At 63.2% G+C, this 49069-nt stretch carries 38 protein-coding genes and 1 pseudogene; 27 read left to right on the top strand and 12 right to left on the bottom strand.

Features of this window, described 5'->3' with window-relative positions:
- Positions 1–487: 16S rRNA (uracil(1498)-N(3))-methyltransferase (locus WC739_RS05310; protein WP_372951971.1), on the bottom strand; the 487-nt coding region annotated here is incomplete at its 3' end.
- Positions 488–518: 31 nt separating this feature from the next.
- Positions 519–1178 carry a hypothetical protein gene (locus WC739_RS05305; RefSeq protein WP_372951968.1) on the bottom strand — a complete coding sequence of 220 codons (660 nt, stop codon included), beginning with the start codon at positions 1176–1178 and terminating at the stop codon, positions 519–521.
- 87 nt (positions 1179–1265) lie between these two features.
- Between WC739_RS05305 and WC739_RS05300 the strand changes: the two genes are divergently transcribed.
- Both WC739_RS05300 and WC739_RS05295 read left to right on the top strand, forming a co-directional pair.
- Positions 1266–1964 carry a type 1 glutamine amidotransferase gene (locus WC739_RS05300; protein ID WP_372951967.1) on the top strand — a complete coding sequence of 233 codons (699 nt, stop codon included), beginning with the start codon at positions 1266–1268 and terminating at the stop codon, positions 1962–1964.
- Between the two features lie 283 nt (positions 1965–2247).
- Positions 2248–2388: a hypothetical protein gene (locus WC739_RS05295; RefSeq protein WP_023782442.1), complete on the top strand. Its 141-nt coding sequence runs from the start codon at positions 2248–2250 to the stop codon at positions 2386–2388.
- Between the two features lie 36 nt (positions 2389–2424).
- On the opposite strand, the gene WC739_RS05290 is transcribed toward WC739_RS05295, so the two are convergent.
- The 3 genes from WC739_RS05290 to WC739_RS05280 are packed head-to-tail and all read right to left on the bottom strand — an operon-like array spanning position 2425 to position 5190.
- Positions 2425–3198 (bottom strand): metallophosphoesterase, encoded by a 774-nt coding sequence (locus WC739_RS05290; protein WP_372951970.1) that lies wholly within the window; start codon positions 3196–3198, stop codon positions 2425–2427.
- Positions 3199–3232: 34 nt separating this feature from the next.
- Positions 3233–4369: an L-lactate dehydrogenase gene (locus tag WC739_RS05285; protein WP_372951966.1), complete on the bottom strand. Its 1137-nt coding sequence runs from the start codon at positions 4367–4369 to the stop codon at positions 3233–3235.
- Between the two features lie 17 nt (positions 4370–4386).
- Positions 4387–5190: an FCD domain-containing protein gene (locus tag WC739_RS05280; protein ID WP_372951965.1), complete on the bottom strand. Its 804-nt coding sequence runs from the start codon at positions 5188–5190 to the stop codon at positions 4387–4389.
- Between the two features lie 206 nt (positions 5191–5396).
- Between WC739_RS05280 and WC739_RS05275 the strand changes: the two genes are divergently transcribed.
- From WC739_RS05275 to glcF, 5 genes and pseudogenes are all read left to right on the top strand, one after another.
- Entirely contained in the window at positions 5397–6719 is a 1323-nt protein-coding gene (locus WC739_RS05275; protein WP_372951964.1) for a DUF3422 family protein, read from the top strand.
- 161 nt (positions 6720–6880) lie between these two features.
- Positions 6881–8377, top strand: coding sequence for an FAD-linked oxidase C-terminal domain-containing protein (locus WC739_RS05270; protein WP_372951963.1), 1497 nt, complete (start codon positions 6881–6883; stop codon positions 8375–8377).
- A 6-nt stretch (positions 8378–8383) separates the two neighbouring features.
- Positions 8384–8872, top strand: a pseudogene (locus tag WC739_RS05265) (endonuclease domain-containing protein); the annotation flags it as partial.
- Positions 8873–8976: 104 nt separating this feature from the next.
- Positions 8977–10182: a glycolate oxidase subunit GlcE gene (gene glcE, locus WC739_RS05260; protein ID WP_372951962.1), complete on the top strand. Its 1206-nt coding sequence runs from the start codon at positions 8977–8979 to the stop codon at positions 10180–10182.
- Positions 10183–10192: 10 nt separating this feature from the next.
- A complete protein-coding gene (gene glcF / locus WC739_RS05255) occupies positions 10193–11518 on the top strand; it encodes a glycolate oxidase subunit GlcF (protein WP_372951961.1) in 1326 nt (441 codons plus the stop codon).
- Between the two features lie 163 nt (positions 11519–11681).
- Here the strand turns inward: glcF and WC739_RS05250 are convergent, their stop codons facing one another.
- Together WC739_RS05250 and WC739_RS05245 are read right to left on the bottom strand one after the other, a co-directional pair.
- On the bottom strand, positions 11682–12602 hold the full coding sequence (locus tag WC739_RS05250) for a bifunctional 5,10-methylenetetrahydrofolate dehydrogenase/5,10-methenyltetrahydrofolate cyclohydrolase (RefSeq protein ID WP_372951960.1): 921 nt from the start codon (positions 12600–12602) through the stop codon (positions 11682–11684).
- Between the two features lie 282 nt (positions 12603–12884).
- Positions 12885–13616 carry a L,D-transpeptidase gene (locus WC739_RS05245; protein ID WP_372951959.1) on the bottom strand — a complete coding sequence of 244 codons (732 nt, stop codon included), beginning with the start codon at positions 13614–13616 and terminating at the stop codon, positions 12885–12887.
- Between the two features lie 213 nt (positions 13617–13829).
- On the opposite strand from WC739_RS05245, the gene WC739_RS05240 reads away from it, so the two are divergent.
- Positions 13830–14468: a DNA-3-methyladenine glycosylase I gene (locus WC739_RS05240; RefSeq protein ID WP_372951958.1), complete on the top strand. Its 639-nt coding sequence runs from the start codon at positions 13830–13832 to the stop codon at positions 14466–14468.
- A 1-nt stretch (position 14469) separates the two neighbouring features.
- Here WC739_RS05240 and WC739_RS05235 read toward each other — a convergent pair whose 3' ends face one another.
- Complete coding sequence (locus tag WC739_RS05235; RefSeq protein WP_372951957.1) at positions 14470–14739, bottom strand: hypothetical protein; 270 nt, start codon at positions 14737–14739, stop codon at positions 14470–14472.
- Positions 14740–14953: 214 nt separating this feature from the next.
- Here WC739_RS05235 and hisS point away from each other — a divergent pair, with 214 nt between their 5' ends.
- The 4 genes from hisS to WC739_RS05215 all read left to right on the top strand — a co-directional run bounded on the left by hisS (position 14954) and on the right by WC739_RS05215 (position 20401).
- A complete protein-coding gene (gene hisS, locus WC739_RS05230; RefSeq protein WP_372951956.1) occupies positions 14954–16450 on the top strand; it encodes a histidine--tRNA ligase in 1497 nt (498 codons plus the stop codon).
- 181 nt (positions 16451–16631) lie between these two features.
- Positions 16632–17753, top strand: a complete 1122-nt coding sequence (locus WC739_RS05225; protein ID WP_372951955.1) for an ATP phosphoribosyltransferase regulatory subunit — start codon at positions 16632–16634, stop codon at positions 17751–17753.
- Complete coding sequence (hisG, locus tag WC739_RS05220; RefSeq protein WP_372951954.1) at positions 17750–18448, top strand: ATP phosphoribosyltransferase; 699 nt, start codon at positions 17750–17752, stop codon at positions 18446–18448. The genes WC739_RS05225 and hisG overlap by 4 nt, the downstream gene beginning before the upstream one ends.
- Positions 18449–18628: 180 nt before the next feature.
- Positions 18629–20401, top strand: a complete 1773-nt coding sequence (locus WC739_RS05215) for an AMP-binding protein (RefSeq protein ID WP_372951953.1) — start codon at positions 18629–18631, stop codon at positions 20399–20401.
- Between the two features lie 87 nt (positions 20402–20488).
- On the opposite strand, the gene WC739_RS05210 is transcribed toward WC739_RS05215, so the two are convergent.
- Positions 20489–21166 (bottom strand): MIP/aquaporin family protein, encoded by a 678-nt coding sequence (locus tag WC739_RS05210; protein ID WP_372951952.1) that lies wholly within the window; start codon positions 21164–21166, stop codon positions 20489–20491.
- Positions 21167–21354: 188 nt separating this feature from the next.
- On the opposite strand from WC739_RS05210, the gene WC739_RS05205 reads away from it, so the two are divergent.
- From WC739_RS05205 to guaA, 5 genes are all read left to right on the top strand, one after another.
- Entirely contained in the window at positions 21355–22644 is a 1290-nt protein-coding gene (locus WC739_RS05205) for an RsmB/NOP family class I SAM-dependent RNA methyltransferase (RefSeq protein WP_372951951.1), read from the top strand.
- Positions 22645–22719: 75 nt separating this feature from the next.
- Positions 22720–23172 (top strand): TspO/MBR family protein, encoded by a 453-nt coding sequence (locus WC739_RS05200; protein WP_372951950.1) that lies wholly within the window; start codon positions 22720–22722, stop codon positions 23170–23172.
- 89 nt (positions 23173–23261) lie between these two features.
- Positions 23262–23729: a PaaI family thioesterase gene (locus WC739_RS05195; protein ID WP_372951949.1), complete on the top strand. Its 468-nt coding sequence runs from the start codon at positions 23262–23264 to the stop codon at positions 23727–23729.
- Positions 23730–23879: 150 nt separating this feature from the next.
- A complete protein-coding gene (locus WC739_RS05190; RefSeq protein ID WP_372951948.1) occupies positions 23880–24548 on the top strand; it encodes a 5'-methylthioadenosine/S-adenosylhomocysteine nucleosidase in 669 nt (222 codons plus the stop codon).
- Positions 24549–24594: 46 nt separating this feature from the next.
- Positions 24595–26157 (top strand): glutamine-hydrolyzing GMP synthase, encoded by a 1563-nt coding sequence (gene guaA / locus WC739_RS05185; protein WP_372951947.1) that lies wholly within the window; start codon positions 24595–24597, stop codon positions 26155–26157.
- A 265-nt stretch (positions 26158–26422) separates the two neighbouring features.
- Here guaA and WC739_RS05180 read toward each other — a convergent pair whose 3' ends face one another.
- The gene (locus WC739_RS05180; protein WP_372951946.1) at positions 26423–27445 is read right to left on the bottom strand and encodes a LacI family DNA-binding transcriptional regulator; all 1023 of its coding nucleotides are present in this window, start codon (positions 27443–27445) and stop codon (positions 26423–26425) included.
- Positions 27446–27602: 157 nt separating this feature from the next.
- Here WC739_RS05180 and WC739_RS05175 point away from each other — a divergent pair, with 157 nt between their 5' ends.
- From WC739_RS05175 to WC739_RS05145, 7 genes are all read left to right on the top strand, one after another.
- A complete protein-coding gene (locus tag WC739_RS05175; protein WP_372951945.1) occupies positions 27603–29093 on the top strand; it encodes a sugar ABC transporter ATP-binding protein in 1491 nt (496 codons plus the stop codon).
- Entirely contained in the window at positions 29090–30067 is a 978-nt protein-coding gene (locus WC739_RS05170) for an ABC transporter permease (protein WP_372951944.1), read from the top strand. The genes WC739_RS05175 and WC739_RS05170 overlap by 4 nt, the downstream gene beginning before the upstream one ends.
- A complete protein-coding gene (locus tag WC739_RS05165; RefSeq protein ID WP_372951943.1) occupies positions 30064–31125 on the top strand; it encodes an ABC transporter permease in 1062 nt (353 codons plus the stop codon). Before WC739_RS05170 ends, WC739_RS05165 begins: the two co-directional genes overlap by 4 nt.
- Positions 31126–31183: 58 nt before the next feature.
- A complete protein-coding gene (locus WC739_RS05160) occupies positions 31184–32188 on the top strand; it encodes a sugar ABC transporter substrate-binding protein (protein ID WP_372951942.1) in 1005 nt (334 codons plus the stop codon).
- A gap of 29 nt (positions 32189–32217) precedes the next feature.
- Entirely contained in the window at positions 32218–32670 is a 453-nt protein-coding gene (locus WC739_RS05155; protein ID WP_372951941.1) for a hypothetical protein, read from the top strand.
- The gene (locus WC739_RS05150) at positions 32667–34943 is read left to right on the top strand and encodes a N,N-dimethylformamidase beta subunit family domain-containing protein (RefSeq protein WP_372951940.1); all 2277 of its coding nucleotides are present in this window, start codon (positions 32667–32669) and stop codon (positions 34941–34943) included. Before WC739_RS05155 ends, WC739_RS05150 begins: the two co-directional genes overlap by 4 nt.
- Before the next feature lie 75 nt (positions 34944–35018).
- Positions 35019–36080: a phosphotriesterase gene (locus tag WC739_RS05145; RefSeq protein WP_372951939.1), complete on the top strand. Its 1062-nt coding sequence runs from the start codon at positions 35019–35021 to the stop codon at positions 36078–36080.
- Positions 36081–36214: 134 nt separating this feature from the next.
- Here WC739_RS05145 and WC739_RS05140 read toward each other — a convergent pair whose 3' ends face one another.
- On the bottom strand, positions 36215–37687 hold the full coding sequence (locus tag WC739_RS05140) for a YdiU family protein (protein WP_372951969.1): 1473 nt from the start codon (positions 37685–37687) through the stop codon (positions 36215–36217).
- Positions 37688–38023: 336 nt separating this feature from the next.
- Positions 38024–38878 (bottom strand): HutD family protein, encoded by an 855-nt coding sequence (locus WC739_RS05135; RefSeq protein ID WP_372951938.1) that lies wholly within the window; start codon positions 38876–38878, stop codon positions 38024–38026.
- A 1046-nt stretch (positions 38879–39924) separates the two neighbouring features.
- On the opposite strand from WC739_RS05135, the gene WC739_RS05130 reads away from it, so the two are divergent.
- The 3 genes from WC739_RS05130 to WC739_RS05120 form a co-directional block, all read left to right on the top strand.
- A complete protein-coding gene (locus WC739_RS05130; protein ID WP_372951937.1) occupies positions 39925–40563 on the top strand; it encodes a response regulator in 639 nt (212 codons plus the stop codon).
- Entirely contained in the window at positions 40560–42353 is a 1794-nt protein-coding gene (locus WC739_RS05125; protein WP_372951936.1) for a hybrid sensor histidine kinase/response regulator, read from the top strand. The genes WC739_RS05130 and WC739_RS05125 overlap by 4 nt, the downstream gene beginning before the upstream one ends.
- 218 nt (positions 42354–42571) lie before the next feature.
- Positions 42572–49069, top strand: a 6498-nt coding sequence (locus WC739_RS05120; RefSeq protein WP_372951935.1) for a beta strand repeat-containing protein, incomplete at its 3' end; no start/stop codon positions are given.

The following is a 49069-nucleotide window of genomic DNA, read 5'->3' as shown; positions in this document are numbered from 1 at the left end:
CTTTGTCCCAGCCGGCCAGTAGCCGTTCGAATTTTTCCGCCTCGCGCACATCCGGCACCGCCAGGATGCCGCATTGCTCGGCGGCTTCCACGACGTTGGCGCGCAGGCGGTCGATCGAGGGCTTCGCCACTTGCGTATGCTGGGTGATGACCGGTTGCAGGATGCCGGCGCCCATCTCGACCGCCTTCTGCACGAGATAATCGAGCCGGCCCTGCTTCAGCGGCGCGAAGCAGTAGATGAGATCGGCCGGCGGCGGCTGCGGCCGCTGCGAGGCCAGCACTTTCAATCGCACCGCCCTTTTTGTTTTCGCCGCGATGGTGGCCGACCACTCGCCATCGCGGCCGTTGAACACAAGCACTTCGGCGCCTTCGGCCAGCCGCAGCACATGCAGGAGATAATGGCTCTGCTGCTGTCCGGCTTCGAACTCCGTGTCCGGCCCGAGATCGTCGGGCACGAACAGGCGTTGCATCTTGTAATTGGCGCGCATCGCCGAGGAATGAGCGAGCCTGTCGCCGGCGTCAAGCCTCGGCGGACGGATGCCAAACGGGTCGGAAGCCATGCCGCAGGACAGCGAGCGTCGTCGCGGGTGTCAGCAGCGCGATTCCGTTGCCGAGCCGGCCGATATCGACGGGTGGACCATATCCGGCAAAAGACCAGCGCCGGGCCTTGCCGGCACAAAGCGCAAAGGCGTTTCCGCCATTTGCAACCACGGCGCCGTCAGGCAGGCCGGCAAGCTCCTCCATGGCCAGCCTCGGTGGCTTGCCGCCGGAAGCCAGCCGCTCCTTGTGCAATCGCTTGTCGACTTGCGGCGCGCGCGGCTCGGCAATGCCGAAGGCTTCGCCGAAACGGCAAACGAAATCCCTCGCCCGTTCGCGCCTGCAGTAGAAGCAGGGGCGATGCCCTGCCGCCAGCGCCGTCACCTCGTCGAGGAAGAACAGCTCGGTCCAGCCAGCCTTGCCGCCGGGATGGCCCTCGCTCTTCCGGTTGCGGCCCATCGGCTCGCGCCGCGCATCGCGGAACGCGCACAGGCAGATGATCCAGGCGTTCAGCGTCCAGCGCTTGTTCAACAGCGTCTTCGTCTCGGGATCGTGGATGATGCCGCGATTGCCGGTGAACATGCCACGCTCGGGCACGGCGTGGATGACGCCGAACGGATCGACACGGTTCTGCAGTGGCATCGTTGTCTCCGGAATCCGCGTCTTGGCTGCAACGCAAGCGGCATGATAACGGTCGTCGCAGCTTTTTCATGTCAGCAGGGTTTTGAGATGCGGGTGCTGGTGGTCCAGAACTACGAAGATACCGGTCTCGGTCAGGTCGGCGCGGCGCTGGCTGAAGCGGGCGCCGAACTCGACCTGCGCCTGCCTTACAAAGGTGACTCACTGCCTGAAAACGGGGCGGGGCACGATGCCATGATCGTGCTGGGTGGCGGCCAGAATGCGCTGGCGGACGACGATTATCCCTATTTTCCGGCCTTGCTCGAACTGACCCGCGATTTCGCCGACAAGGATCGGGCCGTTCTCGGCATCTGCCTCGGCGGCCAGCTGCTTGCCCGTGCCTTCGGCGGCGAGAACCGCATCGGCGGCGCCAATGAATTCGGCTGGCGCGGCGTATCGCTGACGCCGGATGCCAAGGCCGATCCCGTGCTGGCTGGGCTCCCGGAAAAATTCCCGATCTTCCAATGGCATGACGATACATTTGTGCTGCCTGAAAACGCCGTCCGGCTCGCCGGCAACGATGTCGCCGAGAACCAGGCGTTTCGAATCGGTCGCGCCGTCTACGGCTTCCAGTTCCATTTCGAAGCTGACCGGCCGATGGTGAAGGACTGGAGCGCCTCCTTTGCTCCGACCATCGCCGAGCGCCATCCCGACTGGGCCAGCCAGCTCGATGGCGAGATGGCCCGCAACGGGCCGGAAGCCGACGCTGCCGGCCTGGCCATTGCTCGCGCCTGGGTAGCCACGATCTGATCGGTGACCTTTGGACTCCTGCCCAGTGATATAATTGGCACGCGGCGGCAAAACCGCTTGGGAAAACCGGTTTGAACTTGGCTTGTGTCCGCTGCCTGTCCTAGAAGGCCCACGCTCAGCATCGGCATGCAACGGTGATGAACCCTTTGTGTGACCCGCGCGACACACCGCCGATACAGAACATGCCTAGAAGCGCGAAATCGCCGAAACTTTGAAGCGAATTCTCCGTTTCAACGCATTGGTAACCGTCTGATGCACAGATGCAGAAGGCTCGAAACAAGAGATGACTTCCGTGAAAGCAGCACTTCTGTCCTTTGCCATGCTATCTGCCATTGTGCTGTGCGGCCTTGGCATCTATGCCGCCGACGCGGCCAATAACCACAATGCCGTCGACGGCTACGGCGTCACCGCGTCGCTGCGTTAAAAGCCGGCTGCCTGTCGCGGCTTTTCCGGCGCGAGATCAGGCTTCCTTCACTGTTATTGTCAGGATGCGCTTGTCCGGCCCGTCGACGACGAGCGCGCTCAGCATGCCTGATTGCCAGGCAAGCGTATCGACATTGACGCGGTTGGCCAGCACCTGCGCCTCCGGCACCGGCGTGTGCCCATGCACAACGATCTTCGGATAGAGCCCGGTGTGATCGTGGAAGACATCGCGGATCCAGATCAGATCCTGCGGGCTTTGCTTGTTCAGCGCCGTGCCGGGCTTGATGCCAGCATGGCAGAAGAAGAAATCGCCCAGCGACACGGAAAACACCAGCGACCGCAGGAAGTCGACATGGCTCTGCGGAACGGCCTTGACCAAGGCCGCGTGTCCCTTTCGCAGCAGCGTCTCGGCCTTGCCGAACCAGGCGTTGGGTCCTTCGTTGAGCGGAACGCCATAGGATTGCGCCGTCTGGACGCCCCCGAAGCGCATGAAGAGCCCGTCGGGATCGGGCGCCCTTAGAAAATCCAGAAAGCCGATGTCGTGATTGCCGGCGAGCATCAGATGGCGGGGGTCACGCCGCCGCGCTTCGATGAGGAAATCGATCACGCCTTTGGAATCGGGGCCACGGTCGACATAGTCTCCCAGATGGATGACGCGCCAGTCGGTCGGCGAGTCACGGTCGATTTCCTCCCGGATCCGATGATGCATCGCGGCCAACAGATCCAGCCTGCCATGCACGTCACCGATGGCGTACAGGCGCATGCCGGCGGGGCCATGTGCGTCGAGAAAATGGATGCCGGGGGATGCCAAAGCCTGCGTCGTCTCCATGCTGGGACTACCGACACTAACGCCGGAGCTGGTCCTTGCCCATGTCGGTGACCAGCCGCTTTCCGCACAATGCCAGCGTTATGTCCATCTCCTTTCGGATGATTTCCAGCGCCTTGGTAACCCCTTCCATGCCGAGCGCGCCCAATCCATAAAGAAAGGGCCGGCCGATATAGGTGCCCTTGGCGCCCAGGCACAGCGCTTTCAGCACGTCCTGGCCGGAGCGGATGCCGCCATCCATATGCACTTCGATTGTGTCGCCCACCGCATCGGCGATCTCCTCCAGCGCCATGATGGATGACGACGCGCCGTCGAGCTGGCGCCCGCCATGGTTGGAGACGATGATCGCGTCGGCGCCGGTCCCGGCGGCCATCAGCGCGTCTTCCTTGTCGAGGATGCCTTTGAGGATCAGCTTGCCGCCCCAGCGCTCCTTGATCCAGTCGATATCCTTCCACGAAAGATGCGGATCGAACTGCTCCTTCGTCCACGATGCCAGGGAAGCCAGGTCGCCGACGCCCTTGGCGTGGCCGACAATGTTGCGGAACGTCCGCCGTTTCGTCCGCGCCATGGCGGCGCACCAGCGCGGGCGGATCGCCATGTCGATGATGTTGGGCAGGGTCAGCCTGGGTGGCGCCGAAAGCCCGTTGCGGATGTCCTTGTGGCGCTGGCCGAGGATCTGCAGGTCGAGCGTCAGCACCAGAGCCGAGCATTTCGCGGCTTTCGCCCTGTCGATCAGGTCGAGCACGAACCCCTTGTCGCGCAGGACATAAAGCTGGAACCAGAACGGCCTGGTGGTTGCCGAGGCGACATCCTCGATCGAGCAGATGCTCATCGTCGACAGCGTGAATGGCACGCCGAATTCCTCAGCTGCCCGCGCTGCCAGCATCTCGCCATCCGCGTGTTGCATGCCGGTCATGCCGGTTGGCGCCAAAGCCACCGGCATCGACACCTTCTCGCCGATCATCGTCGATTCCAGTGAGCGATTGTCCATGTCGACCAGCACGCGCTGGCGGAATTTGATCTTCTGGAAGTCTTCCTCGTTTGCCCGGTACGTGCCTTCGGTCCAGGAGCCGGAATCGGCGTAGTCGAAGAACATCTTCGGCACCCGACGGCGCGCCAGGTCCTTGAGGTCGGCGATAGTGAGAATGTCGCTCATGATGTCCCCATTCGAGTCTAGGAGCGTTTGCGCGCTTGTTCAGTGTCGGCGGCGTCGACACGCTGCTTGAACCTCAGCCGGGAAACGCGCTGCCAGTCGCCGCTGCGCTCGGCTTCCGCCATCGACCGCTCGACATAGATCATGTGGTCCATTGCAGCTTTCCGGGCCGCGGCCGGATCGCCTGCCTGCACAGCGGCATGGATCGCCTGGTGCTGTGCCAGCAATGCGTCGCGGGCGCCGGGAACGGTGAACACCAGCAGCCGGTTCTGGAACACGCCTTCCGACAGCAGCCGGTAGCAGGAGCGCAGCGTATGCAGCAGCAGTATATTGTGCGCACACTCGCAGATCGCGTGATGGAATTCGACGTCGATCTCGGCTTCGTCGTCGAAATCCCCCGTCCTGTGGGCCTCGTCCATGCGCGCCATGATCCGGTCGAGCAGCGCCAGGTCCTCCGGCGTGGCCCGCCGCGCCGCGTATTCGGCGGCGATGCCTTCGATCTCGCGGCGATATTCCAGATAGTCGGCCACGGCCTTGCGGTGCGTCGAGATCAGGTCGGCCACCGGCTTGGTGAACAGCTGGCCGATGATGTCGGCGACATGGGTGCCGCCGCCGGCTCTGGTCGTCAGCAGGCCGCGTCCTTCCAGCGCCTTCAGCGCGTCGCGCAGGATCGGCCGTGAGACCTCGAACTGGCGCGCCAGCTCGCGTTCGCCCGGCAACCGGTCGCCGGTGCGCAGCACGCCTTCGAGGATGAGGCTCTCGATCTGCTGCACCACCTCGTCGGCGGTGCGCGAATGCTCGATCCTGGAAAAAATGTCGCTCAATAGGGTGCCCGGTAAGCGAAACGGTGTGGCGCCACGATAAGGCTTGCGTCGCCAACTGGTCAAATTATTTATCCAATTGCTCGAACCGGGTCGACCTCGGGGCCTGGCGCGCTATGATGTTCGCCGGCTCCGTTGCTGTTTGCGTCGTCGGGAGATTGGCTTTAGACGGACGCGCAAGAGGGTTCAAGCAAGCCCGGGGGCAAGCCGTGTCGGACGACCCGTCCAATCTCGATTTCCAGCCGCGCGCCAAGGGCAGCGTCATGGGGTTTCCCGCGCATGAGGGCCGCCCGGGTGCGCTGGGCGAGGTGCATGCGCGGCCACATCCGCTGATCGAAAAGCCACGCGTCCTGATGCAGCTCGCCTTCATGACCGAGGGTGGCTCCGCGGTCGATCATGCGGTGCTGTCCGAGCTGTCGCGGCGCCTTGGCATCGCCGCGCCCGATCGCCAGGCCCGCCACCATGCCATGAAGTGGGGCAAGGGCTCGCTGCGCTGGGAGCGGCATACGGAATTCTCGACCTATCTTTGGGAAGGACCGCTTCCGGAAGGCGGCAGGACGCAGGAAGACTCGCCGTTCGGCAACGGGTTCTCGCCGCCGGGCACCGTCATCTCCGGCATCCGGCTCGAAATCCGCGAATGGACAGAGCTGGGCGAGCGGCTGATCGCTGGCTTCGACCCGACCAGCCTGTGCTATTCGCTGGTCGAGCGCGGCAACGCGGCCATCGTCACCGACTTCCGCCAGGATGGTGACGGCATGACCCGCATGCTTGTGCTCGATCGGGGCTTGACCGCCGCCCGCACCGGGGCGCTGTCGCAGCGTCTGATCGATATCGAAACCTACCGCACCTTGGCGATGCTGGGCCTGCCGCTGGCATTGACGCTGTCGGGCCGCGCCCGCCGCATCGAGGACAGGCTGGCGCAGACCACGCTGGAGATGAAGGTCGCCGAGACCCGCGACAGCCAGACCTTGCTGGCCGACCTGACCGAGCTTGCCGCGGAACTGGAAGCCGACGCGGCCTCAAGCCTCTACCGTTTCGGCGCCAGCCGCGCCTATGACGGCATCGTCGGCGAGCGGCTGGAGGCGCTCGAGGAAGAGGCAGTGCCCGGCTACGACACTTGGGGCGGCTTCCTGCAGCGGCGTGTCGCGCCGGCGATGCGCACCTGCCGGTCGGTCGAAGAGCGGCAGGCCAATCTGTCGCGCAAGCTGACCCGCGCCACGACGCTGCTGCGGACCTGGGTCGATGTCGAAGTCGAGAAGCAGAACCGCGATCTGCTCGCCTCGATGAACAACTGCGCCCGCCTGCAATTGCGCCTGCAGCAGACTGTCGAGGGCCTGTCGGTCGCCGCCGTTTCCTACTATGTCGTCGGCCTCATCGGCTATCTCGCCAAGGGCGCCTCCATCTTCGGCCACGCCTTCGCGCCGGAGATCGTCACCGCCGCTTCGGTCCCGGTCGCCATCCTGCTGGTCTGGTGGGGCGTGCGCCGCGTGCGCCGCACACATTCGGAACCGGGGAAGCATCCGGGTGAGTAGATCTGACTTGCCTCGCCATAAGAGAGGGTAAGCCAGCGGCACATTGACGCTGCGGAAGCTTGTTGCGACCTTGCTATCGGAGGCGGCGTCACCGCAGCGTTTGCAAAGAATGCGCCTCACTGGTAAAAGATTTTTACCAGTCAAGTAAAATGAGGCTGCTGATGTCCGGCCTGGCAATGCCGAAACCAGACGACGCCACCATGCGACGGCGCGACGAGATCGTCGCCGACATGCGCATCATCGTACCGGGCGAGGGCGTTGTCGACGCCGCCAATTCCATGCGGGCGTTCGAGAGCGATGGCCTGACCGCCTATCGGCAATTGCCGCTGGTTGTCGTGCTGCCGCAGACCGTGGCGCAGGTCTCGCGGGTGCTGAAATACTGCAATGACCGCAACATCCGCGTCGTCCCGCGCGGCTCCGGCACGTCGCTATCCGGTGGCGCGCTGCCGCTCGAGGACGCCGTGCTGCTGGTCATGAGCCGCTTCAACCGCATCCTAGACATCGATTTTCCCAACCGCGTCGTCGTCGCGCAGCCGGGCGTCACCAATCTCGGCATCACCACCGCCGTCGAGCAGGAGGGCTTCTATTACGCCCCCGATCCATCCTCCCAGATCGCCTGCTCGATCGGCGGCAACGTCGCGGAAAATTCCGGCGGCGTGCACTGCCTGAAATACGGCCTCACCGCGAACAATGTACTCGGCATCGAAATGGTGCTGATGAATGGCGAGGTTGTGCGGCTCGGCGGCAGCCACCTCGATGCGGAAGGCTACGATCTGCTCGGTGTGATGACAGGCTCGGAAGGCCTGCTCGGCGTAGTCACCGAGGTCACCGTGCGCATCCTCAAAAAGCCGGAGACGGCCCGCGCGCTGCTGATCGGCTTCCCGACCAGCGAGCAGGGCGGCCAATGCGTCGCCGACATCATCGGCGCCGGCATCATCCCGGGCGGCATGGAAATGATGGACCGCCCGGCGATCCACGCCGCCGAGGATTTCGTTCATGCCGGCTATCCCCTCGATGTCGAGGCTTTGCTGATCGTCGAGCTCGACGGGCCGGGCGTCGAGGTCGATCATCTCATCGGCCTCGTTGAGGCGATCGCCTACAAGAACGGCTCGACGACCTGCCGCATCTCGCAGTCCGAGCAGGAGCGATTGAGCTTCTGGGCCGGCCGCAAGGCGGCGTTCCCGGCGGTCGGCCGGATCTCGCCCGACTATTACTGCATGGACGGCACGATCCCGCGCAAGGAACTGCCGCGCGTGCTCGCCGGCATGCGCGAACTGTCGGAGAAATACGGCCTCGGCGTCGCCAATGTCTTCCACGCCGGCGACGGCAATCTGCATCCGCTGATCCTCTACGATGCCAACGTGCCGGGCGAACTCGACAAGGCCGAAAGCTTCGGCGCCGACATATTGCGGCTCTGCGTGAAAGTTGGCGGCGTGCTCACCGGCGAACATGGGGTGGGCGTCGAAAAGCGCGACCTGATGCCGGAAATGTTCAGCCAGGTCGACCTCGACCAGCAGATGCGCGTCAAATGCGCCTTCGATCCCAACCACCTGCTCAACCCCGGCAAGGTCTTCCCGCAACTGCGCCGCTGCGCCGAACTTGGGCGCATGCACATTTCCGGCGGGAAACTGCCGTTTCCGGACATTCCGAGGTTTTGAGTGGCGATGAAGTCCCAGAACAAGGGTTCCTCGCCCCCGCAAAGCGGGGGAGAGGTGGCTCGGGCGAAGCCCGAGACGGAGAGGGGGCCTGCGGCCGATGTGCCGAGCCGCCGCTCGCCCGTAAAAATCGCCCGCGCTCGCGCGCTTCGCCGGGGTGATAATCAGGCGGAGGCAATCCTATGGAGTGAGCTGAAGGCAAAACAGCTCGGCGGCTACAAATTCGTTCGGCAGATGCCGATCGGGCCGTATTTCGCGGACTTTGCTTGCCGGAGCGAGAAGCTGGTCGTTGAGCTGGATGGAAGCCAGCATGCCGGAAGCTCCTATGACAGACTACGAGATGAGTTCATGCGTGCCGAAGGGTTTTCGGTTTTGCGTTTCTGGAACGTCGATGTTCTCAAGATCCCGCGGAGCGTCTGCGAAACCATTCTTGCGGCACTGGAGGGACGACTGGCAGAAGACGTCGTCGCCACAGATTTGAGGTTTGTTTTCGCAGCCAAAGCGTCCGGGAGGTCGCGCTCTATGACTGCCCCCGCTCCGTCTCGGGCTTCGCCCGAGCCACCTCTCCCCCGCTTTGCGGGGGCGAGGAAAGGTTCGAAACCATGACCACCTTCACCCCCACCACCTCGGACGAAGTCCTGTCCACCGTCGCCTGGGCCGTGGCGCAAGAATCGCCGCTGGAAATCCTTGGCCACGGTTCCAAGCGCGGCATCGGTCGGCCGCTGCAGACCGAACACACTTTGGACCTTTCGAAGCTCTCCGGCGTGACCCTCTATGAGCCCGCCGAACTGGTGCTGTCGGCGAAGGCCGGCACGCCTTTGGCCGAGATCGAAAAGCTGCTGGCGGAAAATGGCCAGCAACTGGCCTTCGAGCCTATGGACTATGGCCCGCTGCTCGGCGGCGAACCGGGCAAGGGCACCCTCGGCGGCGTGCTCGCCGCGAACCTGTCCGGCCCGCGCCGGCTGAAGGCGGGTGCGGCGCGTGACCATATCCTCGGCATCAATGTGGTGTCCGGACGCGGCGAGGCCTTCAAGTCCGGCGGCCGCGTGGTGAAGAACGTCACCGGCTACGACATGTCGAAGCTGATGGCCAACAGTTGGGGCACGCTGGCTGTCTTCACCGACGTGACCTTCAAAGTGCTGCCGGCGGCCGAGACCGAGGTCACGCTGGCCATCCGTGGCTTGCTCGACGATGCCGCCGCCGCAGCCATGGCGCTGGCGCTCGGCTCCAGCGCGGAAGTGTCGAGCGCTGCCCATCTGCCGGAGCGCATCGCCGCGCGTGTTGCCGACGGTGCGCTCGGCAGCGACGCCGCCACACTGCTGCGCGTCGAAGGTTTCGGCCCCTCCGTCGCCTATCGCATCGGCGCGCTGAAGACGCTGCTCGGCAATGCCGGGCCGCTGGAAGAGATCGCCGGTGAGGCCTCGCAAGTGATCTGGCGCGACGTGCGCGATGTCAGGCCCTTCGCCGATGGCAGCGAGAAGCCGGTCTGGCGCGTGTCGATGACGCCGTCCCAGGGCCACCGGATGGTCCTTACGCTACGCATGCAGGCCGCCGTCAGCGCCTTCTATGACTGGCAGGGCGGGCTGGTTTGGCTGCGCATGGAAGAGGGCGATCCGCAAGCCGCGCTGCTGCGCGCCCTGTTGCGCAAACATGGCGGCGGCCACGCGACGCTGGTGCGTGCCGCTCCCGCCCATCGCGCCGCGCTGCCGGTGTTCGAGCCGCAGGCGCCGGCGCTCGCCGCGCTCAGCCGGCGCCTCAAGCAGGAATTCGACCCCAGGAACATCCTCAATCCCGGCCGCATGGCCTAGGACATTAGCGATGCAGACGAATTTCTCTCTCGCCCAGCTCGCCGATCCCCACGTCGCGGAATCGGAAAAGATCCTGCGCAAATGCGTTCATTGCGGCTTCTGCACCGCCACCTGCCCGACCTATGTGACGCTGGGCAACGAGCTCGATTCGCCGCGCGGCCGCATCTACCTGATCAAGGACATGCTGGAGAATGGCCGTCCCGCCGACAAGGAGATCGTCACCCATATCGACCGCTGCCTGTCGTGCCTGGCCTGCATGACGACATGCCCGTCGGGCGTCAACTACATGCATCTGGTCGATCATGCCCGCGCCCACATCGAGGACACTTACAGGCGACCGCTGCTGGATCGGCTGATCCGGTCGATGCTGGCCTTTGTCCTGCCTTATCCCGCGCGGTTCCGCGCCGCGCTCAGGCTGGCGAAACTGGGCAAACCGTTCATTGGCCTGTTCGAAAAGATCCCGGCGCTGAAGCCGCTGGGCGCGATGCTCAAGCTCGCTCCGGCCTCGATCCCGGCAGCCTCGCCAATGGCCAAACCCGGCGTCCACGCCGGGCGGGCGGTGAAAAAGGGCCGCGTCGCCATCCTCACCGGCTGCGCGCAATCGGTGCTCGATCCCGCCATCAACGGCACGACCATTTCGCTGCTCAATAGACTCGGCGTCGAGGTGGTGGTGCCGCCGGGCGAAGGCTGCTGCGGCGCGCTCGTCCACCACATGGGTCGGGAACAGGCCGCACTTGCTTCGGCCAGACAAAATGTCGATGCCTGGACACGCGCCATCGACCAGGGCGGGCTCGATGCCATCATCATCACCGCGTCCGGATGCGGCACGACGATCAAGGATTACGGCTTCATGCTGCGGCTCGATGCGGCCTATGCCGACAAGGCCGCGCGCGTCTCGGCCCTGGCCAGGGACATCACCGAATATCTCGCCGCTTTCGACATGCCGGAGCCGGTGCGCAAGCCGGGCACCGTCGTCGCCTATCATTCGGCCTGCTCGATGCAGCACGGCCAGAAGATCACCCGCCAGCCGAAGGAACTGCTGGCCAAAGCCGGCTTCGTCGTGCGCGAGCCGCGCGAGGGGCATCTGTGCTGTGGTTCCGCCGGCACCTACAACATCCTGCAGCCCGAGATTTCGGCCAGGCTGCGCGACCGCAAAGTGAAGAACATCGAGGCGACCGGCGCCGAAATCGTCGCCACCGGCAACATCGGCTGCATCACCCAGATTGCCTCCGCCGCAAAGCTGCCGGTAGTGCACACAATCAAGCTGCTCGACTGGGCCTATGGCGGGCCAAAGCCGGAGGGTGTTTCGGAGCAGGGGCTTGTGGCGGCAGAGTAATCTTCGCCTTCGGCGCCCCCTCATCCGGCCGCTTCGCGGCCACCTTCTCCCCGAGGGGAGAAGAGGTTGGCGGCGGCGCCAGAAAATCTCCTCTCCCCTCGGGGAGAGGTCAGCCGAGCGAAGCGGAGGCTGGGTGAGGCGGCCTTGGCGCGGCGCCCTGTCCCTACTCAGCCGCGAGCCTGTCCGCGGTTCCGTAGGTCGCCTCGTAGAGCGCCCGCTGGCGGCTGAGCGCCACCATCGTGTTGCGCAGCAGGATCGCCACCGTGATCGGGCCGACGCCGCCCGGCACCGGCGTGATCCATGAGGCTACCTCGCGCACGCTTTCGGTGTCGACATCGCCGACGATGCGGCTCGTTCCATCCGGCCCGATCTCGGAATTGATGCCGATATCGATGACGGCGGCACCTGGCTTCACCATATCGGCCTTGATCAGCCGCGGCTTGCCGACGGCGACGAACAGCGCGTCGGCACGCCGCGCATGTGCCGCGACCGAGCGCGTCATGTGGTGGCAGACCGTGACAGTTGCGCCTTCGCTCATCAGCAGGAACGCGATCGGCTTGCCGACGATTTCCGAATGGCCGACGATGACGACTTCCAGCCCCTTGAGGTCGAGGCCGGTTTCCTTCAGCAGTTCGACCGAGGCGGCGGCCGTGCAGGGCGCGAGGTCGAGCTGGTTGTAGACGATGTTGCCGATCGAAGCCGGATGCATGCCTTCGACATCCTTGAGCGGATGCACCGCCGCCTGCAGCGTCCTGACCGGGATATGCGCCGGAACCGGCCGCTGGATGATGATGCCGGTGACGCGCGGATCGGCGTTCAGGCCGTGGATCGCCGCTTCCAGTTCGCCCGATAAGATCGTTGCGGGAAAGCGTCGTTCCTCGAAATCGATGCCGGCCAGTTCCGCCTTGGCGCGCTGGTTGCGCACATAGACGTCGACCGCCGCGGTGTCGCCGACAGTGATCGAGACGAGCTTGGGCGGAAACCCCTCGGCCTTGGCGATCGCTGCATCCTCGCGCACGGCGGCGATGATGCGCTGGGCAACCGGGCCGCCCTTGAGATAGCGGCTGTCTTCGGACAGGGACATGGGGGAACTCTCTCGTCTTGGAGGCGCCGACATAGCAAAATAATGCCGGAAAGGGCAGCACGAAAGCGAACCGTCATGCCTCTTGCGCGACGTGTCGACCGGTCAGGTCTCGCGCTGCGCGGATTAGGTCAAACCAGTCGGGACGCGGTCAAAAGAGAAAGGGCAGCGCGGTTTCCCGCGCTGCCCTCCTTGACTGACCGCATCCCCATACGGCCCGTCCCCCGTTGTCCCTTCCGATCTCGAGAAGTCTTGCGCTTCCTGGCCGGGTGATTCGCAGGTTCCTTATATCACTTCGACGGTGGTCCCGACATTGACCCGTTCATAGAGGTCGACCACGTCCTCGTTGCGCATGCGGATGCAGCCCGACGACACCGCGCCACCAATGGTCCACGGCTGGTTGGTGCCATGGATGCGGTACTCGGTCGTGCCGAGATAGAGCGCGCGGGCGCCCAGCGGGTTTTCCATGCCGCCGGCCAGGTAGGTCGGCAGGTATCGGCCCTTGGCGGCCTCACGCTTGATCATCGCGGCCGGCGGGCGCCAGTCCGGCCAGACCCGCTTGTTGGTGATCTTGTGCGTGCCCGACCATTCGAAGCCCGGCTTGCCGGTGCCGACGCCATAGCGCCGCGCCTTGCCGTTCTTCTCGATCAGGAACAGGAAATTCTGCGTGGTGTCGATGACGATCGTACCCGGCTTCTGCGGGCCGTTATAGGCGACTTCCTGCGGCAGGTAGACCGGATTGATCTGCGGCCGCATGACCATGCGCCTGGCCGGCGCCTGCACGGCCGCGGTCTGCACACGGTCGGGCTGCGCATAGGCCGGGCGCTGCCGGACCGCCTGGCGGTTCTGCCGCACGATGCCTGGGGCACGGCCAAGCTGCAGCACCCAGGGTGCGGAAAGATCGGGGCTTACCATCACCGGTGGCCTGTCGGCATAGCGATCGCCGGCCGCGGAGGTCGTAACACCGGCGGCCAACATCGCCACGGCGCCAAGCAGGGAATACAGAACTGTCTTCATCGGAACGCACCTTGATCGTCTGCAACAACCGGGTGGAAACGCTTCCGGTTTTCGTGATCATTGGCGCGAAGCGGCAACCGAAACATGAATCGAAATGCGTAAAATGCGCTGCTGTCAGGAAAGCTTTTGGTGTGGTTACCGCCGGGTTCAGGAATCTGGTAAAGCCAAGGTAAAGGCGACGCAAAAACCGCGTTAACGGATGGATTTTTCGCGATGAGCAACGAAAACAGCGGTCTGCTTGCCGGTCCTGACGGCGTCCTGCGCTGCTTCTGGCACGGCAACCTGCCCGACTATCTGCATTATCATGACAATGAATGGGGCAGGCCTGTCGCCGACGACCGCAGGCTTTTCGAAAAGATCTGCCTAGAAGGCTTTCAATCGGGCCTGTCCTGGCTGACCATCCTGCGCAAGCGCGAGAATTTTCGCGAGGCCTTCGCTGGCTTCGACTTCGACAAGGTCGCCGCCTTTACTGACAAGGATGTCGAACGCCTTCTCGGCAATGCCGGCATCATCCGCCATCGCGGCAAGATCGTCTCGACCATCAACAATGCAAAACGCGCCCGCGAAATGGCCGACGAATTCGGTTCGCTGGCCGCCTGGTTCTGGAAATTCGAACCGTCCAGGGACGAGCGGCCGAAGATCGTCGATCTCGCACATCTGCGCGCCAATCCGACCACGGCGGTCTCGGTACGGATTTCCAAGGACCTGAAGAAGCGGGGCTGGAGCTTTGTCGGCCCGACCACGGTCTACGCTTTCATGCAGGCCATGGGTCTGGTCAACGACCATCTCGAGGGCTGTGTCTGCCGCAAGCAGGTCGAGAAGGACCGCAAGGCATTCAAGCGGCCGAAATAGCTCAGATCCCGTTGGCGCTGGCCAGGAAGAGCCCGGCGACGATCGCGGCCACCGTTGCCAGGGCCGGGTAGATCACCAGCAGGCCGGTCATCAACGCATCGCGCAGCGAAGCTCCCTTGCCGTCATCGATGGGCATGTCGAACGGACCCGCGACCTGACCGACCGTCGCTGGGCCAGCCACTTTGCGGGCATGGTCGTTGGCAGGCAGCAGATGCGCGGAGCCATCGCCGGCGCCGCCGTCGATGGCATGGAATCTTACAGTGTTGGTCATATCCCGAACCCCTTCAGTCCCCGCGCTTATCTGTCTGGATTGTGTCGGCACAATGCCGCGTCTATGGCGGGATTGTTTCATTCTCGGTGCGTTTTTGTTTCCAGGGGTCCCGCACATTCCGCATGCCTTGCCGGCCTTGCCGCACCAAGCCGCATCGGTTAGGACACGCGCACCCGAGACAAGTCCTGATTTACCCAGCAAAAAGACCGAGCCCATGGCCGAAAAATCGGAAAAGACGAAAGCGCGGCTGCCGCGCGGTTTTGCCGACCGCAGTGCCGAGGACATCCGCGCCGTCGAGAAGATGATGGCGACCATCCGCTCCGTCTATGAGCTCTACGGTTTCGAACCGGCCGACCAGCCGCTGATCGAATACACCGACGCGCTGGGCAAGTTCCTGCCGGACCAGGACCGGCCGAATGAAGGCGTGTTCTCCTTCCAGGACGATGACGACCAGTGGCTGTCGCTGCGCTATGATCTGACCGCGCCGACGGCGCGCTTCGTCGCTGAGAATTACGAGCGCCTGCCGAAGCCTTACCGCAGCTATCGCTCCGGCTGGGTGTTCCGCAATGAGAAGCCAGGCCCCGGCCGCTTCCGCCAGTTCATGCAGTTCGACGCCGACACGATCGGTACGCCGGGCGTCGCCGCCGACGCCGAGATGGCGATGATGATGGCCGACGTGATGGAGGCGCTTGGCATCAAGCGCGGTGACTACGTCATCCGCGTCAACAACCGCAAGGTGCTGGACGGCGTGCTGGAAGCCATCGGTCTCGGCGGTGACGAGAACGTTGGGCGCAGGCTGACGGTGCTGCGGGCGATCGACAAGCTGGACAAACTCGGACCGGAAGGCGTGAAGCTCTTGCTTGGGCCGGGCCGCTGGGATGGCGGCAAGGAAGGCGAGGGAGACTTTGCCAAGGGCGCCGGATTGAACAACGGGCAAACCGAGGCGGTTCTTCTCGCAACAGCAAGGACGATACATATCGGCCAGGATGCCATGGTCAGTTCGAATGCGACCTACCAGGAAGGTGTCGGCGAACTGGCGACGATCGAAGCCTTGGTGAGGGCCGCTGGATATGGCGAGGACCGCATCGCCATGGACCGGTCGGTCGTGCGCGGCCTCGAATACTACACCGGCCCTGTTTTCGAGGCCGAGTTGTTGGCCGAGATCCCCAATGAGGACGGCCAGATCGTGCGCTTCGGCTCGGTCGGTGGCGGCGGCCGCTATGACGGTCTGGTCTCGCGCTTCCGTGGCGAACCCGTGCCCGCGACCGGGTTTTCCATCGGCGTCAGCAGGCTGATGACCGCGCTGAAGAACCTCGGCAAGCTCGACAGCGCCGATGTCATCGCGCCCGTCGTCGTGCTGGTGATGGACAAGGACACCGAAAGCCTCGGCCGCTACCAGAAGATGGTGGCGGAGCTGCGCGCCGCCGGCATCCGCTCCGAAATGTATCTCGGCGGCGCCGGCATGAAGGCGCAGCTGAAATATGCTGACCGCCGCGGCAGCCCGGTCGCCATCATCCAGGGCGGTGACGAGCGCGCCATGGGCGAGCTGCAGATCAAGGATCTGATCGAAGGCGCGCGCATGTCGGCGGAAATATCCGACAACGCCGAATGGCGCGCCGCGCGGCCGGCGCAGGTGACCGTGGCGGAGGGCGAGCTGGTCGCCGAGGTGAAGAAGATCCTGGCGGCGCAGGCCGAGGAGAGGGCGAAGTGACGAGCGCAGCCGCCTCTTGTCCTTCTCCCCTTGTGGGAGAAGGTGGCCTCGCGAAGCGAGGTCGGATGAGGGGTGTTCCAGAAAACAACAACGCCTCATTCCGTCCAACACCCCTCATCCGTCTTGGCGCTGCGCGCCAATCCACCTTCTCCCACAAGGGGAGAAGGAGAGGCGGCGCTTCATGACCTCCCGCTTCCCCGCCATCTCAACCGACATCGCCAACCTCTTCGCCGCGCGCGACACGCATGCGGTGGAGGTCGCCATCCTGCAGCCAGCCGACCCGTTCCTCGACATGGCCGGCGAGGATTTGCGCCGTCGCATCTTCCTCACCGAAAGCGAGACCGGGCAGGCGCTGTGCCTGCGGCCGGAATTCACCATTCCCGTCTGTCTCGACCACATCAGGTCGCAGGCCGGCACGCCGCGCCGCTATTCCTATCTGGGCGAAGTGTTTCGCCAGCGCCGCGAGGGCGGCAACGAGTTCTTCCAGGCCGGCATCGAGGATCTCGGCGACCGTGACACCGCGCAAGCCGATGCGCGCTCGGTGGCAGACGCCTATGCATTGCTCTCGCTGGTGCTGCCCGGCCAGGAACTGGTGGTCACGCTCGGTGACCAGACCATTTTCGAGGCGGTGCTCGCAGCCCTCGGCCTGCCGCGCGGATGGCGCATGCGGCTTGCCCGCGCCTTCGGCTCGGCACCGATGCTGGAGGCGGCCCTCGCCGATCTCGCAAACCCGCCGCGCAACGGCCAGCTCTCCGGTCCGGTCGCTGCCCTTGTTCTCGATGGCGACCTGGACGGCTTGTCGGCGCACATCGCCGGCGGCATGGAGGAAGCCGGCCTTTCGGCGTCGGCCGGGCGCGCGCCGTCCGACATTGCGCGGCGGCTGATCGAGAAGGCCGAACTGCGCAGCGTGCGGCTGTCGAACGAGGCCTTCGCGGCATTGAAGGGATTTCTGGCGATCGATGTGCCGCTTGACGGCGCGTCCCGGGCGCTGGAGATCTTCGCCGATGGCGCCGGTCTTTCGCTTGATGCCGCGCTGGAGAAATTTGCGGCTCGCGCCAAGGCGATCGAGGCGCATGGCCTGCCGGCGGAGAAAATCCGCTACGACGCCGCCTTCGGCCGTCCGCTCGATTATTACACGGGTCTCGTCTTCGAGATCGCGGTGCAGGGTGGCGACCGGCCGTTGGCCGGCGGCGGCCGCTATGACCGGCTGCTGACCCTGCTCGGCGCCAGGGCGCCGATCCCCGGCGTCGGCTTTTCCGTCTGGCTCGACCGCATCGAGGCGTTGCGGGAGACGGCGCCATGATCACGCTGGCGATCCCCTCGAAAGGCCGACTGAAGGAGCAGGCGCTGGAGGTGCTGGCCAAGGCCGGCCTCGCCGTCAGCCTGCCGGGTAACGAGCGAAGATACCAGGCCCGAGTCGAAGGACTGGACACTGTCGAGGTGGCGTTCCTGTCGGCTTCCGAAATTGCCGGCGAGATCGGCCAGGGCACGGTCGATCTCGGCATCACCGGCGAGGACCTGCTGCGCGAAAGCCGCGCCGATTGGGAGAGCCGCGCCGAAATCGTTGCCCGTCTCGGCTTCGGCCATGCCGACGTCGTGGTCGCGGTGCCCGACATCTGGCTCGATGTCGACACCATGGCCGATCTCGACGACGTCGCTGCCGATTTCCGCCAGCGTCATGGCAGGCGTCTGCGCATCGCCACCAAATACTGGCGGCTGACCCAGCAATTCTTCTCGCAGAAGCACGGCATCCAGGTCTATCGCATCGTCGAGAGCTTGGGCGCCACCGAAGGCGCGCCGGCGGCGGGGCTGGCCGATGTCATCGTCGACATCACCACCTCGGGCGCCACGCTCCGCGCCAATCATCTCAAGGTCTTGGGCGACGGCGTTGTGCTGAAATCGCAGGCTTGCCTCGTGGCGTCGAAGAAGACGCGTGCGACGGATGACGAGGCTCTGTTGCGCGACATCGCCAAGAAAATGGCTGCGGTAGCAGCGTAGGTCACCTTTCAGCATCCGGACAATCGTTTTGGGTTTGCGCCAGCTTGATGATTGATAGCATCCAGCACGAAATGAAACTGTCATTTCTCTGAGGCGATTGCCCCTGCCTCCCACCACCATCGACGGATTTCCACCACCCCGCCGGGCTGATAGACTCGCGGGCCTGGGAGGAAAACAGCCATGCCGGTCAATCTCGACGAGCTGAAGAACGCCACCAACCTGCGCGGCCCTGGAGCGCGCGCTGGCGGCGCCTTCCTGGCACCCGTCGACGGCAAGGCGCATGTCTCCGGCGAGCGCGCCATGCCGCTGCTGGACAAGACGATACCCGCGCTGTTTTCCGACACTGCCAGCAAATACGCCACGCAGGATGCCGCCGTCTTCGTCGGCCAGGACAAGCGCTTCACCTGGAGCGAGCTGTCGGACACCGTGGATGCGCTGGCCGCCGGCTTCCTGGCGCTGGGCCTGGAGAAGGGCGATCGCGTCGGCATCTGGTCGCCCAACCGCTGGGAATGGCTGGTGACGCAGTTCGCCACCGCCCGCGTCGGTCTGGTCCTGGTCAACATCAACCCGGCCTATCGGCTGACCGAGCTCGACTATGCCTTGAACAAGGTCGGCTGCAAGGCGCTGGTCACGGCGGCCAGCTTCAAGACCTCGGATTATCTCGGCATGATCGCGACGCTGGCGCCGGAGATCGCCACGGCGACACCGGGCAAGCTCAAGGCCAGGCAGTTGCCCACGCTGAGGATCGTCATCCGCATGGGCGAGGAGAACTCGCCCGGCATGTTCAATTTCGGCGACGTTCTGGCCATGGCAGGCCGCGACGAGCATGACAGCCTCGATCGTATCTCCGAGGGGCTGAGGCCCGGTGACGCGATCAACATCCAGTTCACCTCCGGCACGACCGGCGCACCCAAGGGGGCGACGCTGACCCACGCCAACATCGTCAACAACGGCAATTTCGTCACCTCGGCGATCAAGCTGAGCGTCGACGACCGGCTCTGCATTCCGGTGCCGCTCTACCACTGCTTCGGCATGTCGATGGGCACGATGGGCTGCGTGTCTAAAGGCGCCACCATGGTTTTCCCGGGCGAGGGGTTCGATCCCGGCGCCACGCTCAACGCCGTGGCTTGGGAGCGCTGCACCGGCCTCTATGGCGTGCCAACCATGTTCGTCGGCATGCTCGACCATCCGGATTTCCAGTCCTTCGATCTGTCCAGCCTGCGCACCGGCATCATGGCCGGCTCGCCATGCCCGATCGAGGTGATGAAGAAGGTGGTGTCGCTGATGCACATGTCGGAGGTGACAATCGCCTACGGCATGACCGAGACCAGCCCGGTCTCGTTCCAGAGCGGCGTCGACGACCCCCTGGAAAAGCGCGTCTCGACCGTCGGCCGCGTCCACCCGCATGTCGAGGTCAAGGCGGTCGACGCCGACGGCGCCACCGTCGCGGTCGGCACGCCGGGCGAGCTTTGCACGCGCGGCTATTCCGTGATGAAGGGCTATTGGGACGACTTGGACAAGACCCGCGAGGCGATCGACAGCGACGGCTGGATGCACACCGGCGACCTCGCAATCATCGACGCCGAGGGCTATTGCAACATTGTCGGGCGCGTCAAGGACATGGTCATCCGCGGCGGCGAGAACGTCTACCCGCGCGAGGTCGAGGAATTCCTCTATCGCCATCCCAAGGTCAGGGAGGTGCAGGTGTTCGGCATTCCGGATGCCAAATATGGCGAGGAGCTGTGCGCCTGGATCGTGCTGAAGCCGGGCCAGATCGCCACCGAGCAGGAGATCAAGGCCTTCTGTGCCGGCCAGATCGCCCACTACAAGATCCCCCGCCACATCCGCTTCCGCACCGAACTGCCGATGACGGTGACCGGCAAGCCGCAGAAGTTCCTGATGCGCGAGGCGATGGTGGAGGAACTGGGACTGGTGGCGCAGAGGACGGCGTGATCCGTGGCCGGGCCGCGCAATCTTCACCCGCCAATGAAAAAGCGCGAGCCACGGCTCGCGCTTTCTTCATCTCCGGCCTTCCAGATCTCAGTCTTTCTCGAACACCCGCGCCTTGGCCACCACGCCGGCAATGGCGCCGCCGATCAGTGGCGCGACGATGAAGAGCCAGAGCTGGCTGATCGCGGCACTGCCGGAAAACAGCGCCGGGCCGATCGAGCGGGCCGGATTGAGCGATGTTCCGGTCACCGGGATGATGGCGAAATGCAACCCTGCCAGGGTGAGGCCGATGACCAGACCGGCAAACGCCGTCGAGTGCTTCTCAGCGGTGACGCCGAGGATCACGGTGACGAAGGTGAAGGTGCCGATCAGCTCCCACAGGAACGCCGAGCTGACGCCCCATTTCGTCACGTCCCAGCCATTGGCGCCGAAGTTGGTGATTGGGTCGCTGGCCTTCCCGGAGACGATGATCCACAGCGCCAGCGAGGCGAGGATGGCGCCGATGATCTGCGCGATCCAGTAGGGGATGACATCCTTGGCCTTCAGCCGGCCGGCAAGGAAGACACCCAGCGTCACCGCCGGATTGAGATGCGCGCCCGAAATGGGACCGATCGCATAGGCGGCTGCGATGAGGCCGATGCCGAACGCCAGACCGATGCCTTCCTGGCCGAGCGGCAGCGCGCCGCCGAAGCCGCCTGTCACCACAGAAGCCGTCCCGATGAACACCAACAGGAATGTGCCTAGAACTTCCGCCAGATAAGTCTTCATTGCCCTCTTGCCCTCTCTTCGTATCGATCCGCCGGCTCGTGTTTGGCGCCCCGAATCATGGCCGAAAGAGTATTCGCAACCGCAAATGTTGGAAAGCGGAGCCCTTGTGCCGGCTGGCCCGCTTGTGCGCGCCGGTTGCGCGCTCTAGAGCAGGGCCGGAATAGTTTTCTACGTGACGGAACAACACCATGCGACTGGGCGGAAGGCTGGCTGCGGCCATCGAAGTGCTGGAGGACATCGGCCGGCGCCACCGGCCGGTCGCCGATGCGCTGAAGGACTGGGGTCTGTCGCATCGCTTCGCCGGCGGCGGCGACCGCGCCGCGATCGGCAACATCGTCTATGACGCGTTGCGCCACAAGCGGTCCGCCGGATGGCTGCTCGGAGAGGACACGCCGCGCGCCATCGGCTTCGGCGCGCTGCTGCTCGAATGGGGCCAGACGGCCCAATCGCTCAATGGCGCGCTCGAGGGCGACAAGTTCGCGCCGCCGCTGTTGACCGAAGGCGAGCTCCAGGCGATCGCCGGGCGCCGGCTTGCCGATGCGCCGGACGCGGTGCGGGCGGATGTGCCCGACTGGTGCGCGCCGCTTCTCGAGCAGGCCTTCGGCGCCGCCTGGGTCGCCGAGGGGGCCGCATTGGCGACACGCCCGCCGCTGGACCTGAGGGTCAACACGCTGCAGGCCAATCGCGATAAGGTGCTGGCGGAACTGTCGGGAACCGGCGCCAAACCCGCCGCCCTCGCGCCGAACGGCATCCGCATCCCGCCGATCGACGGCGATGGCCGGCACCCGAACGTGCAGGCCGAGCCGGCCTTCCAGAAGGGCTGGTTCGAGGTTCAGGACGAGGGCTCGCAGATCGCGGCGGCGCTCGCCGGGGCCGAAGCCGGCATGCAGGTGCTGGACTTCTGTGCCGGTGCCGGCGGCAAGACGCTGGCGCTGTCGGCGGCGATGGGCAATACGGGCCAGGTCTTTGCCCACGATGCGGAAAAAGCGCGGCTGGCGCCGATCTTCGATCGCATCCGCCGCTCGGAGAACCGCAATGTGCAGGTCGTCGCCCGGCCGGCAGAGCTTGCCCCGCTTGCCAACCACATGGACATCGTGCTGGTCGATGCGCCTTGCACCGGCAGTGGCACATGGCGGCGCCGGCCCGATGCGAAATGGCGGCTGACGCAACGCCAGCTCGACGCTCGCAAGGGCGAGCAGTCGGCCATCCTCGATGCGGCCAGCGCTTACGTCAAACCGGGCGGTCTGCTGGTCTACATCACCTGCTCGGTGTTCCACGAGGAGAATGGCGAGCAGGTCGCGGCGTTCCGGGACCGAAATGGAGGTTTCACGCCGGTCGATCACCGCCAGCTCTGGGACAGCCGTTTTCCAGGCCATGAGGCCGCGGCGCGCATTGGCGCGGCGGGGGATATCTCGCTGTCGCCGGCGTTGAGCGGCACCGACGGGTTTTATATCTGCGCCATGCGCCGTGTGGACTGACGCCGCCGTTGACGTGCGGCGCTAGCGCCCCAGTTTCGAATACGCGGCGTCCGGCCGCCAATCACGGGGAACATTTTGCATAGATATCTGTCGCTCCTGCTTTTTTTCATCCTCGTCATGGGCGGAGGCCTGCTGATCGGTTACGCGACGCTGCCGGGCGCCTGGTATGCATCGCTAGCCAAGCCGCCCTTCAATCCACCCAACTGGGTTTTCGGCCCCGCCTGGACATTGCTTTATGTGCTGGTCGCCGTGGCCGGCTGGCGGACGTGGCTGCGGGAACCGACAGGCACCTCGATGAAGATCTGGGGCGTCCAGCTTGTCTTGAACTTCCTCTGGTCGCCGACCTTCTTCGGAGCGAGAATGATCGGACCCGCCCTGGTGGTCGTCGTGCTGCTTCTCGCCAGCATCGTCGTGTTCATAGTCCATGTGTGGAACCGCGACCGGCTTTCCGGATGGCTGTTCGTGCCCTATGCGGCCTGGGTTACCTTCGCCACGCTGCTCAACGCTTCACTCTTGTTGTTGAACTAGGGTGAGCGACATCGTCTTGTTGCAGTGCAGCAAAAGCGTTTGCCTGCCGCCCGTGCCTCTGCGATAAGCTTGTCCGCCTAAAGGAAGCAATGGCCATGGCAGCAGCGAAGATCGTTCCCGCCCGGGACTATGAAGACCGCGTCAGGACCTCCTTCGCGCGCCAGCAGGCGATGGCCACGATCGGCGCCGAACTGACGCTGGTGACGCCTGGGATCATCGAGATCGAGATGCCCTATTCCGCGGCGCTGACCCAGCAGCATGGCTTCCTGCATGCCGGCGTCATCTCGATGGCGCTCGACTCGGCCTGCGGCTACGCCGCCTTCTCGCTGATGCCGGAAAATTCCGGTGTGCTGACCATTGAGTTCAAGGTCAACCTGCTGGCGCCGGGCAGGGGCGAGCGTTTCCTGTTCCGCGGTTCGGTGACCAAGCCCGGCCGCACCATCATCGTCGCCGACGGCCAGGCCTATGCCTTCGCCGCCGATGGCGAGGCCAAGCTCATAGCCACCATGACCGGAACGATGATGGCCGTAATGGGCCGCGACGGGATCGAGGGGTGAGAGCCCGATTCGCCAAAGGCGAATTGAAAGGTCCAGTGGACCTTTCAAAGGGCTCGAACCGGGGAGCTGCCGCAGGCAGCGGGCCCCCGGCTGCGCCGGTATCAACGGTGCCGGTATCAACAATCTAGTCTAAGCGGGGAGCAGCTAGTCATGGCAGGCAAGGTGTCGCGAATAGGCGGCAAGGATGTCCTCTTCGTCATGGCGGCGCAGGCCGAATATGGCCCGCACTTGCAGCGGCTGTTCACGCCCTTGATGACAGGCGTCGGCCCGGTCGAAGCCGGTGTTCGGCTGGGCGCCGAACTGTCCTGGCTGAAATCCGAGAAGGCCTTGCCGGACCTCGTCGTCTCGCTCGGCTCGGCCGGCAGCCGCACGCTGGAGCAGACGGAAATCTACCAGGCCGTCTCAGTGAGTTACCGCGACATCGACGCTTCGCCGCTCGGCTTCGAAAAAGGCGCGACGCCGTTTCTCGATCTGCCGGTGACGGTGCCGCTGCCGTTCAGGATAAACGGCATGAGGGAGGCGACGCTGTCGAGTGGCGGCGCGATCATCACCGGTGCCGCCTATGACGCGATCGCCGCCGACATGGTCGACATGGAAACCTTTGCCTGCCTGCGCGCCTGCCATCTGTTCGACATCCCCCTGGTCGGTCTGCGCGGCATTTCTGATGGCGCGGCGGATCTCAGGCATGTCGGCGACTGGACCGAATATCTGCATGTCATCGACGAGAAGCTGGCGGACGCCGTCCTGCGGCTCGAACAGGCGATCGCGTCGGGGCTGCTACGGTCGGATTCGGCCCATGAAGAACCAAGGCCGGTCTGAGCCGCAACCCATTGCGCCGACTCATTTCTTTCTCTAAACGCTCGCCATGAAAACAGCCAATCATCCCGATACCGTCCTGATCGTCGATTTCGGCAGCCAGTTCACGCAGCTTATCGCCCGACGCATCCGCGAGGCGGGGGTGTTTTCCGAGATCGTGCCGTTCCAGTCGGCCGAAGCCGCGTTCAAACGCATCAATCCGAAAGCCGTGATCCTGTCGGGCGGTCCGGCCTCGACGTCGGACATAGGCAGCCCGCGCGCGCCCCAGATTGTTTTCGACGCCGGCGTGCCGGTGCTCGGCATCTGCTACGGCCAGATGGCCATGTGCGTGCAGATGGGGGGCATCGCCGAAAGCTCCAACCATCGCGAATTCGGCCGCGCCTTCGTCGAGATCCAGAAGGACAATCCGCTGTTCGAAGGGCTGTGGGCGACGGGCCAGCGGCACCAGGTGTGGATGAGCCATGGTGACCGCGTCATCGCCTTGCCGCCGGGCTTCGAGGTGTTCGGCAAGTCGGAAAGCTCGCCCTTCGCCATTTTCGGCAATGTCGAACGCCGGATGTACGGCATCATGTTCCACCCCGAGGTCGTGCACACGCCCGACGGCGCCAGGCTGCTGAGGAATTTCGTCCACAACATCGCCGGCATCGAGGGCGACTGGACGATGCGCGCCTACCGCGAGCACGCGGTCGAGGCCATCCGCAAGCAGGTCGGCAAGGGCAAGGTCATCTGCGCGCTGTCGGGCGGGGTCGACTCGTCGGTCGCCGCGCTGCTGATCCATGAGGCGGTCGGCGACCAGCTCACCTGCATCCTTGTCGACCACGGCCTGATGCGTAAGGACGAGGCATCGGGCGTGGTGGCGATGTTCCGCGAGCACTACAATCTGCCTCTCATCCTGGTCAACGCTTCTGACCGTTTCATCGGCGCCCTGGAGGGTGAATCCGACCCCGAGAAAAAGCGCAAGACCATCGGCCGTCTGTTCATCGAGGTGTTCGAGGAGGAAGCGAAAAAACTTGGCGGCGCAGAATTCCTGGCGCAAGGCACGCTCTATCCCGACGTCATCGAGAGTGTCTCCTTCACCGGCGGCCCGTCGGTGACCATCAAGTCGCATCACAATGTCGGCGGCCTGCCTGAGCGCATGAACATGCAACTCGTCGAGCCGCTGCGCGAACTGTTCAAGGACGAGGTGAGGGCGCTCGGCAAGGAACTCGGCCTGCCCGAGAGCTTCATCGGCCGCCATCCGTTTCCCGGCCCCGGCCTTGCCATCCGCTGCCCGGGCGGCATCACCCGCGAGAAGCTCGAGATCCTGCGCGAGGCCGACGCCATCTATCTCGACGAGATCCGCAAGGCGGGTCTCTACGACGCCATCTGGCAGGCCTTCGCCGTGCTGTTGCCGGTGCAGACCGTCGGCGTGATGGGCGACGGCCGCACCTACGAGTTCGTCTGCGCGCTACGCGCCGTCACTTCGGTCGACGGCATGACGGCGGATTTCTACCACTACGACATGGCCTTCCTCGGCGCCGCCGCCACGCGCATCATCAACGAGGTCCGCGGCATCAACCGCGTTGTCTACGACGTCACCTCGAAGCCGCCTGGCACAATCGAGTGGGAATGAGTCAGGCCCACTCAGACGCCGCCGAAGATACGCCAATCTGCGACGTGAGATACTGAAAACAAAGATAAATCCTTTCATTAACGACCAGCGACAATCGGCACGCAAAGATTGGCTTTGACGGACCGCCTGACGGACCTTCCGCATATTGCCCACCCGAATTTTTCTGAGTACCGAACATGAAGTGCAACGCGGCCACATGATGCAGGAATGGTCGGATATCGTCGATGCGAGGGTCGGTGGCAAGAAACATGTGCCGACACTGGCCTTAGCCGTTTTTGGAAGAGCTACGGCGCACGTTCAACTGCGGCTCAAGAAGTATGTGCTTCGCGGTGGTGCGCCCGTCGAGTCGTTCTATCAGCATGCGGGCAGCGTTCTCGCCAAGCCCCTCGGCAAACACATCGACGCTGGTCAGGGAGTTCTGCTCCAGCCGACAAAACGCGGTGTTGTCAATACCGATGATCGCCACGTCATGCGGCACGTCAATTCCAACGCGCTTCGCCTCGCTGAGCGCCTCCAGAGCGGCGGCATCGTTCCAGCACAGTAACGCCTCGGGCCGGTCCCGGCGACTGAGAACTCGCGCCGTAAGGGCTCCGACGTCAACCGCGCTTTCCTCCGAATGCATCACCTCGATCAGGTCTTGCAAGCCATGCCCACGCATGGCCATGGCATATCCCCGTTCACGCAGATGTGGAACCGCGCCTACCCTGTCCGGCCAGTTGACGCTGATCATCGAAATCTTCCTCAATCCCATGGAATGCAGGTGGTCGACAGCGAGCTGGGCGGCCTTCTCATCATCTACATTGACCGTGTCGAAATCCTCGGAACCGGCCTCGTGATAGGCGACGAACACCGTGGGCACCAAGCGCGCGGTCGCATGCAGAATATCGCTCGTCACTCTTGGCGCGATCCATATCAGCCCGTCCATCTGGCGGTCCAACATGGCCTCCACGAGCGAAGACTCGGTCTCGTGAGAAGACTGGCTGACACCGAGAAGCGGTTGATAAGGCGTTCCCTCAAGCTTTCGGCCTATGCCTGACAATATATCGGCAAAGAACGGATTGTGAATTTCCGATGCAAGAACGCCCCAGGTGAAGGTGCGGCCTCGCATCGCGCGGGCCGCTGTTTGTGGACGGTAGTCCAGACGCTTTATCGACGCCACGACACGGGCGCGCAGTTCGGGGCTTACGCCATAAGCGTTGCATAGAACTTTCGAAACGGCCGACCGGGAAACGCCAGCGTCTTCTGCGACCGTGCGAATGGTTGGCCGACCGGTTCTTTCAATAGCCATGACAAAATCCCTGCAGGAGCAACCCGACAAAGCACACAAATCTGTTGCAGGGTCACAAAAGTTCAGCTACGTGTGGATCGATCCACGTAGATCGTTCTACGCGATCGTTGACGCTTCCTATCACAGATGGTTCGGATTTGAATAGGAGAACGAGCGGGTGACATTTTCGTCGGCTAGCACGCCCGCCTTGCTGGAAGCCAAAGGTCTTAGCAAGGCTTACGGCCGGGTGACAGTCCTCGACGATGTGAACGTCGCGTTCCGGGCCGGCGAGATTCACGCCTTGCTCGGCGAGAACGGCGCGGGAAAGAGCACGCTCGTTAAAATCCTTGCCGGGGTGACCGCCCCCACAGCCGGAGAAGTGGCCGGACCGGCACACGCGAACCGCGATGTGGCCATGGTGTTCCAGGAACTGTCAGTGATCCGGCAGCTTTCAGTCCTCGACAATCTGGTGTTGGCGGACCGTTCCAAGGGCGTTTTTGTTCCCTACAGGCGGCTTGGCCGGCGCGCCCGCGAAGTGCTCGCTTTGGCGGGGTTGCAATCCGTTTCGCTGGATCGGCCCGTTGAGACGCTGTCGCTTGCCGAACAACAGCTCCTCGAGATCGCGCGCGGTCTCATGCGCGATGCCAAAGTGCTCATCCTCGATGAGCCGACGGCTACGCTTTCCGATGTCGAAATCCAACGGGTGCACGCGGCGGCGCGGCGCCTGGCGGAGACGGGTCACGCGGTGCTGTACATCACCCATCGGTTGGGAGAGGTGTTCCAGCTCGCCCATCATGTCACCATCATGCGATCGGGTAAGCTTGTCGCGACTGGGCCCACCCGGATGTTCGAGATGCACGACATCATCTCCCACATGCTCGGGCACGCCGCGCACGATCCGCTCGATGTCGCTGAGAGCGAAGACAGCCTGCTGGAGGCTCCGACGCTTGAGGTAAGCGCATTGTCGCTTGCCCCCAGGTTCGACGACGTTTCCTTCTCCGGTCGCTGCGGCCGCATCCTCGCGCTGTTTGGCCAGGTTGGATCCGGGGCGGACGACGTGGTTCGGGCGTTGGCTGGCCTGCTGCCACCAGCCAACGGCAACGCCATGCTTCACGGCACACGTTTACCGTTGCATTCGAACGCCGGAACCAAGCGCTGCGGCGTGGCCTACGTACCAGCGGACCGCGCCACCGAGGGCGTTTTCCTGAATGCGAGCGTCACCGACAACATCTCTTCGAGCGCGCTGAAACGGGTAAGCGGCTGGTCGGTACTGCAACGCCGGAAAGAACTAGCGCTGGCTCGCAGCGAGGCCTCGAAAGTGCGTTTTGCACAGGCACGGATTGGCGAGAACGTTCAGGCTTTCAGCGGCGGCAATCAACAGAAGGTGGCCTTGGCACGCGCGCTCGCCTGTGTGCCCAAGCTCCTGCTCATGAGCGAGCCGACCCGCGGCGTCGATGTCGGCGCGCGACCCGACATCTACCATAGCGTCCGGCAGATGGCCCGAGAGGGCATGACGGTTGTCGTGTCGACAAGCGACCTCCTGGAAATACGTGAACTGGCAGATGAGGTCATGACGATGTACCGCGGACGCGTGGTGGGGAGGCACAACGTCAGAACAACGAAAGACCCAGAACTGCTCGAAGAGATTTTGCGTGGGGCGGCCGCATGAGCACGATCTCGGAGCATGTCATGAAACTGGGCGCTCCAAGACTGACGCAGCCTTCGGGCGCAACACTTGTAGCGGTAGCAACGGTCGTCGTTGCCGTTGTTGCCGGCTTCACCCTCGATGGCTTCGCCACAGCGTCCAACTTCCGCGGGCTGAGCCTGTCGCTTTCATTGATCGGCATCGTCGCGGTCGGGCTGAGCTTTATCACCATCTGCGGTCAGGTGTTTTCGCTTTCGATCAGCACGCTGGCAGCGCTGAGCACGATCTGTTTTGCCAGTTTCCTGCATCTCGGCGCCATTGAAGCGATGCTGGTCACGATCGTCATGGCGACATGTCTCGGCGCTGTTCAGGGCTTCATCGTCGGACATTTCGAAAGCGACCCGATCATCGTTACGATCGCCGCCAATGCAGTGATGGTCGGCGCCGGACAGTTGCTTACCGATGGTCAAACCATCATGGGCATAGGCGACACCTCGATTTTCAATGCAACCATCTTCAATTTCCTGCCGGTCGAAGCGGCTATATTCCTCGTTGTGACGCTGTGCCTGCATGTGGCGCTTCGTTACACCGTTCCCGGTCGTCAGATGACCCTGCTTGGCCTGAATGATCGGGCGGCACGCATATCCGCCATTCCCAGGACCTGGCTCATCGTCTCGGCCTTTGCGATTTGCGGTGCCACGACAGGAATTGCCGGAGCGTTGCTGTCCGCCCAGTCGAGTTCCGGCCAGTTGCAACTCGGCGCAGGCTTCGGGACCGGCGCGATCGTTGCGGTAGTCGTCGGCGGCGTCGCGGTCACCGGCGGCATCGGGACGCCGATCGGCGCCGCGGTCGGCGCGATCTTCGTTGGTCTGCTCGTGAACGTCGCCTCTCTCGCCGGCTTCGACTATTCGCTGCAAAGGGTCACGGAAGGCGTTCTCGTTCTCGCCGTCGTGGTGCTTGCCGGCGTCTATTCGCGTGAAAGCCGCCAGCGCCGATGACCATGCTCTCCCGCCAACTCCAAATCATATCCCGCCAGAGCTACTGGGCGGCCAGAACCCTGCTTGCTTGGGGTCTCGCGCTCGCAGCCTTCGTGGGATTTTCCGTTTCGGTGCCGCATTTCGCCAGCTTCGGGAACATGTACTCCCTCATCCAGATCTTCGCGGCTCTCGCATTGATCGCGACCGGGCTCGGGGTCGTCATGCTGGCGGGCGAATTCGATCTATCGATCGTTGGCAGTTTCCCGTTGGCCGGACTGATCGTTATCCGTTACGCCGATGGTCTCGGGTTGCCGGGCAGCCTCCTCCTTGCTTTGCTAACAGGAATTACCTTCGGACTTATCAATGGCTGGGCGGTCGGCCGCCTTCGTATCCCATCGATTGCCGTCACCGTCGCCACGATGATGCTGTGCACGGGTCTGGGATATCTGGTCTCCGACAACAACTTCGTGTCCATGACCGACTACACGGTCAGCCTCCAACTGACACAACCGATCCTCAAGATTTTCTCGCTTCAGAGCCTCATCGCATTGGCGCTGATCGCGGTCATCATCGGGGCGGTCAAACTTACCCGCTGGGGGCGTTTTCTCTACGCGACAGGCGGCGACAACAAGAAGGCGCGCGCCTCGGGGTTGCCCGTCACGGGCACCGTGATGATAGCGTTCGCTGTTTGCGCCGGCTGTACTGCACTCGCCGGAGCCCTGCAGGGCATATCGCTGGCTTCCAGCACGCCCGGAAGCGACTTCGACAATCTGCTGGGGGCCGCGACCGCGGTGCTCGTCGGCGGCATAGCGCTCAGCGGCGGGCGTGGCTCCCTGGTAGGCGTCATCGGCGGCTCCTTCCTGCTGTCCGTGGTTGCCAGCGGGCTTGGGTTGGGTGGCATGTCGGCATCGACGATCGAACTCGTCAACGGGGCCATTCTCATCGGTGTGCTTGCTTGCGACAAGCCGCTTGCACGCCTGGTCCGCCGGCGCGCGGAAGCCTTGGTGGCGAGTGATCCAACACCGCCATCCGGACCGCCGTCAGGCTTCAAGGTTCAGATTGAGAGCGCCAGGCCCTGAGCACAGCCGCGCTCGCGGAACGACAGAAGTTCAACCAAGCAAAAAAAGGGGAATAAAGATGAAAATTTTAAAATCCGTCGCAGCATTGATCATGATGGCGATATCGCTTGTTGCGTTCGCAAGCGCCCGACCTGCCGCCGCGCAGGAAACACTCTCCGGCAAGACCGTCTACATTTTGACTTTGACCGCGAGCTGCGACACCTGCGCGACCTTTGCGAACGTCGCCACCGACGCGATCAAGAAGGAAGGAGCGAATGTCATCACGGAATATGTCAATTTCGGCCAAGCCGCGCAGCAGACGCAGCAGTTTAACCGAGCGCTGAGCACCAATCCCTCGGCCATCCTCATCTGGCCGACCGACCAGACATCCCTGCTGCCGGCTCTTGCACGCGCCAAGCAGACCAATCCAAATGTTCCCATCGTCATCGCCATCTACCCGCCAGGCACGAAGGATGACACGCTTTACACGGCGTTCTTCGGTGCCGACGAGGAAAAGAGCGGCGCGGCTCAGGCCGAATCCATGGTCGCCGGTTTGGCGGCTCTCGGCAAAAAGCCAGAGGGCCCGGTAATCCAGATCACCGGCGCGCTGGGCGGCTATACGACCACTGCGCGCCAGCGCGGCTTCGAGGAGGCGCTCGCGAAAGTCGCGCCCGGTCTGAAGATTGTGGAAACCCAGACCGCGAACTGGGATTTGAGTCAGGCTCAGGCCGTCGCCACCACGATGTTCTCCAAATATGCGAGCGAGAAAATCATCGGTGTCTACGCGCATTCGGACCTGATGCTGCAGGGAGCGATCCTGGCTGCCGATCGCGCCGGTCTCACGGCCGGAAAGGACTTTACCGCTGTCGGCTTCGACTGCGACCCGATCGGCTACGCCAACATCAACGAAGGCAAAGAGTACGCGACCATTCTCTGGAACCCTGTGGCGTTTGGCCAGAAGGGCGCCGAACTCGCGATAGCGCTCGCTCAAGGCAAGACCGTGCCGAAGAGCACGATCATGGATGCGCCCAAGATCACGCGTGACAATACTAAGACGTGCGTCGGCGCCACCGTGAAGAAGTAAATGCCGGGAAGGCGCCGGCCGTCATCCGATTGCCGGCGTCCATCCCCCTTAAAGTGCAAACTACGCTGATGGTTCACATGGACACGATCACTGACCCGTCGAAATATCGTGACCGCACTCGGGACTGGTTCGACTTTTTCCACTCTCGGCGCAGGCAGATCATCGCCCAGATGATAACGCCCGAGGTCATCGAGGAGCACAAGCGCGACCCGCGCGGCACCGGCGGTGCTCACAGCCGCGAATTGGGCGAGGTTCTCCGATACATCCGCAACATTCCGTCAGATGGGAAAACCTTCATCTACGCCATGAAGCCTTTCCATGAATACCGGCTGGCGCGTATGGCCGGCGCCGGCGGCACGACCCAGCTCATAGGCAACGAGATTTTCAAGACAGAAGGCGACGCGGCCCACGCAGTGTTCATGTCACGGCTGGCTGAACTCGGCTTGTGGAATTCGCCGATCAGCGAAAGCGGCCTCTCGTGAGCCGGCTTCCCCTGCGTGGCTATTCAGACCGTCCAAACGTCGCCCTTGGAGACAACATAGATTTCTTCATCCACGACGAGTTTGGACGTGATGCCACCGTCCAATTGGTCGAACTCATTCACGGTGATCCAAATCCCGAAGGTCCTGGATTTCATTCGAGGGAGATCGTTGCGGACATCAACGGGACCTATCCGTGCAAGCCGCAATTCACCCAACTCGGCGGTTTTGTCGAGGTGCCTGATCCGGGTGGCCGGCTCGCAGGTGGCGGCGGATTCACGCTCCATCTGTACCTCGCGCCTTCTCTGCCACACCGAAACTCGACTGTGATCAGCAGATGGGCCACCGATACCGGCATCGGCTGGAAGCTCGAAATTTCCGAAAGCCGGCTGAAGTTCACCGTCAGCGACGGCGTCCGCACCGGAAGCATCTCCGCAGACCGACCGCTTGCCCGCGAGGTTTGGTACGCCGTGTGCGTCACATTCGACCCCTACGCCCGGACGCTCAGACTTTCACAGCGCGCCATCGTCAACGCCTACAACTCCCGGCTGTCGCGAACCACGCCGCTGGACGCGAATTGCATGCTGACCGAAACCTGTTCGATCACCCCGGGGGATTCCGGCGTCCCCGTTATCATCGCCGGCTGCGCCGAAGCCGCGGGCGAGCGAACCCGGGTGACGGCGCTGTTCAACGGCAAGATCGACTCCCCGCTGATCACCAAGGCCGCGCTTGATGGACAAGCTCTATCGAAACTGGAAACGGCGGGCATCGCGCCTGATGACTTCAGCGCGCACTGGGACTTTGCCGCCGGTATCACGCGAAACGGTATCGATGCCGACGCGGTCGCCGATACGAGTGGCAACGGCATGCACGGCATCTGCTACAATCAGCCCGACCGCGCGATGACCGGCTGGAATTGGGATGGCAGCGAAGAGCGTTTCGTGCACGCACCTGACATGTACGGCGCGATCTGGTTCCACGAGGACTCTCTAGACGACTGCCGCTGGGACAAAACACTCTCGTTCAATGTTCCAGCTGATCTGCCTTCTGCCATCTATGCTTTGCGCATCCGCGCGGGAAGCGACGAGGACCACATACCCTTCTTCGTGACCCCTGCCCAAGGGGCCCAACGAAAACGGATCGCGTTTCTCGTCCCCACCTTCTCCTACATTGCCTATGCCAACAGCCAGGTCATGCAGAACGCCGACAGCATGCAACTGACTCAGGGCGCCTTCGCGACGCTGGAAGACATCGACCTCGAGATGCATGAGGCACGGCCGCTATACGGCTTCTCGGTCTACGATCTGCATGCCGATGGACGCGGCGTCCAATACAGTTCCTGGCGCCGGCCCATCCTGAACCTCAGGCCGCACTATAAGCACGAGTTCGGCGCGTTCTGGCAGTTTCCAGCCGATCTTTACATCATCGACTGGCTCAAGCATTTCGAGCGCGAGTTCGACATTATCACCGACCACGACTTGGACACCTTGGGCGCCGACCTGCTCAAGCACTATAATGTCGTCATCACTGGATCTCATCCGGAATATTATTCCGGCAATATGCTCGACGCGTGGGAAGACTATATTTCAACCGGCGGGCGAGCCATGTACATGGCGGCCAACGGTTTCTACTGGGTCGCCACACTCGACCCCAAGAAGCCGTGGATGCTTGAAGTTCGCAAGGGCGAGACCGGCGATCAGGCCTGGCGCGCCCGACCAGGCGAGCTTTATCACAGCACCACCGGCGAAAAAGGCGGCTTGTGGCGCATGCGCGGCCGGCCACCACAAAAGCTATGGGCCGTTGGTTACACCGCGCACGGGGCCGACATTTCGGTTGGATACAGCCAGATGCCTGACGCCGCCTCAAAGCAGGCCCGCTGGATCATGGATGGTGTCGGCCCGGATGAAATCATTGGCAATTTCGGCCTGATCAACGGCGGCGCCAGCGGCCTCGAGATGGATCGCATGGACTATGACCTCGGCACGCCGCCTCACACATTGCTGCTGGCTTCGTCCATTGGACATACAGCCAATGCGATGCTGACCCCCGAAGATCAGTTCGCGCCCTACCCAGGCCAGGATGGCATCGAGTCGCCACTGGTTCGCGGTGACCTCGCGCTCTACACCTCCGGCAATGGCGGCGCGGTGTTCAGCGTTTCGTCAATGGCTTGGGCGGGAAGTCTCTCTCACGAGAATTACCAAAACAACGTCTCGCGTATCACTCTCAACGTTCTCGACAGATTTCAGGACCGCGGTCAGGCGATCGAAATCGCATAGCTGCGCGACTGCGCCTCAGGAACCAGACGTCGCGAGCCGATCGTGACGTCGCCACCCACTTGGAAGGAGACATCGATGTCCACAGTCAACACCGTCCTTGGTCCTATTTCACCCGATGAGCTTGGTACGACAATCGTTCACGAACACCTCTTTATCGATCTCAGTTGCTATTTCCGGGAAATGCATACCGAGGAAGAGAGGCGAGCCTTCGAGGAGCCGGTAACACTTTCTAACCTGCACAGGATTCACCGCGACCCCTATGGCAGCCGCGACAATTGCATCCTGGACGACGTTGATCTCGCGGAGAAGGAAGTCAACATCTTTAAGGGATTGGGCGGCAACACAATCGTCGACGTGACCCTTTCCGATATCGGTCGCGACGTGAAGAAGCTTGCGGAAGTTTCGAAGCGCACAGGCGTCAACGTTCTTGCCGGTTGCGGCCATTACATCCTGTGGGCACAGCCGGAGAAAACGCGGAAAATGTCGATGGCTCAGCTCGAGGACGAGATGATGGGCGACATCGTCGACGGCATTGACGGCACCGGCATCAAGGCCGGCATCATCGGCGAGATCGGAACCGGCAGCCCGGTCGAGCCGCAGGAGGAGAAGGTGCTGCGCGCCGCCGCCCGGGTCCAGAAGCAGACCGGTCTGGCGATCACCATCCACGTCCATCCGCCGGGCCGCTGGGGCAACACCGTGCTGGACATCCTCGAAGACGAGGGCGTCGCGCCCGATCGGATTATCCTGGATCATGTGGACACATCGCTGTCGCATCTTGATATCGACTACGACAAGGCGATGACCTACATCGGCGGCCTCATGGCGCGTGGATGCTATGTCGAGTTCGACCTCTGCGGCAATTCGCACTATTTCCAGACCGCAACCGTTTCCTGGTGGATGCCGACCGACCGCGAACGATGCAAGGCTTTGGCGCAACTGGTACGGGAGGGCTACGGTGACCGCCTGCTTCTGTCGCAGGACGTTGGCCACAAGCACTATCTCCAGTCATACGGCGGCTGGGGCTACGGGCACGTATTGAGCACGTTCTCGCACCATATGCGTGAAGCGGGCATCACCGATGCGCAGATAAGCAAATTTCTGATCGACAATCCTCGGGCGGTTTTGCCGGCAAGGTGATCGCTGCCGGCCTTGTGTTGCCATCGACCGTCGGAAACCATCGGCCGATGGCAAAACCGAAGCATCTTTGATACCCGCCGGAGCGGTGAACAACTCTGGTAGATCGAGACCGCCACCAATCGGCGCCGAATTCCTCAGGTGCCGCAGAAGGTCTGCAGCACACGCTCATCTGGCCGGGGCGGTTCGGCGTAGCGCTCCATGCCCGGCTGCTCTTCGAACGGCCGGGTGACGACGCCCAAGATTTCGTCGAAAGGTGTGAAGTCGCCGCTCGACGCCGCCTGGATCATCTGTTCGATGCGGTGGTTGCGAGGGATGAATTTGGGATTGACGGCATGCATCGTGGCCCGGCGCGTGGCGCTGTCGGTTGCTTCGCTGGCGATCCGCTCGCGCCACCGCGCGGACCAGGCATCGAATGCGCCTGGATCTTGGAATAGCTGCCGCGCTGTCCCTTGACCTTCTTCCGTGTCGAGATCGTCGCCCAGGCGCCGGAACCCGAGCGTAAAGTCGGCCTCGCCGCGAGCCAACACATCGAGAAAATCCGCCGCGAGCTGCAAGTCGCCATCCGCCTCGGTCAAAAGTCCGAGTTTTCTGCGGAAACCGCGCTGCAACACAGTCTCATAGGACGCCTGGAATGACCTCAGCACATGTTCAGCTTCAGCCACGGCTTCATTCTCATCCGCGCTCATCAGCGGCAGCAGCGTCTCGGCAAAGCGCGCTAGGTTCCATGTGGCGACACGAGGCTGGTTGGCATAGGCATAGCGGCCGTGGCGGTCGATGGAACTGAACACCGCGCTCGGATCATAGGCATCCATGAAGGCGCATGGGCCATAGTCGATGGTCTCGCCCGAGATGGTCATGTTGTCGGTATTCATGACGCCGTGGATGAAGCCTACCAGCATCCAGCGCGCCACCAGGTCCGCCTGTGCGGCGACAACGGCGGTCAGCAAAGCGCCATAAGGCCGTGCTTCACCTGCAAGGTGAGGGAAGTGACGCTGAATGCAATAATCCGCGAGGATCTTGAGCGCCTCCGTGTCACGGCGTGCGGCGAAATATTGGAAGGTTCCGATCCGGATATGGCTTGACGCCACGCGGGTCAGGACTGCGCCCGGCAGGCGGACCTCGCGATAGACCGGATCGCCGGTGAGCACCGCAGCAAGGCTTCGCGTTGTCGGAATGCCCAGCGCGGCCATTGCTTCGCTAACGACATATTCGCGCAAGACAGGGCCCAGGGCTGCACGGCCGTCACCATTGCGCGAGAAACGCGTCGGTCCCGATCCCTTAAGCTGGATGTCGCGGCGATTGCCGTTAACGTCCACAACTTCACCAAGCAGCAACGCGCGACCGTCGCCGAGCTGAGGCACGAAATTTCCGAACTGGTGGCCGGCATAGGCCAATGCGACTGGCTGCAGGCCTTCGGGAAATCTGTTGCCAACCAGCGTTTCCAAACCGTCCGGGCCGGTAAGCTGGCCGGCATCGAGCCCGAGTTCGTCGGCGAGTGGCCGATTGAAGCGGATCAACCTGGGTTCGGATACCGGCTTCGGCTCCGATCGCGAGAAGAAGCGCTCGGGCAATTGCGCATAGCTGTTAGAAAGCTCTGGAAGCTGCATTTGAATGGCCCGGGGTGGTTCAGCGGTCGCAGGTGACGTCATGACAGGCTGGCTCTGAAGGGGAATAGGCTGCCCTGGTCCAGGAACCTCTCTCATATAGGACGCAACGTCGCCGGCGCCATCCTGATCCTTCGGCTCGTCGAGGTTCCTGCTGGCGGCCGGGATGATAGGAGATCTCTCATGTCGATGTTGACCGAAACCGGTTTCGGCGACGCTTACACGCAGGCGAGAAGCTGAAACCCATTCGCTCGAAGTCAATACCGTCGCTTGGCAGCCTTCTTGCGAATGTCGCTGTGTGCAATCAGGGCAATCTTGCTTCTGCCGAGCGGCTACGCGTCACAGATACGTGATATCGCCTACTATGCAGATTGCGTGGCCGACAGATTTGACACGGCAGGTTTGGCCGTCGAGTTCGCTGATGATCACGGTGTCGCCAATGTGAAGCAGCGCTTCAAACGCTCCGCATACAAGCTCGGCGTCTCCCCTTTGAATGTGAATGAGCAGGATGCCTCTTGCGGTCATTTCTCGACCGAGTGCAGTAACTTCGCAGCGTGACAGGGCGTGGTGAACTGCTCCTCGTTTGGAAAGGAGGTTGAAATCTTGCATCATCACGCCATCGAGCGCAGTGCCGATGATCTCTTCTTCACCTGGAAAGATCAGTGGCTCGCTCTCGTTGGACAGCACGGTTTCACGACATACGGACTTGAGCAGGAGACGTCCGGCGGTGACGAAAAGCGAGCGATCGACACCAGGATAGGAGGAGAAGGGGACCGTCTCTGACATCTCGGCAGTCGCAATCAGCACGTCGAATTCACCCTCGGCCTGCCCTGGCCACGCCGCAATGTTGCGCCCGACGCCCAAGCCATTTTTCCAAGGTGTCGGTGTCGTCTCGGCATGACGGATGAGTTTTACTTCCACACCGGTTTCTCTCCCCTCCGATCGGCAGCGTCCGTTCCAGACGGTGTGCCGGTGCTGCGGTTCTGGGTACGCTTCTGCCTGTTGTTCTACTGGCACAGCGCCGCGGTAGACAATCATGTCCCAATGCGGGTGGTTGGGCACGAGGCCGTCATCGCTGAAGCGGAAAGTGTTGGCTTTGCGCGAGCGCACCAGACCTTCCAGATCGTCGTTTGATGGCCGCTGTAAGCCGGTGATCTTCTCCATCGACGTCTTTGCGCCTTCGCTGATCGGCATCGTATTTACCTTCCCCGCGCATCATCGACCGGCGACAACGAAACACCGCCGGTCCGCTCAAGACCGTCTCGCTCTCGCGTCCCGAATGGGCTAGACGTCCTGCAGCACTTTCGTATTTCCGAAAGGCCCGTTGAGAACGCACTGGGTTGGCAGCCGTTCCGGTATTGCGCGCCGAGGACTGCGTGGCTATTTACAATAGCGCTGGGACGCCGCAGAACGATTCCCTCCGTCCCTCGTTGCGGCTTGCCCGGGCAAATGTCCGGGGCCTAATCCCGATCCGTGGAGGAACCTCACGGACGATCGCTCGCCCCTTCAGGATCTTCGCAAGCAATATCCGGAGCCGCAGCCCCAAGCTATGCCGGGGCTTCCCCTAAAAATGGATCCCGTCCCCGACCACAGCGCTCGAGGTCGGTCAAGGTTTGCCGTCAAGTCTCAGTTGTTAGGGGCCTTCAAGCTCGTCGCTCCATTCTCGCCAGTGCGTGGGCCAGATTTCGACAGGAATGCCTGTGTTGGCATCGGTCCAACCCTTAGCGGTCCTCTCGCATGGGAAGACGAGGGCATGTACGCCATCTTGGTTGATAACGGCTAATTGCAGACGGAGGAGGCAGGGTGCGTTGCCGATCGTTTGCCACATCGGCTATTTTTGCCGCCAGAACCCCCGCTGCTTTGATCTTGGACAAATATTGAAGGTCGCTTCCGTACCAATCTCGGCACCCCGAGAGCGTTTCGCCGCAGCCGATTCCAGACAATCTCGCCGATGGAATAAAGGCCTAGTTGGGGATATCGCATTGTTTTCGCGCCGCACCCCATGCAATATCCTTAAGTTTCGGCTGATATACGAGAATTTGCCAAGCCGAGACCTGCGGACGAATGAACCCGGCAACGTGCGCGAAATTCGGGCAGACTCTAAGAAAGTCAAATCGGAAAACGATGAACTTCAAGATCGAATGGGCCTTGCGCAGTGACTTTTGATCATGAGCAACAGTGCTATCCCACTCTGCCGTGCGCGGGCGCACGGGTAGCCTGCTCACAGCCCTTCAATTGATATGTTGGAATCGGCTAGCGGATCGGACCGTCTCTCCGCATCATCCCGGGCCAGTCATATCCTTGTTGTCGATGATCATGGCCTGTTTCGGTCCGGCTTGAGACTGATCCTCGAAAGTCATTTCGCAGGATTTTCCGTGACGGAAGCCGGCGCGCTGGAAGACGCGTTGGCGATTGGCGGCAGCGATCCTGCCCTCATCCTTCTCGATGTCATCTTGAACAGTGCAAACGGTCTGGATTCTTTTCAGGTGCTCCGAGCCAGGTGGCCACTCAGTCCGGTCATCGTTGTTTCGGCGGATGACCGGGCTGAGACAAAAGACAGGGCACTGGCCCTCGGAGCCGCTGGCTACGTGAGCAAATCCAGCGGCGGACGCATCCTGCTGGACGTCGTCGCCGACGTGCTGGGTTTGTCTACAGAACCCGCCAATGCCGGATTGTCAGAAAAAAAACTCTTGTCCGCCAGACAACTGCAAGTGCTGAACCTCATGCGTCAAGGCTTGTCCAACAAGCGTATCGCCAAGCAGGTCAATCTCTCTGAATTCACCGTACGTGGCCACGTCCAGTCGATTTTCAAGGTTCTGGGCGTGAACAGCAGGTCTGCAGCCGTGTTCAACGCGCACAAGGCAGGCCTGATCAGGTGACCGCGAGTTCGGCTGACGACCTTTATGCGCGCACCCGTATCGAGCAGATCAAACTGATCTACGATCTTGTTGGATTGACTGTCGTTCCAGCTATCAGCGTAGCGGTCATCCTGTTTTTCGAACTTCGCAAGCCGGATGCGGAAATTGCCTTGCGCTTTTGGTTGGCGGGTGTCGTGGCCTGCAAGCTCTTTCAAAAGTTCGATGCCGGCAGGCAGCGCACAAAAGTCTTTGACCGCTCGAGGTGCAACTACGAAGTGGCAAGGCTCATGCTCATCCATGGGCTCGACGCGCTGGCGTGGACCTTGCTGTCATGGATCTCGCTGGACTCCGCCACGCCGACGCAAGCCATCCTCATCGTTGCGGTCTTGACGGGCATCGTCGGCGGCGCGGTGCCGCTCATGTCGCCGGTACTGCCGGTTTTCGTGACTTATGCTGTTGTCGATTTAAGTGTGCTTGTTCCGCGATTCCTGACTATGCACGATCGTTCCTTCGTGGCGCTGGCCCTGTGCTCATTGCCGTATCTGCTGGCCATGACTTTGCTGGCGCGCAACAGCAGCATAGCCACGATGCAATCCATTCGTCTCAAGTTTGAAAACCTTGAACTGACGCGCGAGCTGCGCAACGAGGCCGAGAGGTCGAATGCTGCCTATTCCGAAGTCTTTGAAGCAAACGTTGCAAAATCCCGCTTCATTGCCGCGGCGAGCCACGATTTGCGTCAGCCGATCCATGCACTCGGGCTGTTTCTGGAAGTCTTAAGCCTTCGCAATCCACGGTCAGATCAGAAGCAGGCCATAGACGATGCCCGCTCTGCAGCCAAGGCGACCTCCGAGATGCTGGACACATTGCTGGATTTTTCGCGCATCGAGGCGGGCGTGGTCAAGCCGCGGATCAAGGCGTTCGCCGTTCAGGACATTTTTGGCGGCATTGAAACCGAACTTGCTCCGCAAGCCGATGCGAAACACCTGTCCTACCGGACGAGAGACACCGAATTGGTCGGCTATTCGGACCCAGCCATCGTCGAAATGATCCTGCGAAACCTTATATCCAATGCCATTCGATACACGAACGAGGGCGGGGTGCTTGTCGCATGCCGCAAGCGAAACCACGATGTGGCGATCGAAGTCTGGGACACCGGCATCGGGATAAACCAGAAGGATCAGGCAGACATTTTCAAAGAGTTCTATCAGGTCGGAAATCCAGAGCGTGATCGACGCAAGGGCCTGGGCCTCGGTCTTTCCATTGCGGGGCGCTTGGCCGAATCCATCAACTCCAGCTTGACCATGAATTCCGTCTTGGGACGAGGCAGTGTCTTTCGGCTGGTCATAAGCGGCATCAACTCTGCTTTGCCGGAGGATGAGAGGCCCGATCGCTCGGAAGCTGTTGTCCATTCGGGTGGGCGAGTCCTCGTCGTCGATGATGACGAGTCGGTCAGGCTGGGGATGTCTGTCCTGCTGGAGCAGTGGGGTTTCACTTGCGCGGCGGTCGCTTCCATCGACGAGGCAAAATCCTCCTGTGCCAGCGAGAAGCCCGATCTCATCATCAGCGATCTGCGTTTGCGTGGTCCGGTCGACGGAATCGTGGCCATCAGACAATTGCGGGATCACATGGGCGAGGAGGTTCCAGCCGTGATTATCACAGGCGAAACCGCGCCGGGATCTTTGGCGGACGCCGAGGCCAGCGGCCTGCCGGTCTTGCACAAGCCCGTTTCCGGTGAGCGGCTGGCGATGGCCATCGCAAAAGCCATGAAAGATGGCGATCTCCGGAATGGTGCCGGGGCAAGAGTTCACTAGGCCTAACTTTTCCCGCGTCAAGCCATGTCCACTGCCGGATATGATCATCGCGCAACGCGAAACAGCCGCTCGGACCAGTTAATTTTGAGGGGTATCTTTCGGATCGCCTTTCCTGCTTTAACCCTGCGTTAAGCAACGGACTCTGCCAGCTTGGGCAAGCTTGGGTCTCGTTTGTGTGGGGTATATCCGGAGCAATCCGGCGGGTTGGCGGGCTTGATATGGATGCTTTCGTTTCCTGCGTGGCTGCGTTGCGATTCTGCCGCCGACAGTCGGCCGTGCTGTGCGCGCTGGTTGCGCTGGCGCTGGTGCTCCTGATCGGATCGCAGGACCAAGCGCGAGCCGCTTGTAGCGATGCGTCGGGCACCGCAACCTGTACGGGTGACATTCCCGACCCGATTGTCCGAACGTCGCCTTCGACCAACGACATCGAGGTCCACAACGTCACCAACGGGACGACGTTCATTTCGCTGACCGGCGTCGGCAGCAGTCCCGCAAACCCTTCTGACCAGGCCTATACCTGCACCGGCCAGTGCACCTTCGGAGTGGACGCTCAAGGGGCGCAGACATGCGCGCCCGTTACGCAGACAACGACCGACGGCCAAGGGCACCAATCTACCCAGACCTTGGGAACCTGCAATCCGCCCGGGAACGCCGTGGCTGGTGCGACCGGCAACAACGGACCGCAGGTCACCATCAATGCGAATACGGGCACGTACAACGTCGGTACGAACCGCGGGCAGGCCGCCGTTCTCGGCTCATCGTCAGGATCCGCCGGCGCCCACGGATCGAACGCCTATGTCTTCGGCGATGGCGGCAGGGGTGGCAATGGCGCCAATGGCGGCTCCGTACTCGTCAATTTCGAAGGCAGCATAGTCGGCGCCGATGCTCCCGGCATCCTTGCGCAGTCGATCGGCGGCAAGGGCGGCGACGGCGGCGACTTCAAGGGCATAGGCGGCCAGGCAGGCAATGGCGGCACGGGCGGCAATGGCGGTTCGGCCTCGGCGATCTTCAACGGCGGCACGCTCGTGACGACGGGCGAAGGCAATATTGGCGTCTCCGCGTTCAGCCAGGGTGGCAACGGCGGCAGCGCCGGGCACGGTGGCGGTCTTGTCTTCGTGACCGGGGATGGCGGCGGTGCAGCGCAGGCCGGCACCGCCTTTGCCCAGACCGGAGCGAACACCAGCATCGTCACCTACGGCGACTACGGTTTTGGCGTGGCGGCACGCAGCATCGGCGGCGGTGGCGGTAACGGGCAGGGCGGATTTGGCCTGTTCTTCTCGGGCGCCAGCAACGGCAGCACCGGCGGCGCGGGCGGTCAGGCGACCATCAACACCAATGGCAGCATCGAGACCTTTGGCGCGAATGCCTATGGCATCATCGCACAGTCGATCGGCGGCGGCGGCGGCGATGGCGGCACCGCTGCCGGTGCCGTGGCCTTGGGCGGCAGCGGGCAGGGCGGTGGCGGCGGCGGGACAGTTTCCGTCACCAATGCCGGCAACATCACGACCCATGGCCTCGGCGCAAACGCGATCATCGCGCAATCAATCGGCGGTGGCGGCGGCAATGGTGGCTCCTCCGGTGGCGCGATTTCCTTTGGCGGTGACGGTTCGGGCACCACCACCGGCGGCAATGTCAGCGTGACCAACACCGGCACGTTGAAAACGTACTCGTCGCTGGCGAACGGTATCCTGGCGCAGTCGATTGGCGGCGGTGGCGGCAATGGCGGATCCTCGGGCGGCCTGTTCGCTTATGGCGGCAGCGGCGGCGATGCGGCCAATGCCGGCACGGTGACTGTGACGAATGGCGGCAGCATCGAGACCGGCATTGACGCAGGCTCCAAAAGCTCGGTCGGCATCCTCGCGCAGTCGATCGGCGGCGGTGGTGGCAATGGCGGCAATGCGGTCGCGGTAAGCCCGGTCGCGGTGGCGGTCGGCGGGAATGGCGGCATGGCGGGCGACGGCAACAGCGTCAAGGTCCTGCGTGACAACGCCGATGCGTCGCTGGCGTCTTCTTACAACATCACAACCCACGGCGACACATCGAGCGCCATCATTGCGCAATCGGTCGGCGGCGGTGGCGGCAATGGCGGCTTTGCCGTCGCTGGAAGCGTCGGTGTCGGACTGCCCTTCAATCTGTCTGTGGGCGTTGGCGGCGGCGGCAATGCCGGCGGCAATGCTGCCGACGTCGTGGTCCAGACCAAAGGTTCGCTCAATACAAGCGGTGCCAGTTCGACCGGTATCCTCGCCCAGTCGATCGGCGGTGGCGGTGGCAGCGGCGGCACTGCCGTTGCGGCCGGGGTCGGCGCGGGCATTGCCGTTTCAGTTGGCGTCGGTGGCAATGGCGGCAAGGGCGGTAACGCTTCGACCGTCGACGTCGACAGTTTGAGCGACATATCGACCACGGGAAACAATTCGCTCGGCATTTCGGCGCAGTCGATCGGCGGCGGCGGCGGCAATGGCGGCCTGGCAGTCGCGGCCAGCATCGGCGCGGCCTCGATCAATGTCGGCGTTGGCGGTTCGGGTGCGACAGGCGGCACGGCCGCAGCCGTGACGGTGAATTCATCAGGCAGCGTTCATACGGCCGGTGACGACTCGATCGCTGTGCTGGGCCAATCGATCGGCGGTGGCGGTGGCAATGGTGGCAATTCGGTTGCCGGCGGCCTGTCCGCGAGCGTTTCAGCCAGCGTCGCCGTCGGCGGTACGGGCGGAAAGGGTCAGAATGCCGGCTCGGTTCTGATCACCACCGATGGCGCTGGTCATAACCTGTCGGTCTCCGGCTATGCCGGAAGCTGGAACACGGTCACGACGGGCAAGAACTCCGCCGGCATCGTGGCCCAGTCGCTCGGCGGCGGCGGCGGCAATGGTGGCTTTGCGGGATCCCTGAGCCTGGGCAATGGCGCGGCCTTCGGCCTCTCGCTTGGCGGCAGTGGCAATGGTGGCGGCGATGCCAGCACGGCCTATGTCGAAAGCGGTTGGAACGGCAGGCCCGTCGACAATATTTTCACGTTGGGCGACAATTCGTCAGGCATCGTGGCGCAGTCCATCGGTGGCGGCGGCGGTAATGGCGGCTTCTCCGGCAGTCTTGCCGGCTCCCTGGGATCCGGCTCGATAGCCATTACCCTGGGTGGCGCCGGTGGATATGGCGGTGCTGCCGCGAATGCCCATGCCTATAGCAATGGCAACATCACCACCGTCGGAAACCTTTCGAACGCTATCATCGTCCAGTCGATCGGCGGCGGCGGCGGCAACGGAGGCGTCAGCGCCGCACTATCGGGCTCGGCTGGATTCTCGGGTTCCGCCGCGGTTGGCGGCAATGGCGGCGCGGCAAGCAACGGTGCCCAGGCCGAACTGAAAAGCATCGGCGACATCGTCACTTACGGGCAGCAGTCGAGCGCGCTTGTCGCGCAGTCCATCGGCGGCGGTGGCGGCAATGGCGGATTTGCCGGCTCGGGTGCGCTGGGAGCTTCGGCGGCGGCGGCAGTCGGGGTCGGCGGCAAGGGAGCCGGTGGCGGCAATGCCGATATCGTCAAGGTCACGAATAACGGCAACATAACGACTTACGGTTCACAGTCTTCCGGCATTGTCGCGCAATCTGTCGGCGGTGGCGGCGGCAACGGCGGATCGACGGTCGGTATCGCGGCGGGTGGCGGTGGCAGTGTCGCCGTCGCGGTCGGAGGCAGTGCCGCCGGTGGCGGCAATGCGTCATCGGTGACCGTGGAGTCGATCGGCAATATTTCGACAGGCGACCGCGACAGCAGCCAAAACATCCTTACCGGCAACAATTCGTATGGCATTCTCGCTCAGTCGATTGGCGGCGGCGGCGGCAATGGCGGCTTTGCCGGTTCGCTTTCCGCCGGCGGCGCATTGGGCGTCGGCGTGTCCGTGGGTGGCACCGGCGGCCAGGGCGGCACGGCCGGCCGTGTCGACGTGATAAACGCCGGCAACATCAGCACGCTCTACGACAATTCGTCCGGCATTCTCGCCCAGTCGATCGGCGGCGGCGGCGGCAATGGCGGCTTTGCCGTATCCGCCGCGCTCTCTGCTTCGATCGAGGACATTGGTGCGGCAGCGGCGGTGTCGGTGGGCGGCAAGGGCGGCAACGGCCAGAAGGCCGATATCGCGAACGCCAAGAACACCGGCACGATCTTCACCGCCGGCAGCAATTCGAACGGTGTCGCCGCGCAGTCGATCGGCGGCGGCGGCGGCAACGGCGGTTTCTCGGCGGCAGCCGCGGTCAACATCGGACCGGCAGGCATCGGCGTCTCGGTCGGCGGCTTCAGCGGAACGGGCGGCGATGCCTCGAGCGTCAAGGCGGAAGCCTATGCCCTCGACCATCTGGCTTCAGACAACAACGTCAAGAATCCGTCACCCAAATCAATTCAGGGAGGCGGCCAGATCACGCTCGAAACCGACGGCAACAATTCAAACGGCGTGCTTGCCCAATCCATTGGCGGCGGCGGCGGCAATGGCGGCTTCTCCGTCGCGGCCGGCGTCGGCGCCACGGGCGCGGGTATCGGCGTTTCCATTGGCGGCTTCGGCAGCGCGGGAGGCAAAGGTGGAACCGCGGAAGCAGACAGCTCCCACAACATCCTGACCAAGGGCAACAATTCGAATGGCGTGCTCGCCCAATCGATCGGTGGCGGTGGCGGCAATGGCGGCTTCTCGGCCGGCTTCGCCGGCGGCGCCGAGTTTGGCGGCTCGGCCTCGGTCGGCGGTTTCGGATCGGAGGGCGGTGATGCGATGTCCGCCACGGTCAATGCCTATGGCGAAACCTTCACGCAGGGCAACGATTCCAACGGCATCCTGGCCCAGTCGATTGGCGGCGGCGGTGGCAATGGCGGGTTTTCGGTATCCGGTGCCTTTGGCGGCACGGTGGGTGTCGGCGTTTCCGTCGGTGGCTTCGGCGAGGGCGGCGGGAACGCTGACACGGTCACCGTCGAAACCGGATTTGCCTACAACAACAACGCGGTGCTGAAGACCACGTACAATGCGGTTCAGAGCTGGACCTACGAAACCCTTGGCGACCGGTCGAACGGCATCCTTGCACAGTCCCTCGGCGGCGGCGGCGGCAATGGCGGCTTCTCGGTCGCTGGTGGCGTAGGCGGCGATGGCGGCGTCGGCGTTTCGGTCGGCGGCTTCGCTTTGAGCGGTGGCGGAGATGCGTCCACTGTCGACGTGTTTTCGGACCAGAACATTCATACCAAGGGCAGTTTTGCGAACGCTATCCTGGCGCAGTCGATCGGCGGCGGCGGCGGCAATGGCGGCTTCTCGGGTGCACTGGGCGCCGGCAGCCAGATCGGCGGCAGTGCATCGGTGGGTGGTTTCGGCTCGACAGGCGGCAAGGCGGAGAAAGTCACGGTCCACAGCCTCGGCCAGATCCTGACCGAGGGTAACGATTCCCGCGGTGTCGTGGCACAGTCGCTTGGCGGCGGCGGCGGCAATGGCGGCTTCTCGATTAGCGCGGGTGGTAGCCTCGAAGCTCCCGCGGTTGGCCTGTCGGTCGGCGGCTTTGGCGCGGGCGGCGGCAATGGCGGCGACGTCTCGGTCACCGAGTATGGTGTCGCGACCGACGACAGCCCCGATACGTCCACCGTGCTGTCCAATTTCGGCTACCGCGTCGAAACCCACGGCGACCGCTCCGACGGCCTGCTCGCCCAATCGATCGGCGGCGGCGGCGGCAATGGCGGGTTCTCCGCAGCCGTCACATTCGCTGATGCAAGTGCGGGCATTTCCGCATCGGTCGGCGGTTTTGGCGGGGGCGCCGGAACCGGCGGCAATGTCGACGTCACATCGGTGCAGAACTACTACACAAAGGGCAATTTCTCGAACGGCATCTCCGCCCAGTCGATCGGCGGTGGCGGTGGCAATGGCGGCTTCTCCTTGGCCGCTGCTGCCGGCGGTGAATTCGCCGGTGCCTTCAGCGTCGGCGGCTTCGGTGCGGGCGGCGGCGACGCCGGCACGGTTACGGTCAACAGCACGGGCCGGTTCCTGACCGAAGGCACACAGTCCAACGGCATACTGGCACAGTCGATCGGCGGCGGCGGCGGCAATGGCGGCGCTTCGCTGAGCGGCACCTTCACGATCGGCACGGCCGGGATTTCGGCTTCTGTCGGCGGGTTCGGCGGCACGGGCGGCAAGGGCAATGCTGTCGTGGTCAACAACAATGTCGGCCAGACGATCACCGGTGTCTCCATCGAAACCAAGGGCCAGAGCTCGAACGGCATCGAGGCACAATCGATCGGTGGCAAGGGTGGCAATGGCGGCTTCTCCGGAAGCTTGGCCGGCTCGATCGAATCCAAGGCGACGCTGGCGCTCAGCGTTGGCGGATTCGGCGGCACCGGCAACACGGCAAGCAGCGTCGACGTGACCAGCGTCGACAATATTCTCACCCATGGGGACGGCTCGAACGGCATCCTGGCGCAATCGATCGGCGGCGGCGGCGGCGAGGGCGGCTTCAGCTTCGCCGGAACCATCACCGGCGATTCCAAGGGCCTCTCTCTTGCAGCGTCCCTGGGCGGCTTTGGCGGCAGCGGCAACGATGCGGGCGTCGTCACGGTGAATTCCACTGGTGACATCACGACTGAAGGCAACCACGCGGTTGGCATTCTGGCACAGTCGATCGGCAGCGGAGGTGGTAATGGCGGTCTCAGCGTCGCCGCCACCCTCGACCTTTGCACCGACTGCCAGACGAGCGTCGCGATTGGTGCTTCGTCGGGG

Origin of the sequence: Mesorhizobium sp., from assembly GCF_041661565.1 — a bacterium.
Lineage (GTDB): Bacteria > Pseudomonadota > Alphaproteobacteria > Rhizobiales > Rhizobiaceae > Mesorhizobium.
This window is presented reverse-complemented; position numbering and strand designations above follow the sequence as displayed.

Excerpts from the sequence above, each read along its gene's own strand:
- WC739_RS05305 (WP_372951968.1), bottom strand. The coding sequence starts at position 1,178 with ATGCCACTGCAGAACCGTGTCGATCCGTTCGGCGTCATCCACGCCGTG.
- WC739_RS05300 (WP_372951967.1), top strand. The coding sequence starts at position 1,266 with ATGCGGGTGCTGGTGGTCCAGAACTACGAAGATACCGGTCTCGGTCAG.
- WC739_RS05295 (WP_023782442.1), top strand. The coding sequence starts at position 2,248 with ATGACTTCCGTGAAAGCAGCACTTCTGTCCTTTGCCATGCTATCTGCC.
- WC739_RS05285 (WP_372951966.1), bottom strand. The coding sequence starts at position 4,369 with ATGAGCGACATTCTCACTATCGCCGACCTCAAGGACCTGGCGCGCCGT.
- WC739_RS05270 (WP_372951963.1), top strand. The coding sequence starts at position 6,881 with ATGTCCGGCCTGGCAATGCCGAAACCAGACGACGCCACCATGCGACGG.
- glcE (WP_372951962.1), top strand. The coding sequence starts at position 8,977 with ATGACCACCTTCACCCCCACCACCTCGGACGAAGTCCTGTCCACCGTC.
- glcF (WP_372951961.1), top strand. The coding sequence starts at position 10,193 with ATGCAGACGAATTTCTCTCTCGCCCAGCTCGCCGATCCCCACGTCGCG.
- WC739_RS05250 (WP_372951960.1), bottom strand. The coding sequence starts at position 12,602 with ATGTCCCTGTCCGAAGACAGCCGCTATCTCAAGGGCGGCCCGGTTGCC.
- WC739_RS05245 (WP_372951959.1), bottom strand. The coding sequence starts at position 13,616 with ATGAAGACAGTTCTGTATTCCCTGCTTGGCGCCGTGGCGATGTTGGCC.
- WC739_RS05240 (WP_372951958.1), top strand. The coding sequence starts at position 13,830 with ATGAGCAACGAAAACAGCGGTCTGCTTGCCGGTCCTGACGGCGTCCTG.
- WC739_RS05235 (WP_372951957.1), bottom strand. The coding sequence starts at position 14,739 with ATGACCAACACTGTAAGATTCCATGCCATCGACGGCGGCGCCGGCGAT.
- hisS (WP_372951956.1), top strand. The coding sequence starts at position 14,954 with ATGGCCGAAAAATCGGAAAAGACGAAAGCGCGGCTGCCGCGCGGTTTT.
- WC739_RS05225 (WP_372951955.1), top strand. The coding sequence starts at position 16,632 with ATGACCTCCCGCTTCCCCGCCATCTCAACCGACATCGCCAACCTCTTC.
- hisG (WP_372951954.1), top strand. The coding sequence starts at position 17,750 with ATGATCACGCTGGCGATCCCCTCGAAAGGCCGACTGAAGGAGCAGGCG.
- WC739_RS05215 (WP_372951953.1), top strand. The coding sequence starts at position 18,629 with ATGCCGGTCAATCTCGACGAGCTGAAGAACGCCACCAACCTGCGCGGC.
- WC739_RS05210 (WP_372951952.1), bottom strand. The coding sequence starts at position 21,166 with ATGAAGACTTATCTGGCGGAAGTTCTAGGCACATTCCTGTTGGTGTTC.
- WC739_RS05205 (WP_372951951.1), top strand. The coding sequence starts at position 21,355 with ATGCGACTGGGCGGAAGGCTGGCTGCGGCCATCGAAGTGCTGGAGGAC.
- WC739_RS05195 (WP_372951949.1), top strand. The coding sequence starts at position 23,262 with ATGGCCATGGCAGCAGCGAAGATCGTTCCCGCCCGGGACTATGAAGAC.
- WC739_RS05190 (WP_372951948.1), top strand. The coding sequence starts at position 23,880 with ATGGCAGGCAAGGTGTCGCGAATAGGCGGCAAGGATGTCCTCTTCGTC.
- guaA (WP_372951947.1), top strand. The coding sequence starts at position 24,595 with ATGAAAACAGCCAATCATCCCGATACCGTCCTGATCGTCGATTTCGGC.
- WC739_RS05180 (WP_372951946.1), bottom strand. The coding sequence starts at position 27,445 with ATGGCTATTGAAAGAACCGGTCGGCCAACCATTCGCACGGTCGCAGAA.
- WC739_RS05170 (WP_372951944.1), top strand. The coding sequence starts at position 29,090 with ATGAGCACGATCTCGGAGCATGTCATGAAACTGGGCGCTCCAAGACTG.
- WC739_RS05165 (WP_372951943.1), top strand. The coding sequence starts at position 30,064 with ATGACCATGCTCTCCCGCCAACTCCAAATCATATCCCGCCAGAGCTAC.
- WC739_RS05160 (WP_372951942.1), top strand. The coding sequence starts at position 31,184 with ATGAAAATTTTAAAATCCGTCGCAGCATTGATCATGATGGCGATATCG.
- WC739_RS05145 (WP_372951939.1), top strand. The coding sequence starts at position 35,019 with ATGTCCACAGTCAACACCGTCCTTGGTCCTATTTCACCCGATGAGCTT.
- WC739_RS05140 (WP_372951969.1), bottom strand. The coding sequence starts at position 37,687 with ATGCAGCTTCCAGAGCTTTCTAACAGCTATGCGCAATTGCCCGAGCGC.
- WC739_RS05135 (WP_372951938.1), bottom strand. The coding sequence starts at position 38,878 with ATGCCGATCAGCGAAGGCGCAAAGACGTCGATGGAGAAGATCACCGGC.
- WC739_RS05130 (WP_372951937.1), top strand. The coding sequence starts at position 39,925 with ATGTTGGAATCGGCTAGCGGATCGGACCGTCTCTCCGCATCATCCCGG.